Origin of the sequence: Brevundimonas sp., from assembly GCF_035999125.1 — a bacterium.
Classification (GTDB): Bacteria; Pseudomonadota; Alphaproteobacteria; order Caulobacterales; family Caulobacteraceae; genus Brevundimonas.
In genome coordinates, this window is record NZ_DASYGX010000016.1 from 62,501 (window position 1) to 116,441 (window position 53,941).

A 53,941-nucleotide genomic window follows, 5' to 3' on the forward strand; every position below is an offset into this window, starting at 1 on the left:
CGGCTCCACCGCCATCGGCAACCAGCTGAACGTGGTCGTCCAGGGCAACCACAACACCGTCATCGTCAACTCGACCCAGACCAACACCGGCGACGTGCGGGCCGGAACCTCGCTCAACGGAACGCTGGATCTGCCATGAGCCCCCTTCTGCGCCGTCTGCGCATCCTCGGAACGGTCGGTTCGGCCGTGGCCCTGCTGGGGGGCTGCATCGCGCCCGTGGCGGGCTCCGACGGCAGATACGCCCAGCCGATCGGCAACGCCCCGGTGACGGCCAACCCGACGCCTTACTCCACCGCGCTGTATTGCCTGGCCGACTACGCCCGGCGTTACGACCTGCCGTCGCCGCGCATCGCCGTGGGCCGGATCAGCGACTACACCGGCACGGTTTCTTCGGACGGCGGACGCCAGATCACGGGCGGGGCCTCGCTGATGGCCTATTCCGCGCTGGCCAAGTCCGGCGCCCAGATCGTCGAACGCTACGACACGTCGGTGTCGGAGCTGGAGCTGCGCTACGCCAACAACAAGCTGATCGGCGATCCCGGCCGCGAAGGCGAGGACGTCGCCTATCGCCAGATTTTGGCCGGACAGGTGCCGGGCTCCGACTTCTACATCGTCGGCGGCATCACCGAGGTGAACTACAACATCCGTTCCGCAGGCTGGGACTTCCTGGGCGGAGAGGCGGACACCAACACCCCGCTGTCGGGCACCTTCGCCGGGCGCTATTACGTCATGAACGTCGCCATCGACCTGCGGATGGTCCAGACCACCACGCTGGAGGTCGTCGACGTCGTCTCCTACCAGAAGCAGATCATCGGCCGCGAGATTTCGGCCGGCGTCTTCGACTTCCTGAACGGCAACGTCTTCGACATCTCGGCGGGCGAAGGCGGGTTCGAGCCGGTCCAGCTGGCGGTCCGCGCCCTGGTGGAGCGCGCCACGGTCGAGTTCATGGCCAACCTGTACGGCGCGCCCGGGCCGGAAATCTGCCTGGACACGCGCAACGAGCTGCTGCGCGACACCTACGGGCCCACGGGGGGCTTTTACCCGGCGTACCCCAACACGGACACCAACAATGGCCAGACCCGCGCTGATCCGACTCGCTGGCATGATCGCCGCGACGGCGACGTGCGTCGCAGCCGGTACTGAGGCCCAGGCCCAGGATCCCGACGCGCCGATCGTCCTGAACCGCCAGTTCCAGGGCGGGGCCGTCGCCGCGCGCCAGACCGTGACGGCCAATGACGCCGACGATCAGGTCACCGTCTCCACCTCCGCGACCGGCAACACCCTTTCCGGCGCGGTCGAGACCGGCCATCTGACCGTGGATTCGGAGCAGGAACTTCAGGGCGAGGTCTCGGCCGAGACCACCCTGGTCCTGAACGGCGACACCGACGGCTACGTCACCTCCGTCACCCAGGCCAACGGCAACTATCTGGCCGGCGGCGCCTATGGCGGCGACCTGACGCTGAACGCGACCCAGACCGTCGGCGACGTGCGGATCGAGGCGATCTCCGACCTGTCGGGCGGCACGGCGCGCCTGATCGGCGGCGGCAGGATCGAGACTTTCGCCGTCGCCAACACCGTCGCCCTGGCGGCGCAGGACGGCCATGTCGACGGCGCGATCCGTCAGGACACGGCCGCCACCCTGTTCTCGTCCAACTACGTCGCCGTCCAGTACGCGCCCGGCGCGACCGAGGTGAGCAGCCAGGCCTTGGGCAACGTCGTCGCCTACACCGGCATCGCGCCCGCCAGTCAGAACCTCAGCCTGAACCAGTCCAACACCGGCGCCCTGGTGCAGGCGGGAACCAGCGCCAACGCCGGCAACGCCTGGGATCTGGCCGGACGCGCCCGCGCCGGCGGCAACCAGGCCGTCTTCGCCAACGCCGGCGGCTCGTCCGTCGTGGAGGCCCGGCAGGACAACTCGGCGCGAGTCTGGGCGGAATCGATCGTCACCAGCTACGACTACGGCCGCGTGACCAGCCACGCTCAAGCGTCGGGCAACTCGCTGTCGGTCGGCAACGACGACATCTACGTCCGCATCGACAACGCCCAGTTCAACTCCGGGGGGGTCCAGGCCGACGCCAGCTTCTCGGGCGCTTACGGCTATGACGCCTACGTCGGGGCCGACGCCGTGGGCAACAGCGTCACCGGCTATGCCTGCGCAGAATGTGGGGCGACGCTCCAGGCCGACAACGTCCAGACCAATGAGGGCGACGTCTCCGCCACCGCCCGCACCACGATCGGCGGCGACGGCCGCGCCGTGATCACGGGCACGAACGCAGTCGGCAATGCGGCGAATTTCTACGTCACGCGCCCAGGTCAGTGAAAGACGGGGGAGCGCGGACCTCCAGGTTCGCGACACGGGTCGCCGTCCGTCGCGGACGTGGACGTCCGCGTTCCTTGGATTAGCTGACGGCTTTGTAACTTGTGAGGCGGAACGGCGGCGGGCACGAGTTCGCTCCCATCCTCCCGGAGTGCCGTCCATGCGTATCCGCCGCCCGTTGCTGCTTGCCGCATCCGCTCTGGCCCTTTGCGTCGCCGTTCCCGCCGCCTCGATGGCCCAGGACGCCGCGCACGCCGCATCCACCGGCGTCGCCCCGTCGGACCCCTGGCCCCAGGCGGCCAGCGACGTGCCGGCGGCCGAGGACGTGCGCTTCGGCCAGCTGCCGAACGGCCTGCGTTACGCCGTCATGCGCAATGCCACCCCGCCCGGCCAGGCGTCGATCCGGGTGCGCATCGACGCCGGCTCCCTGATGGAGCGCGACGACCAGCTGGGCCTGGCCCACTTCATGGAGCACATGGCCTTCAACGGCTCTACCGAGATTCCCGAGGGCGAACTGACCAAGCGCTTGGAGCGTCTGGGCCTGGCCTTCGGCGCCGACACCAACGCCTCCACCGGCTTCGACGCGACCGTCTATCAGCTGGACCTGCCGAACACCCAGGCCGCCACGGTGGACGAGAGCCTGTTCATCCTGCGCCAGATGCTGGGCGAGGCGACGCTGGAAACCGCCGCCATCGACCGCGAGCGCGGCATCGTCCTGTCGGAAGAGCGCACCCGCGCCAATCCGAGCCTGCGATCCCTGATGGCCCAGCTCGACTTCCTGATGCCCGGCCAGCTTGTGCCGACGCGCCTGCCCATCGGCTCGACCTCGGTCCTGGCCAACGCCCCCCGCGAACGCTTCGTCGAATTCTACGAAGGCTACTACCGGCCTGAGCGCGCGACCGTGGTCGTGGTCGGCGACTTCGACGTGGCGGAGATGGAGGCCAAGGTCGTCTCCACCTTCGGCGACTGGACGACCACCGCTCCCTCAGGCGCCGAGCCGGATCTGGGCACGGTCCGCCCGCGCGGTCGCGAGGCCGGGATGTACGTCGAGGCCGGCCTGACGCCGTCGATCCAGATCGCCTGGCTGGGCGCGCCGGATCAGCGCCCCGACACCCGCGCCCTGCGGCGCGAGAACACCGTCCGCGGTCTGGGCCTGGCGGTGCTGAACCGCCGCCTGGGCGTGATCGGACGCGGGGCCAATCCGCCCTTCATCAACGCCGGCGCGGGCCGGTCGAACCTGTTCGACAGCGTGCTGCTGGCCAACGTCACGGCCTCCTATGACGGCGACGCCTGGCAGCCGGCCCTGGGCGCCATCGAGCAGGAGACGCGCCGCATCGCCGAGTTCGGCATCACCCAGGCCGAACTTGACCGTGAGATCACCGAGGCGCGCACCGGCCTGACCAACTCCGTCGCCGGCGCCGCGACCCGCCGCACGCCCGCGCTGGCCAACGGCATCGTCGGCACGGTCAACGAGGACGTCGTCTTCACCTCGCCAGCGACCAACCTGGCCCTGTTCGAAGAGGCCGTCGCGAGCCTCACGGCGGACGAGGTCAACCGCGTGCTGAAAACCACGTTCACCGGCGGCGGCCCCCTGGTCTATCTGACCGCCCCGACCGCGCCTGAGGGCGGCGAAGAGGCCCTGCTGGCCGCCTTGGCGGCGTCCGAGGCCGTCCCGGTCACCGCGCCAGAGGCGGCGGCCGCCCTGAACTGGGACTACACCGACTTCGGCCCGGCCGGCACGGTGGCCGAGCGCTCGGTCGTCCAGGACATCGACACCACCTTCGTCACCTTCGAGAACGGCGTGCGCCTGACGGTGAAGCCGACGACGTTCCGCGACGAGCAGGTGCTGGTCTCGGTCCGCATCGGTCAGGGCGTGCTGGAGTTGCCGACCGACCGCGCTCTGCCGGTTCTGGCTCTGGGCCAGGTCTATGCCGAGGGCGGCCTGGGCCGTCTGACCGCCCAACAGTTGGAGGAAGTGCTGACCGGCCGGACCTATTCCGCGGGGCTCGCCGCCGGAGAGGACGCCTTCATTTTGACCGGTGCGACCAAGCCGGCCGATCTGGACGTGCAGATGCAGGTGCTGGCCGCCTACGCCACCGACGCCGCCTGGCGCCCGGAGCCCTTCGAGCGCGCCCGCGCCCAGTTCCGCAGCGTCCTGCCGGTGCTCGACGCCCAGACCCAGGGCGTCTTCCTGAAGGAATCGCTCAGCCGCCTGCGCCCCGGCGACGCGCGCTTCGCCTTCCCGACCGCCCAAGACATCGCGACCTGGTCGATCGACGACCTGCGCTCCGTGGTTCAGCCCAAGCTGGAACAGGGGCCGATCGAGATCGTGATTGTGGGCGACGTGGACGTGGACGCCGCCATCGCCTCGGTCGCCTCGACCTTCGGCGCCCTGCCGCCCCGCGCCGCCGCCGCTCCGCTGACCGAGGCCCAGCGCAGCGCCCGCTTCCCCGCCGGCACGCCCGAGCAGCTGGACTTCAAGCACGGCGGCCGTCCGGATCAGGCCCTGGGCTTCGTCGCCTGGCCCGCCGTCGACAACTTCACCGACACGCGCGAGGCCCGGGTCGTGCGCCTGCTGGCCGACGTCCTGCGCCTGCGTCTGATCGAAGAGCTGCGCGAGGGGCAGGCCGTGACCTATTCGCCCAATGTGGGAGCCCAGGCGTCGGGCAACTTCTCCGGCTACGGCTACGTCTCGGCCCTGATCGAGGCGCCGCCCGAGAAACTGCCCGGCTTCTTCGCCGACGTGGACCGGATCGCCGCCTCCATGGGCACGAACCCGATCACCGAGGACGAGCTGAACCGCGCCCGTCAGCCCCGCGTGGAGGCCCTGCGCCGCAGCCAGGCGTCCAACGAGTTCTGGCTCAGCGAACTGGCCGAGGCCCAGACCGACCCCAACCGCCTGCCCGCCCTGCGCTCGGTCGAATCGGATCTGCAGTCGATCACCGCGGCCGAGGTCCAGGCGGCGGCGGCGAGATACCTGATCCCCTCCACTGCCTACCGCATCACGGTGACGCCCCGCGCTGCGGCGACGCCCGCCGCCGAATGACAAAAAAGGCCCCGACGCGAAGGGGATGCGCCGGGGCCAGTCTCTCTCAGGATCGTCGACGGAGCGACGAGCCCGCAATCTGTCTCACGCCGCCTGACGGGCGGCTGAACGACGTCTTCAGAAGACGCGGCCGCCGACGCCGCCGTCGAGCGTGATCGCCCCGCCCTGCACGGCCCAGCCTTCGCGCACCACGACCTCTTCGCGGTACTCGGTGTAGGTTTCCTCGTACCACATGGTCAGGACCTTCACCCCGGCGCCGTAGCGGCGCAGCAGCGAACGCTCGTTGCAGTCGCGCTCCGGCTTTTGCGGCTTGCATTCCACGGTGCCGCCCGGCGCGTGCCACAGGCTGTCGCCCTTGCGGCAGGTGGTGGTCTCGCCGTGCTCGAAGCGCTCGGAGCCCTCCCAGTCGGCGATGGTGACCTGCATGTAGGTGCCGGCCAAGCAGCGGAACAGCTCGCCGTCATAGTCGCCCCAGACGTCGCGGTCCGGGCGCACCTGGGCCGCCGGATGCGGCCGGCCGCGGTCGTCCATGCAGACGGCCCGGATCACCACGCGGCGCTCGATGCGACGGCGCGATTCGAACGGAACCTTGATGATTTCGCGGACCATGCCGCCGCCGACGTGCAAACCGCTGATCGTCGTCGGATAGGGCTGCTCCACATTGACGTAGGCGCCGCCGCCGCCCGCCACGATCACGGTCGCTCCGCCGCGGGCCGAAGCGCTGGCCGAGGCATTGGCGTTCACATTGACGTTGACGTTCAGATTGCCGCCGCCACCGCAGCAGGGGGGCGGGGGCGGTTGGTCGCAGCACGGTCCCGGGGGAGGCGGCGGCGGAGGAGGCGGGGGCGGGGGCTCGCAGCACGGCGGAGGCGGCGGCGGGCAGACCGGCCCGCATTGGGCCGCCGCCTTCTCGGCAAAGGCCGCGACGGCGAAAAGGGTCACCGCCGCCGGCAGCCAGGTGATCGCTCGCAACCCCATGGGGCGCCTCCACTTGGTTCAGTCACGCCGGGCCCAGCAAGAAACGGGCCGCATTCCGCCCACCGGACCATGCCGGGCCTTTCGATTCCGTTGAGATCGGCCCCGGTCTTGCGCCGCATGGGTCGGAGACCGGGACGATGTTTCATCCTGACACGCAGGCCCTGATCGATCATTGGACCGCGCTGAGCCGGGATGGCGTGGCGCGCGCGGGGTTGCCGCCGCGCGCGGCCCTGCGGCCCGACGCTCTGGGGGGGCGCCTGACGCGCACCTTCCTGGCCGAGCGTGCGGGCGACGACGTCCGACTCCGCCTGGCCGGCGACTGGCTGGAAGCCTTTCACGACATGCCTCTGACGGGGGCGTCGCTGTCGGCGATGTGGCGTCCGCCCTCCATCGCCATGGCCGCCGCCGCCGTGCGCCAGACGGTGCGGGAAGCGCGGCCGGTCGTCGTCGTCGCCGCCGTAGGTGCAGGCAATGCGCCGGTGGAGGTCACTCTGGCGGCATTTCAGGGCGAAGCGGCGGGCCGGGAACTGATCCTAGGCCTCGTCGCGCCCGTCGCCACCCTGACATTGCCCGCCCGCACGCCGCACCGTCTGACCGCACGGGTGTCCATGGCCGTGGGCGAACCTGCCCGGCCACGCCTGGCTCTGGCGGCCCTGGACGGACGGCGCATCGCCTAGCGTCATCGTTTAAGCTGTGCCATTTCCGGCGCATGGGGCACGCCGTCACGATCACAGAGCTGTTCCTGATCGCCATGCTGATCATCTTCAGCGTGCCCTATCTGATCTGGCGGCTGTTCAGGACCGAGCACTGGGCGCCGCTGGTCGTCGTCCAGATCGTCGGCGGCATTCTCTTGGGGCCGGGCGTGCTGGGCGCGGCTTTCCCCGCCTACTATGCGACGATCTTCTCTCCGCCGGTCATCGCCGCGCTGAACGGCGTGGCGTGGTGGGCGGTGATGATCTTCGTCTTCATCGCCGGTTTGGAGCTGGACCTGCGCCAGGCCTGGGCGAAACGGGAAGAAACGGGCGTGACCGCAGGGCTGGCCCTTGTGGCCCCCCTGGCTCTGGGCAGCCTCGCGGCGCTGGTCATGCTGCGCTGGCCGGGGTGGGCCGGCGAGGACGGTCAGACTTGGCAGGTGGTGCTGGGGATCGGCATGGCCTGCGCCGTCACGGCCCTGCCGATCCTGATGCTGTTCATGGAGAAGCTGGACATCCTGCGCCGCCCGCTCGGTCAGCGGGTCCTGCGCTACGCCAGCCTGGACGACGTCGCGATTTGGGGGGTGCTGGCGCTGATCCTTCTGGATTGGGAGCGGATCGGCCGGCAGGGGGGCTTTCTGCTCGGTTTCGCCGTGCTGACCTTGGCGGTGCGCGCCTTGATGCGGCGCATCCCGGAGCGTGACCGCTGGTTCGTGGCCTTGATCTGGCTCGCCGGCTGCGGATTCGCGGCCGACTGGGCGGGACTGCACTTCATGGTGGGCGCCTTCCTTTCCGGCGCCGTGCTGGACGCGCACTGGTTCGACCGAGAGCGGATGGACCGGTTCCGTGACGCCGTGCTGATCGCCTTCATGCCGGTGTTCTTCCTGTCGACGGGCCTGCGGACGCAGTGGGACATGGGCGGCCTGGCGGTGTTCGGAGCCGCCGCCCTGCTGCTGGTCGCCTCGGTGGCGGGCAAGCTGGCGGGCGTTCACTTGGCCGGGCGCTTGCTCAAGTGGCGACCGGGCGAGGCGTCGGTGATCGGCTGGCTGCTGCAGACCAAGGCGCTGATCATGATCATCTTCGCCAACATCCTGCTGGACAAGGGCGTCATCACCAACGCCGCCTTCACCGCCTTGCTGCTCATGGCGGTGGGATCGACCATGCTGACGATCCCGATCGTCACGCCGCGGCTGAAGCGGCTGCAGGCTGCGGAAAGCCCGCTCAGAGAGACTTGAGATCGCGGGCGAACCGCTTCCAGTTCTGCACATAGTGTTCGGCCGACCCCTTCAGCGCCGCGATCTGGCCCGGCTCCAACTGGCGCACGACGCGCGCCGGACTGCCGACGATCAGCGAGCCGTCTGGGAACTCCTTGCCTTCCGTGATCAGGGCGCCCGCCCCAACCAGGCAGTTCGCGCCGATCTTCGCCCGCCCCAGCACCACCGCTTGGATGCCGATCAGGCTGTAGTCGCCGACCGTGCAGCCGTGCAGCATCGCCATGTGCCCCACCGTCACGCCTCGCCCCAGCGTCAGCGGCTCTCCCATATCGGTGTGCAAAACCGAATTTTCCTGAATGTTGGTGTCCTCGCCCACCGTGATCGGCTCGTTGTCGCCGCGCAGCACGGCGCCGAACCAGACGCTGGCGCCGGGCTTCAGAATCACGTCTCCTACCAGCGTCGCATTCGGAGCGATCCAGTATTCACCCTTGGCCGGCAGGCGCGGAGACTTGTCTCCGAGCGCGTGAACATTCATCCGAACCCCTCCAAAACTCAGCGAAATCCGCTCTTTAAGCGTTTGGAAACCACGCTAGCATCATGATGCAAGTGCGATTCGAGGCCGCCATTTCGGCCCCGGATCCGAAGCCGGATCAAGCCCGGTCCGGTCAGCCCAAGGAGAACGCGCGTGCTGCGTTCCGGTCGGCGGGTTCTCCCGCTGGAGCATGAGGCCTCCACCGACCCGGGCGGACACGTCGTCTCCGCATCCTCCCTCCCCGCTCTCGTTCGAGGCGATGCTTTCGCAGCATCGCCTTTTTTCATGCCTGCCTGGAGCCAAAAATGACCAAGCGTTCGGCCCTGAAGCGTCAGACCCGTGAGATGTCGCGCGAATTCGGCGTGCTCGACTCCAGCCAGTTCATCGAGGACGCCAAGGTGCGTCGCCTGCCGCACCACGCCGGCCAGCAAACAAGTCAAAGCCAACGCGGGTGGTCGCCCCATCCGTCCAACGACGAGCGGGACCAGGGCTATCTGAAGACGCTGAAGCCCAAGTCCGACGGTCAGGCCGAACTGATGACCATGATCGATCATCACAATCTGGTTCTGGCCTTGGGCCCGGCCGGCACCGGCAAGACCTATCTGGCGGTGGCCAAGGCCGTGGAGGCGCTGGAGGCGGGCAAGGTCGGGCGGATCGTGCTGTCCCGACCGGCGGTCGAGGCCGGCGAATCCATCGGCTTTCTGCCCGGCGACATGGAGGACAAGCTGGCCCCTTATCTGCGGCCCCTCTACGACGCCCTGTCGGATCGGTTGTCGATGAAGCGGGTCAAGGCCTTGATGGCCGAGGGCCTGATCGAGATCGCCCCGATCGGCTACATGCGGGGCCGTACTTTGAACAACGCCTTCATCGTCGTCGACGAGGCCCAGAACTGCACCTACGTGCAGCTGAAGATGCTGCTGACCCGCCTGGGCTGGCACTCGACCATGGTCGTCACCGGCGACCCGCACCAGTCGGACCTGCTGCCCGGCGTCTCCGGCCTGTCGGACATCGCCGAAAAGCTTTCGGCGGTTCCGGACATCGGCGTGGTCCAGCTGGCCGAGCGCGACATCGTCCGCCACCCGCTGGTCGCCAGCATGATCGGGGTTCTGTAGCCTCCTAGATCAGATCTCGAACCGCGACGCCTTCGGCCTTGGCCGGGGGCGTTTGCGGCTTGGCCCCCATCCGGTCGATCAGCTTGAACACGAACGGGTTCAGAGAGATCGACAGCAGAGCCGCAGCCAGGATCAGATCGTGCGTCGTCTGGCTCATCGCGCCCATCGACACGCCCAGCGCCGCCAGGATGAAGCTGAACTCCCCGATCTGGGCCAATGACGCCCCGACCGTCAGGCTGGTCGCGCGGTCCAGCCGAAACGCCGTGGTGATGGCCAGGGCGGCAAGCGTCTTGCCCACGATCACGATGCCCACGGCGATCAGCACCGCCAGCGGCTGTTCGATCAGGATCATCGGGTCGAAGAGCATGCCGACCGAGACGAAGAACAGCACCGCGAAGGCGTCGCGCAGCGGCAGGCTGCGCTCCGCCGCATTGTGGCCCAGCGGCGTCCCGTTCAGCACCAGACCGGCCAGGAAGGCCCCCAATGCGAACGAGTGGAACAGCTGATAGGCGATCCAGGCGATGCCCAGGGCGATCGCCAGCACGCCCAAGGTGAACAGCTCGCGCGACTTGGTGTGGGCGATGCGGACCAGCAGCCACGGCAGGACACGGCCCCCCACCACCAGCATGAAGGCCACGAACAGCGCCACCTTCAGCAGGGTCAGCCCTGCGCCCACCGCCATGTCCGCGGCGCCCGTCGCCTCGCCCGCCGGCGCCAGCAGCATGGGCAGAAGCACCAGGGCGATGACGATCACCAGATCCTCGACGATCAGCCAGCCGACGGCCACGCGTCCGACCTCGCCCTTGTTTTGCCTGCGCTCCTCCAAGGCGCGCATCAGCACAACGGTGGACGCGACCGACAGGGCGAAGCCCATCAGCGCCGCCTCGACGTCGCCCAACCCGAGGACGAACCGCCCCAGCAGCCAGCCCATGGCCGTAGCGGCCGCCACCTGGACCAAGGCGCCCGGGACGGCGACCTTGCGGACCTGCATCAGGTCCTTGGGCGAAAAATGCAGGCCGACCCCGAACATCAGCAGGATGACGCCGATCTCCGCCAGCTGCGGCGCCAGGGCGGTGTCGGCCACGAAGCCCGGCGTGAACGGGCCCACGGCCACGCCCGCCAGCAGATATCCGACCAGCGGCGACAGCTTCAGTCGGTTCGCCAGCATCCCGAACACGAAGGCCAGCACGAAGCCCCCGACCAGAGTGGAGATCAGGGTGTCGGCGTGCGGCATCGGCGCTCCTGCGGCGTCGGGAGGGAAGGCTCCGTTTCGGGGTGCACCCTAACTGGGGCCTGACTCTCAGGACGGCAAGGCTTTCAGGCCCGAAATCAGGCCCTTGCGGCGCCCTTCGCGACTCCCAGCGCCGACATGGCCGCGCCGGCGATGTGGTCGGCGTTGAGCCCGGCCTGATCGTACTGCTTCGCCGGCGCATCCTGGTCCTGGAACACGTCGGGCAGGTGCAGGGTGCGGATCTTCAGCCCCGCGTCCAGCGCGCCGTGCTCGGCCAGAGCCTGCAGAACGAAGGCGCCGAAGCCGCCCATGGCGCCCTCCTCGACCGTGATCAGCGCCTCGTGCTGGCGCGCCAGCCGCAGGATCAGGTCGACGTCCAGCGGCTTGGCGAAGCGGGCGTCCGCCACGGTCGCGGAAATGCCCCTGGCCGCCAGCAGGTCGGCCGCCTTCAGCGATTCCTGCAGTCGGGTGCCCAGGCTCAGGATCGCCACCGCAGTGCCTTCGCGCACGATGCGGCCGCGACCGATCTCCAGAGGCGCGGCCAGCTCCGGAATCTCCACGCCCACGCCGTCGCCGCGCGGATAACGGAAGGCCGAGGGCCGATCGTCGATCTCCAGCGAGGTCGCGATCATCGCCGCCAACTCCGCCTCGTCCGACGGCGCCATCAGCACCATGCCCGGCAGAGCGCCCATGTAGCCGACGTCGAACGAGCCCGCATGGGTGCAGCCGTCGGCGCCTACCAGGCCAGCCCGGTCCATGGCGAAGCGGACTGGCAGCGACTGGATCGCCACGTCGTGCACCACCTGATCGTAGCCGCGCTGCAGGAAGGTCGAATAGATGGCGCAGACCGGCTTCATCCCGTCCGCCGCCAGGCCCGCGGCGAAGGTGACGGCGTGCTGCTCGGCGATGCCGACGTCATAGGTCCGCTCGGGGAAGGCCTGGCCGAACAGGTCAAGCCCCGTGCCCGACGGCATGGCGGCCGTGATGGCCACCACCTTGGGGTCGCGCTCCGCCCGCTTGATCAGCTCGGTGCCGAACACCTTGGTGTAGCTGGGAGCGTTGGAGACGGCCTTGGACTGCTTGCCCGACACCACGTCGAACTTGACCACGGCGTGCAGCTTGTCGGCGCTGGACTCCGCGGGCGCGTAGCCCTTGCCCTTCTGGGTCACGACATGGACCAGCACGGGCTTGTCGGTGATGGCGGCGGCGCTCTTCAGAATGGGGACCAGGTTATCCAGGTCGTGCCCATCGATCGGCCCGACGTAATAGAAGCCCAGTTCCTCGAAGAAGGTGCCGCCGGTGACCATGCCGCGGGCGTACTCCTCGGCCTTCTTGGCGACGGTCTTGAACGGGCGCGGCAGGTGCTCGGCGACCCGCTTGCCGAGCTTGCGCATGCCCTGATAGGCGCCGCCCGCGACCAGGCCGGCCAGATAGGCGCTCATGCCGCCGACCGGCGGGGCGATCGACATGTCGTTGTCGTTCAGGACCACCATCAGCTGGCCCGAGGTGGCCTCAACGGCGTTGTTCATGGCCTCATAGGCCATGCCCGCGCTCATGGAGCCGTCGCCGATGACGGCGACGATCCTGTTGCTGTCGCCCTTCTGATCGCGCGCGGCCGCGAACCCGAGAGCGGCGGAGATGGACGTCGAAGCATGTGCGGCGCCGAACGGGTCGTATTCGCTCTCGGCCCGCTTGGTGAATCCGGACAGGCCGCCGCCCTGGCGTAAGGTGCGGATGCGGTCGCGGCGTCCGGTCAGTATCTTGTGCGGATAGCACTGATGCCCGACGTCCCAGATCAGGATGTCCTTCGGCGTCTCGAAGACGTGATGCAGAGCGACGGTCAGCTCGACCACGCCCAGTCCCGCGCCCAGATGCCCGCCCGTGACGGACACGGCGTCGATCGTCTCGGCCCGCAGCTCCGCCGCCAACTGCCGCAACTGGGCGGCGTCGAAGCCGCGCATGTCGGCGGGAATTCGGACTTTGTCGAGCAGAGGCGTGTCGGACATTCCCCATTCTTAGTGCGGGATTTGGCGGCGCGCGAGGGGGAACCGCAGCGCCGTCAGCGGCTGCGCGTCAGCACATGGTCCACGCTGGCCCTCAGGATCTCGGCGTCGTGGCCGAAGACCTCGAGGTGCGACCGCGCCTGATCCGCCAGATGCGCCACCCGAGTGCGGGCCTGATCCACCCCCAGCAAGGTCACGAAATTGGTCTTGCCCAAGGCCGCGTCCTTGCCGCCAGCGGCCTTGCCCAGGGCTTCGGGATCGCCCTCCACGTCCAGCAAGTCGTCGACGATCTGGTAGGCCAGACCCACGTCGTGGGCGAAGCTGAGCAGGGCGTGGCTGGGCGTCTCGCCGGCCTGGGCAAGGATCAGCGGGATCTCGAACGCATAGGCGAACAGGGCGCCGGTCTTCAGACGCTGCATGCGGGCCACGCCGCCCAGGTCGTCGCGGACGCCAAGCAGGTCGATCATCTGGCCGCCTGCCATGCCCCGCGCGCCCGACGCCAGCGACAGCCGCGCCGCCAGCTCACACCGGATGGCCGGATCGTCGTGGGTGTCCTCGTCCAGCAGGATGTCGAAGGCGGCGGTCTGCAAGGCGTCGCCGGCCAGCACCGCCGTCGCCTCGTCGTAGGCGCGATGCAGGGTCGGACGCCCGCGACGCAGATCGTCATCGTCCATGCACGGCAGATCGTCGTGGACCAGGGAATAGGCGTGCACGCATTCCAGCGCACAGGCGGCCCGCAGAACCGGCCGTTCCTCCAGGTCGAACAGCCGCGACGCCTCCAGCGCGAAGAAGGGCCGCAGACGCTTGCCCGGCCCCAGCGCCGCATAGCGCATCGCCTCCGTCAGGCGGGATTCCGGCCCGTCGGCGCGCGGCAGCAGCTCATCGAGCGCCACGGTGACCAGGTCGGCCACCTCGGCCACCCGATCCAGCACCCCCTGCTCGGGCGAGTTGGCGGCCAGCGCGGTCAAAACAGCTCCCCGCCCACCACGGCGTCACGGTCCACCCCGACCAGAACCACCTCGCCGTCGGCGTCGGGAAAGCCCAGGGTCAGAACCTCGGACATGAACGGCCCGATCTGGCGCGGCGGAAAGTTCACCACCGCCGCCACCAGCCGCCCGCGCAGCTCCTCGACCGCATAATGGCGCGTGATCTGGGCTGAGGACTTCCTGACCCCGACGTCGGGACCGAAGTCGATCTTCAGCTTGAACGCCGGCTTGCGGGCCTCCGGAAACGGCTCGGCCTCCAGCACCCGACCGACGCGGACGTCGACCTTCAGAAAGTCGTCGTAGTCGATCAAGGCGGCCGGCGTGGTCATTGGCCGAAGTCGGCCGGGGCCGTGCCGGTTGGGCGGCCGTCGGCGCCCAGCACGACCTTTTCGACGCGCAGCTGCGCCTCCTTCAGGCGCGACTCGCACAGCGCCTTCAGCCGCGCGCCCTCTTCGTACAGGGACACGGCCTCCTCCAGCGGAGCCTGGCCGGACTCCAGCCGCTGCACCAGCGATTCCAGACGCGTCAGCGCGGCTTCGAACGACAGGTCGGCGTCGGCAGGGATCGGATCGGTCATCGCGTCGGAACCTAGAGCCCGCCCGCGATCGCTTCAACGGCGAAGCGTCACTTCGCCTTGGACAGTCGTTCGGCTTCCTTCATGGCGTCGATCTCGGCGGTCAACCGATCGACGCGCCGCTTGGTCAGCACCCCGAAAAAAGCGAACACGAAGCCGCCCGCAGCCAGCATGTAGCCGAAAAAGGTCAGGGCTTCAGTGTTGATCTGCATCGTCGGATCCTTCAGGCGCAATATAGATCGCTAGGGCATGCAGCGCCAGACCGACGGCGAACAGCAGGGCGTTGATCTCAGAGAGTTGAAAGCGGCCGTCCAGCGCGCCGATGCCGGCTCCGGCGGCCAAACAGCCGTAACCATAGGCCGTGATGATCTTCGCAAAGGCCGTCTGTCGCGCCTGGTTCTTGCGCCGCTCGCGCTCCTGCCACGTCATCCCCGCCGCTCGTAGCGACGCTGGCTCCAGTATTTGAAGCCCTGGTTGTGGACCAGCACCCAGCCGTTGGCCTTCAGCCGTTTGCCGACCATATGGTTGAAGTATCCGTGGGCGAGCACCAGCACGTCCTCGCCCGCCTCGGCTCGCGCGATCAGCTTGCGGGCGGCCTGGTCGGCGCGGACCTTGGCCTCGCGGTGCGTCTCTTCCTGGTGGTGCCGGTCCGACAGGCGCCACCAGATGCGCGACACCACGCCCCACCAGCGCGGCGACAGTTTGATCGCGTCGGGCAGGTCCGGCGGCGGCAGGGGCGCCTCGATGAACAGGGCGTCGGACATCACCTCCCGCCCGGCCGCGACGGCGGCGGCGGTCTCCTGCGCGCGCTGGCGCGTGGAGGCGTAGATGGCCCCCGCGCCCTCGGCGGCGGCGACCAGTTCCGCGGGCGGCGTCTGGCCGGCCAGCAGGCCGCCCACCTCATACTTGGCCCACCAGTCCTTGTACTGGCGCGCCGTGATCAGACACTTGCGCGACAGGGCCGGCTCGCCGTGTCGGGTCAGGGTGATCGAGCCCGGTCGCGGCGGCGCCGACGCCGTCGGAACGGCGGGCGTGGGCGCGGCGACGGGGCGGGCGATCGGCTCCTGCACGGTCATGATCCGCGGACGGCGACGGGGCCGGCGTCAGGCCGGTCGGCGCGCATCCTCATTCCTCCCCCAGAGCCTGGACGTGGGCGACGGCGGACCGGCCCAGTCCCTCAAGGTCGTAACCGCCCTCGAGCGACGACACAATCCTGCCGCCGCAGACGCGCCGCGCCACCTCCGCCACCGCCCGGGTGGCCCAGGCGAAGTCCTCCGCCTCCAGGCTCTGGTGCGCCAGCGGATCGCGCCGATGGGCGTCGAAGCCCGCGGAAATCAGGATCAGGTCCGGCCCGAGCGCCTCCAGCGCCGGCATCAGCCCGCCTTGGAAAGATGCCCGCCACGACTCGCGGGCCTCATGCGGGGCGACCGGCACGTTGACCACATTGCCGACCCCGGTCTCCGACGCCGCCCCGGTGCCGGGATAGAGCGGCATCTGGTGGATCGAGCCCAGGAACAGCGTCGGATCGGCCTCCACCGCCGCCTGGGTGCCGTTGCCATGGTGGACGTCGAAGTCGACGATCGCCACCCGCCCCAGTCCCGCCGCCTGCGCCGCCCGCGCAGCGACCGCGACGCTGGAGAACAGGCAGAACCCCATGGCCCGGTCCGGCTCCGCATGATGTCCCGGCGGCCGCACGGCGCAGAAGGCGCGCGTGATCTCTCCCACAGCCACACCCCGCACTGCGTCGATGACCGCGCCCGCCGCCAGCCGCGCCGCGCGCACGCTGCCGGGCGACAGCACCGTGTCCGGGTCCAGCGCCCGCATGCCGTCGTCGGGCGAGGCGTCCAGAATCCCTCGCACGAAATCGGCCGGATGCACCCGCTCCAGATCGGCGACCGCCGCCTCCGTCGCCGCGCGGCGGTCGCGGTCCAGCCCGGCGTCGGCCAGGGCGTCCAGCACGGCGGTCAGGCGGGCGGGCCGCTCCGGGTGCCCCTCGCCCGTCGCATGGCGGATCATGTCCGGGTGGGTGAAGATCGGCACGGCCATCGCGCCAGCATAGGCGCCGACTCGCCCCCCTGTCGCGCCTCACGTGTTCCGGCTAAAGCGCCGCCATGCCCGCCGACGCCCTGATCCGCCCCGCCCGCCCCGAAGACGCCGAGGCCCTGGCCCGGCTGGGACGGCGCACCTTCATCGACACCTTCGTCACGGGCTTCGGCATTCCCTATCCGCAGGCGGATCTGGCGGCGCACCTCGACAAGACCTTCGGCGTCGAGGCCACCCGCACCGCCCTGGCCGAGCCCGGCGCCGCCTGGTGGGTGGCCGACCGCGAGGGCGACCTGCTGGCCTTCGCCAACGCGGGTCCCAACGGACTGCCGCATCCAGACGCGCGGCCGACCCACGCCGAACTGCGCCGCCTCTACGTCGACCGCTCCGCTCAGGGTCTGGGCCTCGGCACGGCGCTCCTGACCCGCGCTCTGGACTGGATGCAGGCCCACACAGACGGCCCCCTGTGGATCGGGGTCTGGAGCGGCAATCTGAAGGCTCAGAAGCTCTACGCCGCCCATGGGTTCGAAAAGGCGGGGGAGTATCAGTATCCCGTCGGCGCCTGGCTGGATGACGAGTTCATTCTGCGCCGGGTCTGAGTTATTCTCGGACCATGACCCGAGACGAACTTCTGGCGAAGTTGCGCGCGTTGAAGCCTTGGTTGGAGGACCAGGGTCTTTCCCGCGTCAGACTTTTCGGGAGCTACGCACGCGACGAGGCGGGCCCTGCGAGCGACGTCGATCTCTTGGTGGAGGTCAGCCGGCCGCTGTCTCAGACTTGGGGCGTCTACGACGTCGAGGAAATGCTGGCCCGCAGCCTAGGCCTAAAGGTGCAACTGGTTTTTGAGGACAGACTGACCAATCCATACATCCGGCACACGGCGGAGCGCGACGCCGTTGTGGTCTGATCCCCGCGATGCTGCCCATGTGCACGAAATGCATGGCGTGCTCGCCGACATCTCGGCCTTGATCGAAGATCAGGATCGCGACGCCTTTCTCGCCGACATCTCGCGACCCCACGCGCTGGCGATGCACTTCATTCGCCTTGGAGAGGCGGCGAACCGGGTCGGTCGCGATACATGGTCGGCCTACCCCCAGATCGCTTGGCAGAAGATGGCGAACCTGCGGCATCTGATCGCCCACGAGTACAAGATCGTCGATCACGCAGAGCTCTGGACAATCGCGACCGTCCACGTGCCGCAGTTGCGCGATGCGCTTCCGAAGCCGCCGCCGCCGTCCGAGCTGTTCTGATGCTCCTCCCCTTCTTCACCGCCCTGCGCGACGCCAAGGTGCCCGTGTCGATGAAGGAGTGGCTGCATCTCATGCAGGCCATGGACCGGGGCGTGGCGTCGGGCCGGGTCGACGACTTCTACCACCTGTCGCGCGCGGTGCTGGTGAAGGACGAGAAGCACTACGACCGCTTCGACCAGGTCTTCGCCAAGGTGTTCGCCGGCGTCGAGACGGTCGGCCCCGACGAGTTGGCCCCGGCGGAGATTCCCGAGGACTGGCTGAAGCTGCTCACGGAAAAATACCTCACCGACGAGGAGAAGGCGCAGATCCAGGCGTTGGGCGGTCTCGACGCCCTGATGGACACCCTGCGCAAGCGGCTGGAGGAACAGCAGGGCCGGCACCAGGGCGGCAGCAAGTGGATCGGCACCGGCGGCACCAGCCCCTTCGGCCACGGCGGCTACAATCCCGAGGGGGTCCGCATCGGCGGCCCCGGGCGTCACGGCCGCGCGGTCAAGGTCTGGGAGAAGCGCGAGTACCGCAACCTCGACGACTCCGTCGAACTGGGCACCCGCAACATCAAGGTGGCGCTGCGCCGCCTGCGCCGCTTCGCGCGCCAGGGCACGCCCGACGAGCTGGACATGGACGCCACGATCGACGGCACGGCGCGCCAGGGCTGGCTGGACATCCACATGCGGCCGGAGCGGCGCAACACGATCAAGGTGCTGCTGTTCCTCGACGTCGGCGGGTCGATGGACGGTCACATCAAGCTCTGCGAGGAGCTGTTCTCCGCCGCCCGCACCGAGTTCCGGCACCTGGAGTTCTTCTACTTCCACAACTGCCTTTACGAGGGCGTCTGGAAGGACAACCGGCGGCGTCATTCGGAAAAGACGCCGACGTGGGAAGTGCTGAACAAATACCCCGCCGACTGGCGCGCCATCTTCGTCGGCGACGCGACGATGAGCCCGTATGAGGTCACCATGCCCGGCGGCTCGGTCGAGCACTGGAACGAGGAGGCGGGAGCCGTCTGGCTGAAGCGGGCGACGCAGCAGTGGGACCGCATCGCCTGGCTGAACCCCTCGCCGGAGCGCTACTGGGGCTATTCCGCCTCCATCGGGATGATCCGCGAACTGGTGGACGAGCGCATGTATCCTCTGACGCTCGACGGGTTGGACAAGGCCATGCGCGCTCTGTCGCGCTGATCGTCAGGTCGCGTCAGTGGGCATGGACCGCGTTGCGCCTATGGTGACGTCGGGAGGTTGAACCATGATCCTGCTGATCGCCGCGCTTCTCCTGGCCGTACAGGATCCGCCGACGGGAGAGGTGATCGCCACCGCCCCGCCGCGCCCGGCGACGGGGATCCCGCTCCCGCCTTCATCGAGGCCGGAGCCGCCAAGGTCGGCGATCGATCAAGGAAGTTACGAAGCGGTGTTCGGCCCCAGCCCGCTCGCAACGCCGGCTGACGACGAGTCCCGCGACGTCGGCGATGATCTTTGGGACGCCTTCGACGAAGCCGTCGGCGCCCCTGCACCGCGGGGCCGGTTGGCCTTTGGTCAGCACGCCGAAGCCAGGCCTCTGCCGGAGGAGGCCTTGTCCGACCCCGTCCCCTACGCCGCCCAGAAATGTCGGCCTGACGTCCGGCCAGCGGACGAGGACGTCGCCGACTGCTTCGACCGCATCGACCGCGCGGTGCGGGATGAGCAGGACCGTCGCGCCGCATCCCAGCGCCCGCGCGTCCTCTGCGAGAACACCCAGTCCCGAAGCGACGACGGCCGGACGTCGTCGACGTCCGGCCGCTGTTCCGTCGGCACGGGCGATCCTACCCTGCTCGACGACCTCTTGGATTTCGACTGAGGCTCAGTGCTTGTCGCGCAGGGCGTCCTTGACGCCGCCGACGGTGTTCTGGACCTTGCCTTCCACCTGATCGGCGCGACCCTCGGCCTTCAGCTTCTCGTCGCCGGTCATCTTGCCGACGGCTTCCTTGATGTTGCCGCCGGCCTGCTTGGCGGCGCCTTCGACGCGGTCATGATCGGGCATGGGGAGCTCCCTGTCTGACGGCGCCAACAAGGCGCCGCTTCGGCAAGGAAAGCGTGTCGCTTGCCTTCATCGTTCCATATGGCCGCGCTTGTTCCGGTTTCTCAGCCACTTCGCCACCGCCCAGGCGTGGGCGTCGTGCCTCAACTCGCTCAACGCGCGAGCGGGGTCCAGCCAGACCAGCTCATGATCCGCCTCTACTTTCGCCGAGGGGTTCTCCGCGACCACCGACGCCGTCCAGAAGCCGCCGACGTTGTGCACCGGCCCGCCGTCCGACTTACGGAAAAGCTGGCCCGCCTCGGCGAAGCGCTCGCCGGGGTCGACCGAGAGCCCCGTCTCCTCCACGAACTCTCGCGCAAGCGCCTCGGCCTCGGTCTCGTCGCCGTCCACCGCGCCGCCCGGCAGGTCGAAATAGCTGGCCTCGCCGCGGTCCACGCGCACGCAGGCGATCAGCCCGTCGCGCTCCACGATGCCGAAGGCCGTCGGCCGCTCGCGGTACGACAGACCCGGCTCCGCCTGTCCGAACTGCAGCCGAGGCGTCAAAGGTCGAAGGCCAGCCGCGCGCGCACGCCCTTGTGCTCGGCGTCGAACTCCAGCGCGCTCTTCAGCCCGCCGGCCATGGCGGCGATGATCTTGCGGCCCAGGCCCGTGCCCTTGGGCTTGTCGTCGGCGGGGATGCCCGGCCCGTCGTCCTCGACCGTCAGCAGGGCCCGCCCGTCCCCGGCCTTGGCCAGGATGACGCGGATCTCGCCGCCCTGCCCGGGGGCATAGGCGTACTTGGCGGCGTTGGTGACCAGTTCCGACACGATGACGCCCAGCGACACCGCCTGGTCGGTCGAGACCGTGATCGGCTCGACCTCCAGCCTCAGGTCCGGCGAGGTCCCGTCCGGCCCCAGCGACTTGGAGAGTTCGTCGATCAGCCCGCGCAGGTATTCGTCCAGCGCCACCGTCGCCATGTCGCCCGAGGTGTAGAGGCGGCGGTGCACGTGGGCCACGGCCTCGATCCGCACCTGCGCCTCGCGCAATGCGGTCCGCGCGCCCTCGTCCTTCAGCTGCCGGGCCTGAAGCGAGATGAAGCTGGACACCAGCTGCAGCGAGTTGCCGACGCGGTGGTTCACCTCACGCAGCATGGCCTCGGCCCGGTCGCGCGCGGCGGCCACCTCGGCCTGGGCCTGCTCGTTCTCTCGCTGCAATCGTCGCCGGTTCAGCGCGTCGTCGGCGGCGTTCCGCAGCAACGACGTGAAGTCCTCCGACACGTCCTTGATGACGTAGTCGGCGGCGCCGGCGCGCAACGCGGCGACCGCCAGGGCCCCTTCCTGGGCGCCCGTGACGTAGACCACCGGCGGCGCGTCCGGCAGTGCGATCATTTCCGGAAGGACGTCGATCCCGTCCCGGCCAGGCATGTAGTGGTCCAGGGCGCAGACGTCCCAGCCGCCCTCGGCCATCAGGCGTAGGCCCTCGTCGCCGTCGCCCGCGCAGACGACGTCGTATCCGTGACGGCCCAGCTCCTTCTGCACGAGCCGCGCCAGCGCGCGGTCGTCGTCGATGTAGAGCAGCCTTATTGGGCGCTTCAGCTCGATCACTCGATCTCCGGCGCCTGCATCACCGACAGGAACAGCCCCAGCTGCCGGATCGCGTCCGCGAAGCTCTCATAGTCCACGGGCTTTGTGATGTAGACGTTGCAGCCGAGGTCGTAGCAGCGCTGGATTTCCACCTTGTCGTCCGTGGTCGTCAGGATCACGACCGGCGCGCGCTTCAGGCGCTCGTCGCCCTTCACCTTCTGCAGGATGTCGGTGCCCGACATGTCCGGCAGGTTCAGGTCCAGCAGAATCAGCAGCGGCCCGTTGGCCTTCACCTCGTCCGAGAACAGATAGTCCAGCGCCGAACCGCCGTCGTCGAAATGGGCGATCTCGTTGGAGATGTTGGCCCGCCGGATGTTCTTCTCGATGAGCCGGGCATGGCCGTGGTCGTCCTCGACCATCACGATCCTGACGGGGCTGTTCATGCGAGGTCTCCGGACGCGGTCACTGCAAGCCTTCTGGGCAATATCAGCGAAAAGGTCGAGCCCTCTCCGGCGACGCTCTTCACCTGCACGTCGCCGCCCAGGCGGCGCGCGCCGTTGCGGACGAAAGCCAGGCCCAGCCCCTCGCCCGGGCGGTCCTGCTTCCCGGCGCGGCGGAACAGCTCGAAGATGCGCTCTAGATCGCGCTCGGCGATGCCCCGCCCGTTGTCCACCACGTCGATCTGCACCATGCCGTCGGGGCGGATCCGACCCTCGACGCGGATTCGGCCCGGCCTCGCAGGATCCAGATACTTGACGGCGTTGTCGATCAGATTGCCGATCAGCTGCTCGACGGTCAGACGGTCGCTGTCCACCGGCGGCATGTCTCCGACCTCGATCTGGGCGCCCTGGGCGTCCGTCTGATGATGCACGGCCTTGGCGGCCTGCTCGGCCAGCGCCTTCAGGTCCAGGCGTTCCGGATGCAGCGCCCTGCGCCCGTCGCGCGACAGGCGCAGGATGGCGTTTATCAGCCGGTCCATCTTCTCCGTCGAGGCGCGGATGAAGCCGATCGCCTCGGGCACGTCCTCCCGGACCGCGACCAGCGCCTCTCTCTCGATCAGCTTCGGCGATTTGCTCTCCACCAGCGTCATCTGCCGGTCGATCACCAGCCCCGCCTGCTGCAGTTCGGAGGTGTAGCCCATGACGTTCACCAGCGGCGCGCGCAGGTCGTGGCTGACGATGTAGGCGAAGCGCTGGATCTCCTCATTGGCCCGCGTCAGGGCCAGGGTCCGGTCCCGCACCTCGTTCTCCAGCCCGGCGTTCAGTCGATCCAGTTCCATCTGCTTGCCGCGCATTTCGGCGATGTAGGTCCGCACCAGCCAGCCGATGACCAGCGCCAGGGCGATGATCATCACGCTGGAGACCCCGTTCATAAGCGCGATCGTCCGCAAGGCGCCGCCCGCCCGGGCCTCCGCGGCGGTCAACCGATCGCCGGATATTCCGTCCACGGCGTTCACCGCGGTCTCCAGCCGATCGGTCAATGCCTGCCCTTGCCCAGTCGACACGATCCTGACGGCGTCCGCGACGCGCCCGTTTCGCGCCAGGTCCAAGGTGACGCCGAGCTCCGAAGTCTTGCCCCGCACCGCATCGACGATCTCGGCCACGTGAGGCGCCAGTTCGGGATCGGTCCCGGCGTCGAGCGCCAGAGCCGACACGCCTTGCGTCACCGCCGCGATGGACTCCACGGACGCATCCAGGGCCAGGGGATCGCCCGTCAGCAGATGCGCCCGCTGCGCCGTTTCCGCAGCCAGAACGTCGATCAGAACGCTTCGCGCGGCGCGCCGGACAGCTTGGGCCCTTTGCACTTCGCCGTCGAACTTCTCGGCCCGGTCGATGAGGACAAGCGCCGTCACGTTCACCGCCAGCATCAGCGCGAGCGCCGCCATCAACAGCAACACGACCCGGCGGCCGAAGCCGGGGGTGTTCAGGAAGTGCCGAAAGGCGTCGAGTCTGGCGCGGAGGTCGGCGGACATGGCGGCGGAAGATCGTCGCCGCGACGCGCGAAGTCCAGTCGCCTGAACGGTGAACCTTCGCCGAACGCCGGGATTAAGCCTATAGAACCGTAAAGTCCGAGGCACTGGGGAGCGACGGCATGGTCTGGTGGTGGTGGATCGTCCCGTCGGCGGCGGCGGTTCTGGGCGTGATCTTTCTGTTCAGCGGCCTGGGCTCTCTGTTCCGCGGGCGCTTCATCTCGGGCGGCCTCGGCGCCGTGGGCGGCGGGGGCCTGCTGGCCGCCGCGGCGATCGCGACCCTGCTGGGCCTGAACGTCCAGACCTATTCGCGCCTGACCTACGAACGCCCCGTCGCCGTCATCCGCACCAAGCAGCTGGGCCCCCAGTATTTCGAGGCGACCGTCACCCAGCCCGCCGCGGGCGAGGCGGCCGAACCGGTCGTCGGCGTCTATCCCATGCACGGCGACGAATGGCGGCTGGAGGCGCAGGTTCTGCGCTGGAAGCCTTGGGCCAACGTGCTGGGCCTCGACACCCAGTATCGCCTCGACCGCCTGTCCGGCCGCTATCAGACCGCCGAGCAGGAGCGCACGGCGATCCGCAGCGTGCACGAGATCGAGGGCGGCGCGCCCCAGGTGGACGTGCCGTGGTCGCTCAGCGCCTGGGACACGGCGCGCAAATACCGGCGCTGGGTGGATCCGGTGGACACCCTGTACGGCGGCGGCGCCTACATGCCGATGGCCGACGGGGCCGAGTACGAAGTCTGGATCACCCAGTCCGGCCTGATCGCCCGCCCCACCAACGCCGCGGCGCGCACGGCGTCGTCGGGGGGGTGGACGGAGGTGGAGTGAGCCCGGCGGCCTAGACGCTCCCCACCGTCCGCAACCGTGCGCGGGGATGCACCTCGTTCTGGCTCATCACCGTCGTCTGGCCGCGAAAGCGTTCGATGATCGACCGGACGTAGGGCCGGATCTGCGGCCCGGTCAGCAGCACCGCCGTCTCGCCCGCCATCGCCGCCCGCTCGAAGGTGTCGCGCACGGCCCGGATGAAGTCCTGCAGCCGCGACGGCGCCATGGCCAGCTGCCGGTCCTCGCCCTGCCCGACCAGGCTCTCGGCGAAGGCCTGCTCCCATTCCGGCGACAGGGTGACGATCGGCAGGGCGCCGTCGTCGCCGCGATGCTGCCAGCACAGCTGACGCGCCAGCCGCGTGCGGACATGCTCGACCAGTCCGGTCACCGACGCGGTGTGCGGCGCGGCCTCCGCCAGGCCTTCGAGGATCGAAGCCAGGTCGCGGATCGACACCTTCTCGCGCAGCAAGGTCTGCAGAACGCGTTGCAGCGTCGTCACCGTCACGACCGTCGGGATCAGCTCGTCGACCAGCTTCTTCTCCTCGCCCTCCAGCCCGTTCAGCAGTTTCTGCACTTCGGCGTAGGACAAGAGGTCGGCCATGTTCTCCTTCAGTATCTCCGTCAGGTGCGTGGTCAGCACCGTCGACGGGTCCACGATGGTGTAGCCGCGGAACGTCGCCTCTTCCCGCAAGCCCTCGTCGATCCAGGTGGCCGGCAGGCCGAAGGCCGGCTCCCGCGTGTGCTCGCCCGGCAGCTCCACCTGACGCCCGGCCGGGTCCATGGCCAGCAGCTGACCCAGCCGCACCTCGCCGGTCCCGGCCTCCATCTCCTTGATGCGGATGGCGTAGCCCTGGGTGCCCAGCCGCATGTTGTCCAGGATGCGCACCGCCGGCATGACGAAGCCGTACTCCTGGGCCAGCGAGCGCCGAAGCGCCCGCACCTGGTCCGTAAGCCGCCGCCCCTCCAGCTCGTTGATCAGCGACAGCAGCGAATAGCCCAGCTCGATCTTCACCTCGTCGATGTTCAGGGCCGTCGCGATCGGCTCCTCGACGTCCTCGCGCGGCTTGGTCGCCCCAGCGTCCGTCTCGACCGGCTTGGGCCTCAGCTTCTCGCGCCCCAGCTTCCACGCCATGAAGCCAGCCCCGATCGACAGGGCCGCGAACGGTAGCAGCGGCATGCCCGGGATCAGGCCGATCAGGCCCGCCGCGCCCGACACCACGCCCAGCGACACCGGATTGGTTGCGAGTTGCTGGACCAGCGCCTTGTCCGCCGACCCCTCGACGCCCGCCTTGGACACCAGGAAGCCCGCGGCGATCGACACGATCAGGGCCGGCACCTGGGTCACCAGACCGTCGCCGACCGTCAGCAGGACATAGCTGTTCGCCGCGTCGCCCGCCGCCATGCCGTGCGACAGCACGCCGATCAGAATGCCGCCGATGGCGTTGATGGCCGTGATGATCAGGCCCGCCACGGCGTCGCCGCGCACGAACTTCGACGCGCCGTCCATGGCCCCGAAGAAGGTCGATTCCTGCTCCAGCTCCTTGCGGCGCAGCTTGGCCGTGTCCTCGTCGATCAGGCCGGAAGACAGGTCGGCGTCGATCGCCATCTGCTTGCCCGGCATGGAGTCCAGGGTGAAGCGGGCCGACACCTCGGCGATGCGGGTCGAACCCTTGGTGATGACGACGAAGTTCACCACCAGCAGGATGATGAAGATGATGATGCCGATGATGAAGCTGCCGCCCATCATCAGGCTGCCGAACGCCTGGATCACCTGACCGGCGCCGTCCGGTCCCTCATGACCGTGACTGAGCACCAGGCGGGTGGACGCCAGATTCAGGCCCAGCCGGAACAGGGTCGAGACCAGCAGCACCGTCGGGAAGATGGCGAAGTCCAGCGGCCGCTTCATCAGCAGCGCCGTCATCAGGATCAGCACGCTGGACACCAGCGAGATGGCCAGCAGCAGATCCAGCAGGAACGGTGGGATCGGCAGGATCAGCAGCATGACGATGCCGATGACGCCCATCGCCATCAGCACCTCGCCGCGCGCGAACCAACCGCGCACGTCCCGCCCGGTCGGTCGCGCCATGCCGTCGCGCATCATCATCGGGGCGTCGGTCATGTCCGACCCAGTTCGGCCAGGGCCAGACGCGTCGCCTCGGCGATCACCGCCTCGTTCCGCTCAGGCGCCGCTTCGCGCGCGCCGTGGTGATAGGCGGCGACGATGACCGGCGCGCCGGACGGCGGATACAGCACGCCGATGTCGTTGGTTGGACCATACCCGCCGGTCCCGGTCTTGTGCGCCACCGTCCATCCAGCGGGGACGCCCGCCTTGATGCGCGCGGGTCCCGTCGGCGTGTCGATCATCCAGCGCAGCAGCGTGTCCTTGTGCGGCGCGGTCAGCGGCGTGTCCGCGTCGATCAGCAGGCGCTTCAGGTTCGCCGCCGAACTCAGCGGCCTGATCGTGTCCTTGTCGCCGTCCAGTCGGTTCATCTCGGGCTCGAAGCGATCGACCGTGGTGTCCGCGTCGCCCATCCTCCGGTAGAAGGCGCGCATCGGCTCCAGCCCGCCCATCGCCTTCAGCAGCAGGTTGGCGGCCGGGTTGTCGCTGACCTCCACCGTGCCCTTCATCAAGGCCTCGACGCTCAGCGCGCCGCCGATGGCGGGCTCGGTGATCGGCGCATGATTGACCATGTCCGCTCGCGTGACCGGGATCATCCGGTCCAGCCGCTCCTCGCCCTCCTGCACCCGCAGGAAGGTCGCGGCGGCCAGGAACATCTTGAAGGTGGAGCAATAGACGAAACGCTCTTCGCCCCGCCACGCCAGCATCCGGCCGGAACCCAGATCATGGGCGACGAAGCCCAGCCGCCCGCCGTCCCGCGCCTCCAGCGCCGACAGGTCGAACATTTCGGGCAGCGACGGAGCGGGCTCGGACGAGATTTGGGGCGCACGACCGCAGGCGGTCAGGCCCAGAGCCGACAGGCCGGTCAGGACGCTTCTGCGGTCCATGGCGCGGGGTCCTTTCAGGCCGCGTAGCCGGCGGCGACGCCGGACTGGGGCGCCGGGATCGCCGTGCCCTCGTCGGCGTATTCGTTCAGCTTGTTGCGCAGGGTCCGGATCGAGATGCCCAGGATGTTGGCCGCATGGGTGCGGTTGCCCAGGCAATGGGTCAGGGTGTCGAGAATCAGCGCCTTCTCCATCTGCGCCACCGTCTGGCCGACCTGAGCGCGCGACACCGCGTCGGCGGTCTGGGCCGCGCGACCGGCCGGACCCGCGTCATAGGTCGCGCCTCCGGTCAGCGGCTGCCCGTCCGGCAGGCGGATGGCGTCGACGTCGATCTCCACGCCGGTCGCCAGCAGCACCGCGCGGTGCATGGCGTTCTCCAGCTCGCGCACGTTGCCGGTCCAGCGATGGCCGGAGATGGCGCGTCGCGCGGCCTCCGACACCGGCCGCGCCGGCACGCCGTTGGCGGCGGCGTACTTCTTCACGAAATGATCGGCCAGGGCGACCACGTCCGCCGGGCGCTCACGCAGCGCCGGCAGCTTCAGGTTCACGACGTTCAGCCTATACAGCAGGTCTTCGCGGAAGGTCCCTTCCGCCACCGACTTGGCCAGGTCGCGGTTCGACGTGGCGATGATGCGGATGTTGACCGGCACCGGCTTGCCGCCGCCGACGCGGTCGATGACCCGCTCCTGGATCGCGCGCAGCAGCTTGGCCTGCAGCCGCACGTCCATCTCCGAGATTTCGTCCAGCAGCAGCGTGCCGCCGTCGGCCTCCTCGAACTTGCCGATCCGCCGCGCCACCGCGCCGGTGAAGGCGCCCTTCTCGTGCCCGAACAGCTCGGATTCCAGCAGATTGTCCGGGATCGCCGCACAGTTGACGCTGATGAAGGGCCGCTCGGCGCGCTTGGACTTCTGGTGCAGATAGCGCGCCATCACCTCCTTGCCGACGCCGCTCTCGCCTGTGATCAGGATGCTGGCCTCGGACCGCGCCACCTGGTCGGCCAGCTGGATCACGGCCTTCATCGCCGGGTCGGCCGAGATCATCGGCCGCTCGTCGTCCGCCACCGCCGACAGCACCGCCGCGATCAGGTCCGCCTCGGGCGGCAGGGGGATGAACTCCTTGGCCCCGGCCCGGATCGCCGCCGCCGCCTCGCTGGGGCCGGCGTCGACGCCGCAGGCCACCACCGGCACATGGATGCGCTCGGCCTCGTTGGCCGCGATCAGGGCGGCGATGTCGATGCGCCAGTCGACCATCAGCAGGTCGGCGCCCTGCCCCCGGCGCAGCTGCTCCGTCGCCTGGTCGCCGCGCTCGACGTGCTGGACCTTGGCCCCGTGGGCCATGGCCATCTTCACCGCCGTGGCGAGCTGTCCGCTCAGTCTGCCGACCACCAAAAGCCGCATGGGTCGTCCTCCCTAAATCCTACGTGCGGTCGCCGGTCAGGCGCCCGCGTCCTCGGTCTTGATGATTTCCGTCATGGTCACGCCCAGCCGGTCCTCGACGACGACGACCTCCCCGCGCGCGACCAGCCGGTTGTTGACGAAGATGTCGATCGCCTCGCCGACCTTTCGGTCCAGCTCCAGCACCGACCCGGCCCCCAGCTTCAGCAGCTGCGCCACCGACATGTGCGACTTGCCCAGCACGGCGGCGATGTTGACCGGCACGTCGAACACCGGCGCCAGGTCGGCGGCGGACTTGTCGGCCGCATCGTCGGCGGTCACCAGCGCCGTGCCGTCGGGAAACTCTTCGAGGGGCAGGTCGGCGGCCATGGTCAGGCTCCCAGATCAAGCGGTTCGGCGTGCCCGGCCTCGGCGGCCAGGGCGGAATTCAGGGCGTCGGCCAGCCGCGCGGCGGCGGCGTCCAGATCGAACTCCGCGCGCCCGTCGGCCCAGGTCAGTTCGAAGGCGGCGGGGGCCATCGACGGGTCGTCGCGGAAGGCCACGCCCCCGGCATGCCCGGCTTGCGCGCAGGCGTCCTGGATCAGGCCTCGCGCCGCCTCGTCCAGCCCGCCCGCGCGGATCGTCAGCCGGCCCTGCGCCTCGATCTCGCGCCCCAGCGCTTCCAGAGCGGCGGCCACCGCGCCGGCCGGGAACCGCGCCAAGGCCGCCGACGCCAGCGCACGACCGCAGGCCAGGGCCAACTCGGCGGATTCCTCCCGATGCCGGCGCGCCACCTCCGACAGCGCGGGCAGACCCCGCGCCACGGCGTCGGCGACGACCGCCAGAGCGGCGGCCCTCTGCCCCTCCGCTTCCGCCAGCGCCTGCGCCCGCGCCTCGGCCGCGGCCTGGGCGACCAGAGCCTCGACCTCGGCCGGCAGATAGGCCCGGCGCGCCGGGCGCCAGTCCGACGCGCGGACGACCCGGCCGTCCTCGGCGAACTCCTGATCGAAAATGAAAGGGCGTGCGGCGCTCATGTCAGTAGATCAACTCGTCGTCGCCGCCCTGGCCGACCAGCATGATCTCGCCCTTGGCGGCCAGGTCCTTGGCGACCTGCACCATCGTCATCTGCGCCTGATCGACGTCCTTCAGACGCACCGGCCCCATGCTCTCCATGTCCTCGCGCATGATCTTGGCGGCGCGTTCCGACATGTTGGAGAAGAACAGCTCGCGCAGGCTCTCCGACGCTCCCTTCAGGGCCAGACCCAGCTGATCCTTCTCGACCGCGCGCAACAGCGTCTGGATGCCGCCGGGGTCCAGCTTGGCCAGATCCTCGAACACGAACATCAGGGCGCGGATGCGCTCGGCGCTCTCGCGGTTGCGCTCTTCCAGGGCGCCGATGAAGCGCGCCTCGGTCTGGCGGTCGAAGCTGTTGAAGATGTCGGCCATCATCTCGTGGCTGTCGCGCTTCGAGGTGCGCGCCAGGTTCGACATGAACTCGGTGCGCAGCGTCTGCTCGATCTTGTCCAGGATTTCGCGCTGCACCGGCTCCATGCGCAGCATCCGCTGCACGCACTCCAGGGCGAAGTCTTCCGGCAGCGACGTCAGCACCCGCGCCGCATGGTCCGGCTTGATCTTGGACAGCACCACCGCGACCGTCTGGGGGTATTCGTTCTTGAGGTAGTTCGCCAGAACCGCCTCGTTCACGTTGCCCAGCTTGTCCCACATGGTCCGGCCGGCGGGCCCGCGGATCTCCTCCATCATCGCGTCGACGCGATCCGGCGGCATGAAGGCGGTCAGCAGTTTCTGCGTCTGCTCGAAACTGCCCATGACCGTGCCGGAGCCGCTCATCCCCGACACGAACTCCAGCAGCAGCTCCTCGACCACGCTGGACGTCACCGTGCCCAGCGTCGCCATGGCCTGGGAGATCTCCTTGATCTCGTCCTCGTCCAGCCCCTGCCACAGGCGCACGTGCTCTTCGCCCAGCGACAGCAGGATCACCGCGGCCTTCTCCGGCCCCGTCAGCTTGCGGGCGTCCTCGACCGCCGCCTTCTTGGTCAGCAGCCTGGCCATCAGCCCTCATGCACCCAGCTGCGGAGGATCGAGGTCGATTCCTCCGGGTGCTTCTCGACGAAGTCGGCGACCTTGCGCACCGACGACGCCTTCACCTGTCCCTCGATGCGGGCGATGTCGAGCCGCTGCTCCATCTCGGTCGGCCCGGTCAGCTGGCCGGCGATTCCGCCGCCGCCGCCGACCGTGACCGTCTGCAACTGCGTCACGCCGGGGCCTGCGGGCAGGACCGCCCCCCCGCCCGCAGCCTGCGCCGCGCCGCCGCTGGTCGCCGCCTTCAGCAGCGGACGCAGCACGAAGAAGATCAGCAGCACGCCCGTGATCAGCAGGATCAGCAGTTCGACCCCGCGCATGACGTCGTTCTTGCCGAAGTCGAACATGCCGCCGCCGGCCTCGGTCCCGCCGTCCGGCAGGGCGGCCCGGTCGAACCGGACGTTGGTCACCTCCAGCTTGTCGCCGCGCGTCTCGTCGATGCCGACCGCGGCGCCCACCAGGGCCTTGATCTGGGCGATCTCCTCCGGCGTGCGCGGGGCATAGGTCGCCTCCGCGCCGTCGGCGCCGGGCGTCCACTTGCCGTCGACCGCCACGGCGACCGCCAGACGACGCACCTCGCCCGGCTCCTTCACCGTGGTCGTGGTGGTGTTCGAGATCTCGTAGTTGATGGTCTCGGAGGTGTCCTGCTGGCTGGACCCGACCTGCGCCGTCTCCGGCCCCTCGCCGCCGGGGATGTTCTCCGTCGCCGTCGCCCCGCCCAGCGACTGGGCGCTGGTGTCCTGGGCCGTCGAGCCGTTCGTGGCCGTCGAGCGCACCACCTGACCGTCCGGGTCGTAGCGCAGCTCCTGCGTCGTCTGGCGGCTGTGGTCGATCTCGGCGGTGACCTGCACCCGCGCCGCGCCGGGGCCCACCACGCCCTCGACGATGTCCATGATCCGCGCCTGCAGCTGGCGTTCGGTGCCGGCCTTGGCCTGCTCCGCCCCGGCGCCGAAGCCGTCGTCCTCGCCGCCCGCCGCCAGGGTGCGGTTCATGTCGTCCACGACCGTGACGCGGTTCGGCTTCAGGTTCGGCACGGCCGAGGCGACCAGGTTGCGGATCGCCCGCACGTTCTCGGCCGTCATCTCGCGCCCGCCCAGACCGACCACGACCGAGGCCGTCGGCTCCGCCGCGTCCGCCTGGAACAGCGCCCGCTCCGGCAGGGCGATGCGCACCCGCGCCATCGACACCCCGCGCAGGGACATGATGTCCCGCGCCAGCTCGCCTTCCAGCGCGCGTTTGGCGTTCAGGTTCTGCTGGAACTCCGTCTGGCCCAGCACCGACTGCTCGTCGAAGATTTCATAGCCGACCGACCCTTGGGTCACGAGCCCCTTGCCGGCCAGCAGCATCCGCGCGGTGCCGACCTCGTCGCGGCTGACGAAGATGGTCGAGCCGTCGCCTTTGGCCGAATGTTTGATGCCCGCCGCGTCCAGCGCCGTCGTGATCTCCGACGCCTCGCGCAGGTCCAGGTTGGAATACAGCAGCGCGTCCGGCGCCTGGCCGATGCGCATCATGACGGCGACCAGCACCGCCGCGACGCCCGCCGCCACGCCCAGCACGGCCGCCAGGCGACCGATCCCGAATCTCTGCACCGCCGCCGTGAAGCCGCCCACGCGCACCCGCCCTGAACCACCGGCGGGACATCCGAACGCGCCCGCTAGGCAGAAACTGCCGGGAGCGTGGTAAATGCGGCGTTAAGGGGAAGGAGATCGACACGCCGTTCTCCCTCCCCTCATGGGGAGGGACGTCGACGCGAAGCGACGACAGGGTGGGGCTAAGTCATGGCGAACGCCGCCGCGAACGCACGTTCCCGCGAAATGCGGAAAGCCCTCACGCCGCCCGAGGCGCGTCTTTGGGCCAGCCTGAAGACGCTCCGGAGCAACGGCTTCCACTTCCGCCGTCAGGCCCCGTTCCGGGGCTATTTCCTCGACTTCGTCTGCCATTCGCGTCGTCTGGTCGTCGAAGTCGACGGAGCCCATCACGATCTCACCGCCGCCCACGACATGACGCGGGATGCAGTTCTAAGGCGCGAGGGCTACGTCGTGCTCCGATTTCCCGCAACCGCGATCCGGGATCACCTGCCGGACGTCATGGACGGGATCGACCATGCGCTGAACTCGGCTCAGCCCCACCCTCGCTCCGCTGCGCGGAGCGGTCCCTCCCCAGAAGGGGAGGGAAAATGAGGGATTACGCCGCCAGCTTCAGCTCCGCCGCCTTCTGGATCCGCGCCTCGGCGATCGCGTCGGCGATCTCGTGGGTCGGGCGGTTCTCCGACGCGGAGCGGTCCAGAACCTCTTCCAGCGTCTCCATCAGGCGGCTCAGCTTGCCCTCGACCCAGGCCGGGTCATAGGCGCCGCCCGTCTGGCGGGCCTTCAGCTCGGACGCCACGTTGATGATGCCGCCGCCGTTGGCGACGTAGTCCGGCGCGTACAGCACGCCGCGATCGAACAGGATGCGCCCGATCTCCGGCGTCGCCAGCTGGTTGTTGGCGGCGCCCACCACCGCCTTGACCGTCAGCCGGTCCAGCGTCTGCGGGTTCAGCGTCGCGCCCAGCGCGCACGGCGCATAGATGTCGGCCTTGGCGTCATAGATGGCGTCGGGCGCCACGATCTCCGCGCCGGTCCTCGCCGCGACCTCTTCCAGCAGCGGCACGTTCACGTCCGTGACGATCAGCTTGGCGCCCGCGGCGTGCAGCTTGTCGGCCAAGTAGCCGCCGACGTGTCCGATGCCCTGCACCGCGATCGTCAGCCCGGTCAGGTCGTCCTGGTTCCACAGACGGCGCGCGACCAGCAGTGTCGAACGGAACACGCCCTCGGCGGTCACCGGGCTGGGGTCGCCCGAGCCTTCCTTGCCGCCCGACAGGCCGACCACGTACTCGGTCTGCGTCCGCGCCTGGGCGATGTCCTCGACCGACACGCCGACGTCCTCGGCCGCGTAATAGGCGCCGCCCAGTTGATCGACCGCGCGGCCGAAGGCGCGGAACAGCTCCGGCGTCTTCTGGGTCTTGGAGTCGCCGATGATCACCGACTTGCCGCCGCCCATCTCCAGATCGGCGACCGCATTCTTGTAGCTCATGCCCTTGGACAGACGCAGCACGTCCTCCAGCGCCTCGGCGGCGGAGGCGTAATTCCACATCCGCGTGCCGCCCACGGCCGCGCCTCGCGCGGTGGAGTGCACCGCAACAATCGCCTTGAGGCCGGTCTTTTCGTCGGAGAAGGCGTGAACGCCTTCGTGGTTCGCGAACGACGGGGAATCAAACAGCGTCATGCCCTGTTCGAGCCTTTCCTGGGTATTTTTGTTGCGGGGCCCATACGCGGGTCTTGGGTTCGGAACAAGGCGCCTTTCCCTCACGTCACCGCGAGGTCAGGCGGGGTAGAACGGGCGGCGCGCCCGACGGCAACGGCGCCGAAGGATCGCGGGCGAAGTCCAGGACGTCGGCGAAGACGGCGACGGCGAACAGGTCGCGGTTCAGCAGGTGCCGGCCGTCCTCGTACCATCCGGTGCGCAGGTTCGGCGCCTCGCCCGCGCGCTCCAGTGCGCGCCGCATCGCCCGCTTGGGCACCAGATCGTCGTGCGCGCCGTACAGCAGCAGCGTCGGCACGCGCGTCCGCCCCAGATCGCGAGACGCGATCTCCATCAGATCGACCAGACCGTGCACCACGTCGAACCGCGTGGCCGTGATGAAGGCCGGGTCGCGCCCGCTGCGGATCAGCTCGATCCAGTTGTCCGAGGCCAGCACGTCCCGCGTCGCCCACTCCGGCGGCTCCACGGCATACGCCCCCGCCACCCGCGCCGTGACCCACAGCGAGGCCCGGTTCAGCAGGTTTTGGCTGGACCAGCCCCACACCGCCGGCCCCAGCAGCACCAGCCCGTCGGCCTGGGGCGGACCGTCCGAGGCGAAGGCGGCGATGCCCACCGCGCCGCCCATGCTCTCGCCCACCACCACGACCGGCAGTCCGGGATGACGCGCGCGCACCAGATCGACGACGTCGCGCAGGTCGTCCTGCATCAGGTCGCCCGGCCAGACGCCCCGCCCCGGCGACCGCCCGAACCCCCGCTGGTCATAAGCATAGGTCACCGCGCCCCGCTCGGCCCACCAAGGCCCCGCCAGACGCCACGCCGCGGAACTGTCGTTGACCCCGTGCAGCGCCACGATCGCCACGTCCGGCGCCCGCTCCAGCGGCGCCCAGCGCCGCATGGCCAGCCGCGCGCCGTCGCGCACCACGAAGGCGTCCGCCTCGATGCTCGGCCCCGCGAACCCTGCCGGTGGCGTCAGAGGCGCCTGCACCCGCGGCGACGCGCAGGCCGTCAGCGCCAGAGCGGCGAACAGGGCCGCCGCCGCCCTCACTTCGGCGGGCTTTCCGGCAACATCAGGCGGATCACGCCCTTGAACGCCTCGGGGTTCACCGGCTTGCCCTTCTTGGTGATGACCAATCGCCCCTGGCGCGCCAGTCCGGTCGCCACGGCGCGGACCTTGCCCATTTCCCGCTGCCAGCGGTCGGGGGCGATGATCTTTGCCACTTCGGACGGACAGATGCTCTTGCCGGGGTCGCGCTTGGCCAGAAGGTCGAAGATCTCGGTTTCGATCGGATCGCTCATCGCGCCTCTATCCCGCATCGGCGCGAAAGAAAAAAGCACGGCGGCGCCTGCGCCCACCCGCAGGCGTCCTATATTGTGCTCGACGACGAGGCCGCGTCCGACGGATGTGCACTATGTGCACTCTGTTTTTTCGGAGTGCACATTCTCCGAAATCGACTCGATCGACTCGCTTTTTTTCCGCCACTCCCCGGCGCAGCAGAAGGGGCCTTGATGGTCGCCAAGATCACCGTCACCGAAGGCGAGTTCGCCGGCTGGCGGACCTATGACCTGCACGGCACCTTCGATCAGGTGGTCGGCCCCTTCTATTTCCGGCCCGATCCCGACGGCCGCATGCGCTGCGCCTTCCGCGCCGAGCCCAAGCACATGAACGCCGGCGACCGCATGCACGGCGGCTGCCTGATGACCTTCGCCGACATCGCCCTGTTCCAGACCGCCTATCAGGAGATGGAGGGGGCCTCGGGCGTGACCGTGTCGCTCGACTCCACCTTCGTCGACGGCGCCTACGTCGGCGAGCTGATCGAGGCGACCGGCGAGGTGGTCAAGGCGGGCAAGAGCCTGATCTTCGCCCGCGGCCAGATCACCACCGGCGACCGCGTGCTGATGACCTACTCCGGCGTGATCCGGAAGTTCGAGAAGCGCTGAGCGATTTTCTTCCGGTCGGCGTCGAATCCGGCGTGGGCCGCGCGTCTTCCGTTCAAGACGCGCGGAATGGGTCCGGCGCGCTCGAACCGAAAGGGCTTCGGCCATGACCGTTTCCACCCTGCCTGCCGCCCCCTCCCGCTCCGCCGTGCCCCTGTGGGCGCGCGGTCTCGCCGCCTTCGGCGTGCTGTGGAGCCTGTACGGCGTGTTCCAGTTCGCCGGCTCGTCGCTGGCCTCCGAGGCGACCCTGATGGGCCGCGGCATGACCGAGGCCCAGGCCCAGCTCTACGCCGGCCTCCCGGTCTGGATGACGATCGTCTTCGCCGTCGGCGTGTTCGGCGGCGTGGTCGGCTCGGCGCTGCTGTTCTTCGGCCGGCGTTGGTCCCTGCCGGTCCTGGCCGCGTCTCTGGCCGGCTATGTGGCGCTCTATGCCGGCGACGTCGCCTACGGCGTCTTCGCGGCCTTCGGCGCCTCCCAGGTGGCGGTGCTGACCTTCGTCGTCGTCGTGGCCGCGGCCCTGTTCGGCGCCGCCTGGCGCCTGCACCGAACCGGCGCCCTGCGCTGAGTGGGACGTCAGAAGCCCGCCTGGGCCGCCGGCCGGGCGCGACAGGCCTCCAGCCAGCGCGCCAGGTTCTCCAGCTCGGCCGGCGGCCGGTATTTGATCAGCCTGGCGAAATCCAGGCCGACCACCGCCACCACGTCGGCGATGGTGAACCGGTCTTCGGCGATCCATTCGTGGTCGGCCAGGCGGCGGTCCAACGTCTTCATGAACTTCTCGGCGCCGACCCGGCTCCACTCCGCCACGTGGGGCTGGGGAGCCTCAAGCGCGGCCAGCGCCGGGTGGCTGAAGCGCACGTTCAGCATCATCGGATTGGCCAGATACATCTCGCACCGGCGCGTCCACATCTCGATCACCGCCTGCTCCCGCGCGTCGCGCCCGAACAGGTTCGGCTCGGGATGCAGGGCCTCCAGATAGCGGCAGATGGCCACCGATTCCGAAATCGTCGTGCCGTCGTCCAGCTCCAGCGCGGGCACATGCGGCACGCCCACCTTGGCGCGGTACTCCGGCGTCCGGTGCTGCCCCGACAGCAGATCGACCTCCACGATCTCCACGTCGGTCAGGCCCTTCTCGGCCATGACCCAGCGGACCCGGCGCGGATTGGGCGCGCGTTGGGAGGTGAACAGCTTCATGATCCGAAAACTCCCATCGGCATCGCGCCCACCACCGACGCCGTCATCACCGTGGCCATGAAGCCGCCGAACAGCGCCTTCCACACCATGCCCAAGACCTCTTGCCGCCGCTCGGGGATCAGCACCGACAGGCCGGTCACCGTGATCCCCACCGAGCCGATGTTGGCGAAGCCGCACAGGGCGTAGGTCATCAGCATCCGCGTCCGTTCGCTCATCTCGCCCTCGGGCACGGCGCCCAGCTGGATGAAGGCCACGAACTCCGTCAGCGTCAGCTTGACCCCCAACAGCCGCCCGGCGATCCCGGCCTCCGACCACTCGACCCCGGTCAGCCAGGCGATCGGCATGAACAGCCAGCCCAGCACCCGCTCCACCGTCACCGGCCCGTCGAACAGCCAGAAGCCGCCCAGCATCACGTTCACCAGAGCCACCAGCGCCACGAAGACGATCAGCACCGCCGAGATGTTCAGCACCACCATCAGGCCGTCCGCGGTGCCCTTCACCAGGGCGTCTATGCCGCTGTCGTACTTCAGGGTGGAGCGATAGTCCGCCACCTCCCCGCCCTCACCCGGCGTCTCCGGGATCAGGATCCGGGCCAGCAGCACGCCCGCCGGCGCCGACACGATCGAGGCCACCAGCACATGGCCCGCCGCATTGGGCAGCACCGGCGACAGGATCGCGGCATAGGCCACCATGGTGGATCCTGCGACCGTCGCCAGGCCGACCACCATCATCAGGAAGATCTCGGACCGGGTCAGCTTGTCCAGATAGGCGCGGATCACGATCGGGCTCTCGATCATGCCCAGAAAGATGTTGGCCGCCACCGCCAGCGCCGACGCCCCGCCCAGGCCCATCGTCCGCTGGAACAAGAGGCCGAAGCCGTAGGTGATCCACTTCAGGATCTTCCAGTGCCACAGCAGCGCCGACAGCGCCGAGATCACCAGGATCAGCGGCAGCACCTGGAAGGCGAAGGTGAACAGCGCCGGCTCGTTCGTGACGCCATAAGGCTGGTCGCCGCCGGCCAGATAGCCGAAGACGAACTTGGCCCCCTCGTTGGTCGCCCGCGCCAGGCCGTCCACCGCGCCGGTGATGGCCGCCAGCACGCCCTGCGAGCCGGGGATGGCGAACAGGGCCAACACCAGCCCCGCCTGCACCGCCACGGCGCCGAGCGCCAACCGCCACGGAAACCGCTTGCGGTTCTCCGACAGCAGCCAGCAGACGGCGATCACGAACACGATGCCTGTCAAGGCCTGGGCGTTCAGCGTGGAGAACATGCGGCGCGGCCCCTCCCGAAAGGCGACATGGCCTTAGAGCGCCGCGCCCGGCCCCTTGGCAAGGGGCGTCAGATTCAGTCGGCTTTTCATCCGCCGTCGCACTGGAGTAGCGTCGTTACGCACAGCTTGGGGGAGCCGTCGATGAGCACCGTCCGCACCATCTTCCTGACCATCGCCGCGGCCCTGGCCGCGCTCGCGCTGGCCGGCGGCGAAGCCCGGGCCCAGCAACGCCTGTCGGTCGGCGGGGAGGCGGCGGGCAGCCTGCGAAACGGCGACCAGCAGCTGGATTCCGGAGAATACGTCGACGTCTGGACCTTCCAGGGTCGTGCGGGCCAGCAGGTCACCATCAACATGAGCTCGACCCAGATCGACGCCTATCTGATGCTGCGCGGGCCCGGCGGCCTGTCCGAATGGAACGACGACCGCGCCACGGGCGAGGCCAACGCCCGCATCACCGTGCGCCTGCCCGCCGACGGGCTCTATCGCATCAGCGCCACCAGCTATGAGCCCGGCGAGAGCGGCGAGTATCTGATCAGCCTGGTGGAAGGCGCCGGTCCCGCATCGGGCCGCGAAGGCGGCGGCGACATCCAGCTGGGCCAGACCGGCGCGGGCCGCCTGGCGCTCGGCGACGACCGCCTGGACGCGGGCGAGTTCGTCGATCGCTGGACCTTCCGGGGACAGCCGGGACAGACCTACGAGGTGCGCCTGAACTCCGGGGCCTTCGACTCCTATCTGCTGGTGCGCGGCACGGACCTGGAAGCCGACAACGACGACGAGCCCGGTCGCGGCTCGGTCGACAGCCGGCTGGAGTTCGTCATGCCGGCCGACGGCGAGGTGCGCATCTACGCCACCAGCTATCAGGCCGACGAGACCGGCGAGTACGCCCTGACTCTCTCCCGGCCCGGCGAGGACGTGGGCCCCGCGCCCGTCCTGACCGCCTCGGCCTCCATCGCGCCCGGCGACTCCCTGTCCGGCAGCCTGGGTGACGGCGACGCCACCCTGCGCTCCGGCGAATACATGAGGGCCTACACCCTGGCCGGCCGCGCGGGCGATCGTCTGGACGTCCGTATGCGCTCCAGCGGTTTCGACCCCTACGTCTTCCTGACCGGTCCGGGAGAGTTCTCCGCCGCCAACGACGACGACGAAAGCGGCGAGGACGGCACCAACAGCCGCCTGATCGTCACCCTGCCCGCCGACGGAGAATACCAGCTGGTCGCCACCAGCTTCGAACCCGGCGAAACCGGCGACTTCATCCTGGCGGTCGACCGCGCGGGCGAAGAGGCCGCGCCCACCGGCGCCTCGACCACCCTCGCCGCCTTCGAGGACGGCGTGGTGCGACAGGGAAGCCTGTCGCTCGGCGACGACACTCTGGACGACGGCCAGTTCGTCGACATGTACCAGTTCACCGGCCGTCGCGGCACGCGCATCGCCCTGACCGCCGAGAGCGCGGCGTTCGACACCAACCTTTTCCTGCTCGGCCCCGGCGACGTCTCCGAAAACAACGACGACGGCCCGGACGGCACGAACAGCCGCATCGATTTCGTCCTGCCCCAGGACGGAACCTACGACGTCGCCGTCTCCTCGTATGACGGCGGTGAGACCGGCCCCTATCGCTTGACCGCCGGACTCAGTCTGGGCACGCCGCGCCAGGCCGGCGTACCGGGCGGCCCGCGCATCTTCGCCGTCATGGTCGGCATCTCGGACTATCAGGGCTATTCGTCCAACCTGCCCTACACCGACGAGGACGCGATCAAGCTGGCCGAGGATCTGCGCCGCGACGGCCTGCTGAACCCCGCCAGCGTCGTGCTGACCGACGCCGACGCCACGGTCGCGGGGGTCAAGGCCGCCTTCGCCCAGGTCGCGGCCCAGGCGGGGCCGGAGGACATCTTCCTGTTCTTCTATTCGGGCCACGGGGCCCAGAACCGCGGCGTCGTCAGCCCGTTCGAGCCCGACGGCATGACCGAGACCATCGTCATGGTCGACGGCCAGATCAGCGACGCGGAGATGGGCGAGATGTTCGCCTCGGTGGACGCCCGGCTGGCCATGATCGTGATGGACAGCTGCTTCTCCGGCGGCTTCGCCCGCAACGTCGTGACCCGCCCCGGGATCATGGGCATGTTCTCGTCGGAGGAAGACCTGACCAGCCAGGTCGCCGGCAAATTCCAGGCGGGCGGCTACCTGTCCCACTTCCTGCGCACCGGCCTGGGCGGAGAGGCGAACGCCGACGGCGACGACATGATCACCGCCGGCGAACTGACCCAGTACCTGCGCCGCCGCTATGCCGTCGACGTCGCGGACGTCCGCACCCAGACCATCGACGGTCAGCGCAGCTACCAGAACCTGGTGGTCGAGCGCGGTGGTGTCCAGGTCGACGACGTCGTGGTGCGCGTGGCGCGGGGGTGACGGCGCTCAGTCCAGCCTGAGCGCGCGGTCCAGGCTCCAGGCGCCCGGCCCCCGCGCGATCAGATAAATCAGCGGCCCGGCCCACAGCAGGTGGGTCGGCCAGCCCAGGGGCACGACGAAGATCTGGATGACGATCGTCATCCCCAGCAGCGCCACGGCCGAAAGCCGCGTCGCCAACCCCAGGATGATCAGGATCGGGAACAGGTGCTCGGCGTAGGTGGCCAGATAGGCGGCCGGCTCGGGCGCCAGGAACGGCAGGCGATAGTCTTCCTGAAACAGGAAGAAGGTGGTGTCCGTCAGCGTCAGCGCCCCCTCCACCTTGGTCCGGCCGGACAGCAGGAAGGGCGCGGCGATCCCGAGGCGCAGCAGCAGGGCGATCGCGGCTTCGGGCACGGCCCGGGTCAAGTACTCGTGCAGGGTGCGGATGGCGGTCACGGGATCTCCGTCGGATCAGGGATGAACAGACCGGCCTCGACGAGGCCGGACACCAGGGCGGAAGCGTCGACGCCGCGCGCGACGGCCGCGCTCATCGCCACCGCCAGCGGCCGGCCGCGGCCGCAGTCGACCAGAAGGGCGTGCTCGTCGGGCGTCAGGGCGCGATGCCGGACCACGTCGTCCGGCCGCCAGATCGCAAGTCCTTCGGTCCGACGGTCCCAGACCAGGTCGCCAGCCCCCTCTTCCCGATGGCCCCGCCACAAAGAGGGGGCCGTCCAGTCGAACAGAAAGACCCGCAGACTGGGGTGCGGCCTCAGCGGCCGGACCATGGCGGTCGCCCCGGTCCGGGCCAGATCGGCGACCGTCAAAACCAGCGCGTCGGGCGCCAGATGCGCCTCGGTCCACGCCCGGTCCAGCCGCGCCACGGGCCCCAGCCACGGCCAGTCGGTCAGGGGCGGGAACCGCGCCAGCCAGTCCGGAAAGTCGGCGCCGTAGAGCGTCAGCACCGGATCGGTCGGAGGATGGGCGCGCACATGCTCGACCGCCGTCGCCTCGAACGCCTCTTCGCCCAGCATGGCCACGATGGTCGGATAGTTGTCGGCGAGGGCCCGGACCGCGCCCAGGATCACGCCGTTGGCGTAGACCGCCATCGGTCCGGCCGCAGGGCTCTTGAGCAGGTCGGCCACGAAATCCGTATGAAAGTCTGTCACGCCGCAATCTCCAGCGCCGCGCCGCGCAGACCCGCTTCGGCCACGTGCCGCTCGGCCATCAGGTCATCGAAGGCGGGCACCTCGCCGTCCCGTTCCAGCAGCGTGGGGCGCGGGCCGATGCGGGCCGTCAGCCGCGCGTGCAAAGCCCAGACCGCCGCGTCGACCGGCGCGTCGTGGGAATCGATCAGCAGCGCCTCGCCCAGATGCGGATCAGGCCGGTGCCCGGCCACATGGACCTCGCCCACCAGATCCCCGGGCACGCGGTCGATCCAGGCGTCGGCGTCCCCGCCCATGTTGCGGGCCGAGACGAAGACGTTGTTCACATCGACCAGCAGGCCGCAGCCGCTTCGGCGCGCCAGCTCGGCCAGAAACTCGACCTCGTCCCAGTCGTGGTCGAGCGCGAGGTAAGCGCTCGGGTTCTCGATCAGCAGCCGCCGCCCCAGCGCCTCCTGCGCCTCGACGACGTGGTCGACCATCAGCGTCAGGACCGCGTCGATCCGCGGCACGGGCAGCAGGTCGGGCATGTAGATCCCGTCGGCCCGCGACCAGGCGAGGTGTTCGGAGACGACGAAGGGCTCGTATCGGTCGATCAGGGCACGGAACCGCGCCAGATGCTCCCGATCCGGCCGCTCCGGCCCGGCCAGCGACAGGCCGACGCCATGCAGCGACAGCGGCGCCTCGGCGCGGATCGCCTCCAGCCATTTCAGGCGCGGCCCTCCCGGGACCATGTAGTTCTCGGGGTGGACCTCGAACCACAGGCCGGGATCCCGACCGGCCGCCGCATGGGCCAAGGCGTCCGCATAGTGTTGCGGCTTCAACCCGACGCCGGCGGAGGGGGAACTCGCTTGCGGCATGGATGCGGCGGTCGGTCGGGGCGTCATCGCCGGGTTCAGCGGCCAGCGATGACGGTCAGCGAGCCGTTCCCACGCGGGGTCTGGATCTGGGTGCAGGTGCCCTTGGTCACGTACTTCCAGGCGTTGCCCTGCCAGTCGCGGGTCGAGGTGCCGGCGCACGAGGTGCCGGGGCCGGCGGCGCAGTCGTTCTGGCCGGCGCGCGACACGCCGTAGCAGCGCTCCTTGTCGGCGTTGGGGCGGTCCTGGGCGACCGGTTGGGCCACGGCGGCGCCGGCGGCGATGCCGGCCAGCGAAAGGCCGGCGGCGGTGAGGGCGAGGGTCTTCATGGGACGTCTCCTTCGAGGGGCTGCCCGCTCGTCGGCGGGTCGAGGAGAAGTTCGGCGGAGCGGTTCCTGCGGTTACGGCGCCCGACCAAAAATAAACCCGTCGCCCTGGCCCCATCCGCCTGTAACGTCGCCCCGGGACGCGGCGTAGTCGGGGTCGGCGTGATCGAACGGGAAGCCCATCTCAGAAGCTTGATGATCGGCGGCCTGAGCGGCGACGCCGCGGCTTGGCGCGCCCTGCTGTCGGAACTTCGCGCGCCGCTGGGCGCCTTCTTCCGCCGACGGATGGGCGACCGGGTCGACGTCGAGGACCTGATCCAGGAGACTTTGATCGCCGTGCACGCCAAGCGCGCCACCTATGACCCCACCCTGCCCTTCACTGCCTGGGTGCACGCCGTCGCGCGCCACAAGATGATCGACGGCCTTCGGCGCGAGGCGCGTCGTCCGATCGCCCCTCTGGAGGCGGCGGGGGATCCGGCGGGCGAGCACACGGTCGAGGACGGGGCCATGCGCCGCGACCTGTCGCGCGTGCTGTCGCTTCTGCCCATGCGCCAGCGGCGGTTGATCGAGGACGTGCGCGTCCACGGCCTCAGCATGGCCGAGGCGGCAGAGCGTCACGGCATGACCGAGGGGGCGGCCAAGGTGAGCGTCCATCGGGGGCTGAAAGCCCTGATGGAGAGAGTGAGCATGCGTCCATGAAGACCGACGACCTGATCGAGGCCCTGGCCTTGGGACTGGAGCCCGCCCGCCCGGCGCGGCCGGGCCTGCCGTGGCTGCTGCTGGCTGCCGCGGCCTCGGCCGCCCTCGTCCTGGCCGTGCTGGGGGTACGGAGCGATCTGGCCGAAGCCATTCAGGGCCCGACCTTCTGGCTCAAGGCGGCCTACACCGTCGCCCTGGCCGGCGCGGCGCTATGGTGGGTGGACCGGCTTGGCCGACCGGGAGCTTCCGCCCGTCGCCCCGCCCTGGCCGTCGCGGGCGTCGTCGGCGTCGCGGCCGCCGCCGGTGCGATCGAACTGCTGCGCCTGCCGCCAGAGCTTCGGCTGGACGACCTGCTGGGCTGGAGCTGGCGCGAATGCAGCCGCAACATCGTCATGGCCGCCACGGCGGCCGCGCCGCTGGTCTGGCTGTCGGCCCGGCGTTTGGCGCCCACCCGGCCGACCCTGTCGGGCGCCGCCATGGGCGCGCTGACCGGAGCCTTGGCGGCCACCGTCTACGGCCTGCATTGCCCCGAGGCCACCGCCGCCTTCGTCGCCGTCTGGTATACGCTCGGCGTCGCCGCCGTGGCCGCCCTGGGAGCCGCGGTCGGCCGCTTCGCCCTGCGGTGGTGAGCGCCTTCAAACCGCGCGCAAACGGCCCCGCTTCCGCTTTCCCGTCGCCCTGAATCCGGCCCGATCCGGGCGCGCCATCACGAAACCGTGATCGGCACGGGACAGGGAGAGACGACGATGCACAAGGGACTTTTGCTCGCCGCGGCGGGCGTTCTGGTGCTGGCCGGATGCCAGCAGGCCGCAGAAGATCAAGCTTTCGAGATGGCGGCCGAGGCCGTGCCCACGGCCCCTACGGAGCCGGCGGCCCAGACTTCGCCCTCCGCCGAGCAGGCCGACGTCCGTACGCCGCAAGATGTGGCCCCCGCCCCGGTCGCCCGCATCGCCTACGGCTTCGTCTATGCTCTGTCCGTGCCGCGCGACCGCGGCGCCGAACTGATGAGCCGGCACGAGCTGACCTGCGCCGCCGCGGGTCCGGGCTTCTGCCAAGTGATCTCGGCCCAAGCCGACTGGGTGGGGCGCCGACCCGGCGGGCGGCTGGAGCTGCGGGGCCAGCCGGACTGGATCAACCGCTTCCGCGCGGGCCTGGCCGCCGACGCGCGCGACGCCGGCGGCCGGCTGGAGACCGCCGTCACCGAAGGCGAAGACCTCACGACCCGGATCGACGCGGCGGATCAAGGGGTCCGCACCGAGGCCGACCTCGCCGCCCGGATTCGCGACCTGCAGGCCCGCCGCGGCGGCACGCTGGAACAGCGGCTGGCCATCGAGAAGGAACTTGCCGATCTGAGGCGTCGTCAGGATGCGCTGGCCCTCGAAGCGCGCCAGCTGGACACCAGGGTGCGGACCGCCACCCTGACGATCGACTACCGCCAGGGCGGCGCCCTGGCCGCCGACAGCCCGACCCGGCCGGTGCTCCAGGCGCTTCAGGACGCCTTCGGCCTGTCCATGGGCATGCTGGCCTTCCTGATCACGGCCGGATCGATCCTGCTGCCGGTCGCGGCCATCGCCGGCGTCACCTGGTGGGCGGTGCGGGGACGCAGGCGGGTGAAGGCGGCGTGACGGCAGAGGCGGCGGGCGTCAGGAGCGCGGACCTCCAGGTCCGCGTGTCCGCACCAAGACGCGGACCTGGAGGTCCGCGCTCCAAAGATTGTCACCCCTCCCGCCGCACCAGCCGTGAATAGTCCTCCATCAGCCCCAGGCTGATCGTGCCCGGCGTGAAGCGGTACTCGCCGATCTCGCTGACCGGCGTCACCTCGGCCGCCGTGCCGGTCAGCCAGCATTCGGTGAAGCCCGACAGCTCTTCCGGCCGGATGTGGCGGACCACGACCTCGATGCCCTTGGCCTCGGCCAGGGCGATCACCGTCTGGCGTGTGATGCCGTCCAGGATGGCGTCGACAGGCGGGGTGTGGATCACGCCGTCCTGCACGAAGAAGACGTTGGCCCCGGTCGCCTCGGCCACATAACCGCGCCAGTCCAGCATCATGGCGTCGGCGAAGCCGCGCTTCTCCGCCGCCGTCTTCGACAGGGTGCAGATCATGTAAAGGCCCGCCGCCTTGGCCGCCGACGGCGCCGTGGCCGGATCGGGGCGGCGCCACTTGGCCCACTCCAGCCGGATGCCCTTGGCCTTGGTCTCGGCGTCGAAATAGCTGGGCCAGTCCCACACGGCGATGGCGACGTGGATCTTCGTGGCGCCGGCGGTCACGCTGACCTGCTCGGGCCCGCGATAGGCGACGGGGCGGACGTAGCAGTCCGACAACCCCATCTTCTCGCAGGTTTCCTTGCAGGCTTGATCGATCTCGGCCACGCTGTACGGAAGGTCGAAATCCAGCAGGTTCGCCGAGCGGGCCAGGCGCTGGGAATGCTCGGTCAGCTTGAAGATTTCGCCTGCGTACATACGCTCACCCTCGAACACGGACGAACCGTAGTGCAGGGCATGGGTCAGAACGTGCGTCTTTGCGTCCCGCCAGGACACGAAATCGCCGTCCATCCAGATCCAGCCGTCACGATCGTCGAAAGGAACGAAGGCCATTGAACGTCGTCTCCAGAATGCAGATGCGGGTTAGAGCGGCCGACCGGGCCCGCGTCAACGTCGGAGCGGGGCGGTGAGCCTGACCGAGCGCCTGCACGGCCGCTCGGGCCCGGTCGCCGGGCCGGGCGTGGGCCGTCACCTGCTCGTCGTCGACGACGACGACAGGATCCGCGAATTGCTCAAGGAGTTTCTGGCGCGCGAGGGCTATCGCGTCACCGGCGCGGCCCATGCCGCGGCCGCCCGCCGCCTGGTCGAGCTGATCGAGTTCGATCTCATCGTGCTGGACGTCATGATGCCCGGCGAAAGCGGCTTCGACCTGACCACCTGGATCCGCGCCCAGGCCGCGACCTCGGCCACGCCCGTGCTGCTGCTGACCGCTCGCGGCGACCCCGGCGACCGGATCGAAGGCCTGTCCCGCGGCGCCGACGACTACATGTCCAAGCCGTTCGAACCGCGCGAGTTGGCCCTGCGGATCGACGCCATCCTGCGTCGCACGGGCGGCAAGCCCCTGACCCCACGCGAGATCAAGCTGGGCGACGCGGTCTTCGACATGGAGCGGCTGGAGCTGCTGCGCGACGGCAAGCCCCAGCGCCTGACTGAGGCCGAGGCCCAGCTGCTCAAGACCCTGGCCATCCACGCCCACGCTCCGGTCGAGCGCATGAGCCTGTCGCCCGACACGGCCGACGTCACCGGCCGCGCCGTCGACGTGCAGGTGACCCGCCTGCGCCGCAAGCTGGAGGCGGACCCCAAGAACCCGCGCTATCTGCAGACCGTGCGCGGCGTCGGCTACATGCTGGCGCCGGACTGAGATGAAGATCCCCTCCCCGCCCGTCCTGAAGCGGCTGCTCAAGCGGCGGCTGCCCAAGACGCTGTGGGGCCGATCTCTGCTGATCATCGTCGTGCCGGTGATGATCATGCAGGGCGCCGTCACCTGGGCCTTCTTCGACGCCCACTGGCAGACCGTGAACGCGCGCCTGTCCGAGGGACTGGCCGGCGACGTGGCCTGGGCGGCTGAGGCCTATGGCCGCGATCCCACGCCGGAGGGGCTGGCCGCGGTCGCCGCGCGGGCCGAGCGGTTCATGTCCCTGTCGGTCGCCTTCCAGCCCGACCGCGACCTGCCCGCCGAGGCGCGGCGTGGCCCGATCGGCGTCGTGGACCGCGCGCTGGAGTCCGCGCTGGCGGCCAAGCTGGACGACCCCTTCTGGTTCGACACCACCCGCTACCCCGCGTACGTCGACATCCAGGTGCGGCAGCCGGGCGGCGTCCTGCGCATCATCGCGCCGCGGGAACGGGCGGTGGCGACCCAGGCGCACATCTTCGTCTTCTGGCTGCTGGGAGCGACGGCGCTGCTGCTGGGCGTGGCGGTTCTGTTCATCCGCAACCAGGTGCGCGCCATCGAGCGGCTGGCCGACGCGGCGGAGGCCTTCGGTCGGGGCGAGAGCGACGGGCGGTTCAAGCCCCACGGCGCGCGTGAGGTCCGCGCCGCAGCCCAGGCCTTCCTGGCCATGCGCGAACGGATCCAGCGTCACATCGAGCAGCGCACCGCCCTGCTCGCCTCGGTCAGCCACGATCTGCGCACGCCCTTGACTCGGCTGCGGCTGGAACTGGCGCTGGCCCCCGCCTTCAAGCGGTCCGACGCCATGCGCGCCGATTTGGACGAGATGGAGCACATGATCGACGAGTATCTGGCCTTCGCGCGGGGCGAGGCGGGGGAGACGGCGCAGGCGCTGTCGGTGTCCGACCTGCTGGCGCGCGTCGCCGAGGACGCGAGCCGGTCGGGCGCCGGCGTCGAGGTCGACGCCCCTTCGGACCTGTCGATCACAGTGCGCCCGCTGGCCTTCCGACGCGCCCTGGCGAACCTCGCCGACAACGCCGCCGCGCACGGCGAGACCGTGCGCCTGTCTGCCCGTCCTCTGGCCTCCGGCTTCGTCGAGATCGCGGTGGAGGACGACGGTCCCGGCATCCCGCCGGAGATGCATGAGGAAGCGTTCCGCCCTTTCTCCCGCCTAGATCCCTCCCGCAACCAGAACCGCAAGGGCGTGGGGCTGGGTCTGGCCATCGCCCGCGACGTGGCGCGCGGGCACGGCGGCGACATCACCCTGGACCGCAGCGATCTGGGGGGCCTGAAGGCGACCCTGCGGCTCCCCGGTTGACGCTTCTTCGCGATTTCCCATTTCGGGCGCATAGTCGTCCGGCAACAGCTTCAGGAGGTCGCCGTGCTTAAGTTCACCTTCCTCGCGTCCCTCACCGCCGCCGCCGCTCTGGCCGGCGCCGCCCAGGCCCAGACCGTCAACGTCCAGATCGGCGGCGAACTGCGCCGCGACGCCCTCGAACTGGGCGAGCGCGACGTGCAGAAACAGGCTGATCGTCTTGGGGAGGTCGTCCACCGCGCCTTGGTCCGTCAGGGCGGGTTCGAAGGCGCGACCGTGAACCTGGAACTGCTGGACGTGCGCCCCAACAGGCCCACCTTCCAGCAACTCGTCGACCGACCGGGTCTGGACGCGCACCGCAGCGTCTCGATCGGCGGGGCCGAGATCCGGGGCGAGATCGTCATGGCCGACGGCTCGGTCCGCCCCATTGGACGCTGGGACTGGTACAGCCACTCCATCGCCGAGGTGAGGGGCTTCACCACCTGGCAGGACGCCGAGCGGGCCTACTCCCGCTTCGCCGCCGGCGTGGCCTCAGGCCGGCTTCTCTGAGCCCAGTTCGCGGGCGCGATCGACCGCCGCGTCGATCGCCGCCCGCGCCGCCCGTCTGACGGCGTCATGCGACGCGTCGAGCCCGGCCCGGGTCGTGCCGCCGGGTGAGGCCACGCGCGCGACCAAAGCCTCCAGCGTCTCGCCGCCCCCCACCCCGGCCGCGGCCGACCGCAGGGCCCCGCGCGCCAGCGCCAGCGCAGCCTCCGACGGCAACCCCCGTGCAGTCCCCGCCGCCGCCAGCGCCTGAACGAAGTCCAGGATGAAGGCGGGCGCCGATCCCGCCGTGGCGGTCGCGGCGTTCATCAGGGCCTCTTCATCCAGATCCACGACTTCCGCCACGGCTCCGAACAGTTCCCCCGACACAAACCGGGCGCGGGCATCGTCGGACCAGACTGCGGCCACTCCCTGCGCCTGCGCCACGCCCGTGGTCGGCATGACCCGCGCAACGGGTCGAGCCAGCGCGCCCCGGATCGCCTGAGCACCGACGCCCGCCATCAGCGAAATCACCACGGCGTCCTCCGCCAGCGCGCCGGTCAAAGGCGTGGTTGCGGCGCGCCAGGCCGCGGGCTTGACCGCCAGCACGATCGCACGCGCCGTGCGCAGGGCTTCGACGTCGGGATTGACCCTCGCGCCCGCGTCCCGCGCCGCGTCGGCGACCGGCTTGGACGAAGGCGTCAGTATGATCAGCTCGGCCGGCGTCACCGGCCCCGCCCGCATCCAGCCCTCGACGAGGGCCGAGCCCAGGCGGCCGCAGCCGACCAGGACGACCGGCCGGATCATCAGGCCGAGCCGACGGTCTCGAACATGCAGGCCGCGATGGCGTCGGCCGGCTTCTTCATCCCGCGGATCATGAAGTCGAAGGCGGGGAAATAGCGGTCGGCGGCTTCGACGGCCGCGTCGATCATGGTCGCCGCCTGGGCCAAGGTCGGGCGGTCGCCCATCGGCAGGGCCAGGGCCGTGCGGAACACGATCTCCCCGTCCTCGGGCCACAGTTCGAAATGGCCGATCCAGGTGCGCTGGTTGACCAGGCCGATCAGCTCGTTCGCCGCGTTGCGCCGGCTCCTGGACGCCCGCAGGTCCAGCGAGCAGCATAGTTGCAGGCAGTCGCCCTCGGGCCGCCAGGCGAACCACAGCTCATAGTCCCGCCAGTCGCCGGCCAGGGAGAAGGCCAGATCGCCCTCATCCGTCCGGTCGAACGGCAGGTTCTCCGCGTTCAGCACGTGCTCGACCACGTCCAGCGGGTCGAAGGCGACGTCGACCTCATCGGGTCTTGCGGCGTCCATTCAGGCGTTTCCGATCATCAGCGGCGACGGGCGCGACTCGCGCCCGACAGGGGGACCGTAGGCGGGGCGTCGGATTCGGCTCAACCGGCTGCGTCCTCAGGGGGAACCGCGCCTGTGGACCTTCCCGTCTCAGGCTTCTTTCGTCCGGCGGCGGACGGCGTCTTCAGCGCGGCCAGCTCGGCGCGCAGGGCGGCGATCTCGGCCTTCAGCACGTCGAACTCGTCGCGGCGGACCAGATCCAGCTCGGCCACCATGCGGTCGGTCTGGGCGCGCATGGCGGATTTGGCCTCCTCCCCTGCGGCCTGGGCCAGGCCCATGGCGCCGGTGGTCAGCTTGGCGAACTCGTCCAGCAGGGGATTGCGGGTCTGCATGTGTCGTCTCCTGCCCTCGAAGGTCCGGCGCGTCGGTTGCCATATGGTAAACGAAACCTTGCCGCACACGGGTGTTCCCAGCCGAAGATGGCGGCGGCGTGACGCCGCACGTCGATCGGCAGGCGACGCCGCCCGCTCCGCTTGCTAAAGCCCGGACGAGACACCGCAGCGGAGGCTTCCCTTGGTCTTTCCCGAGTTCGACCCGGTCCTGATCAACATCGGCCCCCTGCCGATTCGTTGGTACGCGCTGGCCTACGTCGCCGGCCTGGGCCTCGGCTGGTGGTACGCCGCGCGGCTGGCGAAGAGCGTCGCGGCCTGGACCCCGAACCGGCCGCCGCTGACCTCCGCCCAGCTGGACGATCTGGTCATGTGGGTGGCGCTGGGCGTGATCGGCGGCGGGCGCCTTGGCTTCGCCCTGTTCTACAAGCCGGAGCTGTACGCCCAGCTGTTCACGGGGCCGGACAATCTGGCCCTGTTCCGCCTTTGGGACGGCGGCATGAGCTTCCACGGCGGCCTGATCGGGGTCTGCCTGGCCATCTTCTTCCATTCTCGGGCGATCAAGGCGCCGCTGCTCAGCGTCGGCGATCTGGTGGCGCCGGCGGTGCCGATCGGCCTGTTCTTCGGCCGCATGGCGAACTTCATCAACGGCGAGCTGTGGGGCCGGCCCACCGACGTGCCGTGGGCCGTCCGCTTCTGCAACGAGCGGATCTTGCAGACCTACGGCTTCTGCCCCGCCGGGGACGTGCCGCGTCACCCCAGCCAGCTATATGAGGCGGGGCTGGAGGGGCTGCTGCTGTTCGCCGTCCTGTGGCTGGCGGTCTGGAAGTGGCGGCTGCTGTCCAAGCCCGGATACGTCACCGGCCTGTTCCTGACCGGATACGGGCTCAGCCGCGCCGTGCTGGAGACGGTGCGGGAGCCGGATTCGCATATGCCCGAGCTGCTGCGCGGCACGGTGACCATGGGCATGCTTCTGTCGATCCCGATGATCCTGATCGGCGTCTGGCTGATCTGGCGGGCGCGGTCGCGGCCGCCGGTGGTCGCCCCGGCCGAATGACCGAGACGCTGAAGGCCCGGCTGGCGCGCGAGATCTCGCTGACCGGGCCCATGCCGATCGACGCCTTCGTGACCCGCTGCCTGCACGATCCCCAGGGCGGCTATTACGCGACGCGGCCGGCCTTGGGCGCCACGGGCGACTTCATCACCGCGCCGATGGTCAGCCAGATGTTCGGCGAGTTGATCGGCCTGTGGGCGGTCGAGACCTGGCGCCGGCTGGGCGCGCCGGAGCGGTTGCGCCTCGTCGAGGTCGGGCCCGGCGACGGCGCCCTGATCGCCGACGCCCTGCGCGCCGCCCGCGTCGATCCGGCCTTCCTGGAAGCCGTCGATCTGATCCTGATCGAACCCAGCGCGCCCCTGCGGCAGGCGCAGGCCCGGATGCTGGCCGAGGCCGACGTCCACCCCCGCTGGGTCGCCGATCTGGGACGGGTCGAGACCGACGCCCCGGTGATCCTGATCGCCAACGAGGTGCTGGACTGCCTGCCCGCGCGCCAGTTCGTGCGCGACGGCGACGCCTGGCGCGAGCGGTGCGTCGCGGCGACGGAGGACGGCGAGCTGGGCTTCACCCTTTCGGCGATCGCCGGCGGCTTCCGCCGGCCGACCTTCGACGTCGCCGACGGGCAGACGGTGGAGATTTCGGCGGCGCAGGAGGGCTTCGGCCGTGCGGTGGCCGAACTGGTCGCCGCCGCGACCGGGGCCGCCCTGCTGATCGATTACGGGCGGGACCGACCCGGCCCGGGCGACACGCTGCAGGCCCTGTCGCGACACCAGAAGGTCGATCCGCTGGCCGAGCCCGGCGCCGCCGACGTGACCCAGTGGGCCGACTTTCCGACGGTGCTGGAGGCCGCGCTGCACACCGGCGCCGACGTCACCGGCTGTCTGCCGCAAGGCGAGCTCCTGCGCCGTCTGGGCATCGAGGCGCGGGCCCGATCTCTGTCGGCCGCGCGCCCGGAGGCGGCGCCCGTCGTCGCGCGTCAGCTGGCCCGCCTGACCGCGCCCGACCAGATGGGCGAACTGTTCAAGGCCTGCGCCATCTTCGCCCCGCGAAGTCTGGCCGTGCCGGGTTTCGAGACCTGAAAAACCAGTCCAGAGAGTCCATCGAGTCCATTTCCAGGGGATAACCCCTTGTTTTGCGGTCAAGGCGATTTGGATTCTCTCTTCCGATCGGGCCCGGCGTCGATGCAAGGCATTCTGGCGGACGCCTGCGTCAGCTACGGTCGCAGACGACCCACGGCGGTCATCGGAGCACGATCAAGACATGTCGACGCCGCCGGCCATCACCCACCCCCTGCTCGACCGGGCCGGCGTCCGGCACGGCTTCTTCACGCGCGAAGGCGGGGTCTCGACGGGCATCTATGAAGGCCTGAACTGCGGCCTGGGCTCGTCGGACGATCCGGACAAGGTCCGCCAGAACCGCGGCAGGGTGGCTCGCGCGCTGGGCGGCCAGCCTGACGATCTGGCGGGGCCGTATCAGATCCACTCGGCCGTCGCCGTTCTGGCGCAGACCGGCTGGCCCGCCGATCGGCCGAAGGCGGACGCCGTGGTCACGAGCACGCCCGGCGTCATCTGCGGCGTCCTGACCGCCGACTGCGCCCCGGTCTTGCTGGCCGATCCGGTCGCCGGAGTCGTCGCCGCCACCCACGCGGGGTGGAAGGGCGCACTGGGCGGCGTGATCCAGTCCACCGTCGACCTGATGACGGCGGCCGGCTCCGACCCGGCCCGCATCGTCGCCGTGGTCGGCCCCTGCATCGCGCAGGACAGCTATGAGGTGGACGAGGCGTTCGAGCGCCGGTTCCTGGTCGAGGCCCCCGGCAGCGGGCGATTCTTCCGCCTCGGCGCCCGCGAGGACCGCCGCCTGTTCGACCTGCCCGGCTTCGTCCTGTGGCGGCTGGAACAGGCCGACGTCGGCGAGGCCGCCTGGACCGGCCACGACACGCGCGCGGACGCCGGCCGCTTCTATTCCAACCGCCACGCCTTCCTGAACGGCGAGCCGGATT

Annotated in this window: 62 protein-coding genes (2 of these 62 cut by a window edge); 26 read left to right on the forward strand and 36 right to left on the reverse strand. The window is 69.8% G+C overall.

The window, feature by feature from the left end; all coding sequences use genetic code 11:
- The 4 genes from hfaA to VGN45_RS13390 all read left to right on the forward strand — a co-directional run.
- On the forward strand, nucleotides 1–139 hold the final stretch of the coding sequence (hfaA, locus tag VGN45_RS13375) for a holdfast anchoring protein HfaA (protein ID WP_327463297.1). 302 nt of this gene lie to the left of the window's left edge; only the last 139 of its 441 coding nucleotides appear in the window; the start codon falls outside the window, past its left edge; the stop codon is at nucleotides 137–139.
- Nucleotides 136–1,143, forward strand: coding sequence for a holdfast anchoring protein HfaB (gene hfaB, locus VGN45_RS13380; protein WP_327463299.1), 1,008 nt, complete (start codon nucleotides 136–138; stop codon nucleotides 1,141–1,143). Before hfaA ends, hfaB begins: the two co-directional genes overlap by 4 nt.
- A complete protein-coding gene (hfaD, locus tag VGN45_RS13385; RefSeq protein WP_327463301.1) occupies nucleotides 1,103–2,320 on the forward strand; it encodes a holdfast anchor protein HfaD in 1,218 nt (405 codons plus the stop codon). The genes hfaB and hfaD overlap by 41 nt, the downstream gene beginning before the upstream one ends.
- 157 nt (nucleotides 2,321–2,477) lie before the next feature.
- Nucleotides 2,478–5,363 (forward strand): M16 family metallopeptidase, encoded by a 2,886-nt coding sequence (locus VGN45_RS13390; protein WP_327463303.1) that lies wholly within the window; start codon nucleotides 2,478–2,480, stop codon nucleotides 5,361–5,363.
- 117 nt (nucleotides 5,364–5,480) lie between these two features.
- On the opposite strand, the gene VGN45_RS13395 is transcribed toward VGN45_RS13390, so the two are convergent.
- Nucleotides 5,481–6,107, reverse strand: coding sequence for a hypothetical protein (locus VGN45_RS13395; protein ID WP_327463307.1), 627 nt, complete (start codon nucleotides 6,105–6,107; stop codon nucleotides 5,481–5,483).
- A 371-nt stretch (nucleotides 6,108–6,478) separates the two neighbouring features.
- Between VGN45_RS13395 and VGN45_RS13400 the strand changes: the two genes are divergently transcribed.
- Nucleotides 6,479–7,018, forward strand: a complete 540-nt coding sequence (locus VGN45_RS13400) for a PAS domain-containing protein (RefSeq protein ID WP_327463309.1) — start codon at nucleotides 6,479–6,481, stop codon at nucleotides 7,016–7,018.
- Nucleotides 7,019–7,050: 32 nt separating this feature from the next.
- Nucleotides 7,051–8,268 carry a cation:proton antiporter gene (locus VGN45_RS13405; RefSeq protein ID WP_327463311.1) on the forward strand — a complete coding sequence of 406 codons (1,218 nt, stop codon included), beginning with the start codon at nucleotides 7,051–7,053 and terminating at the stop codon, nucleotides 8,266–8,268.
- Here the strand turns inward: VGN45_RS13405 and VGN45_RS13410 are convergent.
- Complete coding sequence (locus VGN45_RS13410) at nucleotides 8,255–8,782, reverse strand: gamma carbonic anhydrase family protein (protein ID WP_327463313.1); 528 nt, start codon at nucleotides 8,780–8,782, stop codon at nucleotides 8,255–8,257. The genes VGN45_RS13405 and VGN45_RS13410 overlap by 14 nt on opposite strands.
- A gap of 290 nt (nucleotides 8,783–9,072) precedes the next feature.
- Between VGN45_RS13410 and VGN45_RS13415 the strand changes: the two genes are divergently transcribed.
- The gene (locus tag VGN45_RS13415; protein ID WP_327463708.1) at nucleotides 9,073–9,891 is read left to right on the forward strand and encodes a PhoH family protein; all 819 of its coding nucleotides are present in this window, start codon (nucleotides 9,073–9,075) and stop codon (nucleotides 9,889–9,891) included.
- A 4-nt stretch (nucleotides 9,892–9,895) separates the two neighbouring features.
- On the opposite strand, the gene VGN45_RS13420 is transcribed toward VGN45_RS13415, so the two are convergent.
- The 9 genes from VGN45_RS13420 to VGN45_RS13460 form a co-directional block, all read right to left on the reverse strand.
- Nucleotides 9,896–11,125: a cation:proton antiporter gene (locus tag VGN45_RS13420; RefSeq protein ID WP_327463315.1), complete on the reverse strand. Its 1,230-nt coding sequence runs from the start codon at nucleotides 11,123–11,125 to the stop codon at nucleotides 9,896–9,898.
- Between the two features lie 95 nt (nucleotides 11,126–11,220).
- On the reverse strand, nucleotides 11,221–13,128 hold the full coding sequence (gene dxs / locus VGN45_RS13425) for a 1-deoxy-D-xylulose-5-phosphate synthase (RefSeq protein ID WP_327463317.1): 1,908 nt from the start codon (nucleotides 13,126–13,128) through the stop codon (nucleotides 11,221–11,223).
- Between the two features lie 53 nt (nucleotides 13,129–13,181).
- Entirely contained in the window at nucleotides 13,182–14,057 is an 876-nt protein-coding gene (locus VGN45_RS13430) for a farnesyl diphosphate synthase (RefSeq protein ID WP_327463710.1), read from the reverse strand.
- A gap of 32 nt (nucleotides 14,058–14,089) precedes the next feature.
- A complete protein-coding gene (locus VGN45_RS13435; RefSeq protein WP_327463319.1) occupies nucleotides 14,090–14,440 on the reverse strand; it encodes a tRNA-binding protein in 351 nt (116 codons plus the stop codon).
- Nucleotides 14,437–14,688, reverse strand: a complete 252-nt coding sequence (locus VGN45_RS13440) for an exodeoxyribonuclease VII small subunit (protein WP_327463321.1) — start codon at nucleotides 14,686–14,688, stop codon at nucleotides 14,437–14,439. The genes VGN45_RS13435 and VGN45_RS13440 overlap by 4 nt, the downstream gene beginning before the upstream one ends.
- A gap of 47 nt (nucleotides 14,689–14,735) precedes the next feature.
- Nucleotides 14,736–14,897, reverse strand: coding sequence for a hypothetical protein (locus tag VGN45_RS13445; RefSeq protein WP_327463323.1), 162 nt, complete (start codon nucleotides 14,895–14,897; stop codon nucleotides 14,736–14,738).
- On the reverse strand, nucleotides 14,881–15,114 hold the full coding sequence (locus tag VGN45_RS13450; protein WP_327463325.1) for a hypothetical protein: 234 nt from the start codon (nucleotides 15,112–15,114) through the stop codon (nucleotides 14,881–14,883). Before VGN45_RS13450 ends, VGN45_RS13445 begins: the two co-directional genes overlap by 17 nt.
- Nucleotides 15,111–15,761, reverse strand: a complete 651-nt coding sequence (locus tag VGN45_RS13455) for a histidine phosphatase family protein (protein WP_327463327.1) — start codon at nucleotides 15,759–15,761, stop codon at nucleotides 15,111–15,113. Before VGN45_RS13455 ends, VGN45_RS13450 begins: the two co-directional genes overlap by 4 nt.
- A gap of 49 nt (nucleotides 15,762–15,810) precedes the next feature.
- Complete coding sequence (locus VGN45_RS13460; protein ID WP_327463329.1) at nucleotides 15,811–16,731, reverse strand: histone deacetylase family protein; 921 nt, start codon at nucleotides 16,729–16,731, stop codon at nucleotides 15,811–15,813.
- Nucleotides 16,732–16,796: 65 nt separating this feature from the next.
- Between VGN45_RS13460 and VGN45_RS13465 the strand changes: the two genes are divergently transcribed.
- The 5 genes from VGN45_RS13465 (at nucleotide 16,797) to VGN45_RS13485 (ending at nucleotide 19,808) form a co-directional block, all read left to right on the forward strand.
- Nucleotides 16,797–17,327 (forward strand): GNAT family N-acetyltransferase, encoded by a 531-nt coding sequence (locus VGN45_RS13465; RefSeq protein WP_327463331.1) that lies wholly within the window; start codon nucleotides 16,797–16,799, stop codon nucleotides 17,325–17,327.
- Between the two features lie 14 nt (nucleotides 17,328–17,341).
- The gene (locus VGN45_RS13470; protein WP_327463334.1) at nucleotides 17,342–17,635 is read left to right on the forward strand and encodes a nucleotidyltransferase family protein; all 294 of its coding nucleotides are present in this window, start codon (nucleotides 17,342–17,344) and stop codon (nucleotides 17,633–17,635) included.
- A gap of 37 nt (nucleotides 17,636–17,672) precedes the next feature.
- Nucleotides 17,673–17,978, forward strand: coding sequence for a DUF86 domain-containing protein (locus tag VGN45_RS13475; protein WP_327463336.1), 306 nt, complete (start codon nucleotides 17,673–17,675; stop codon nucleotides 17,976–17,978).
- Complete coding sequence (locus tag VGN45_RS13480; RefSeq protein ID WP_327463338.1) at nucleotides 17,978–19,156, forward strand: VWA domain-containing protein; 1,179 nt, start codon at nucleotides 17,978–17,980, stop codon at nucleotides 19,154–19,156. Before VGN45_RS13475 ends, VGN45_RS13480 begins: the two co-directional genes overlap by 1 nt.
- A gap of 64 nt (nucleotides 19,157–19,220) precedes the next feature.
- A complete protein-coding gene (locus tag VGN45_RS13485; RefSeq protein ID WP_327463340.1) occupies nucleotides 19,221–19,808 on the forward strand; it encodes a hypothetical protein in 588 nt (195 codons plus the stop codon).
- A 3-nt stretch (nucleotides 19,809–19,811) separates the two neighbouring features.
- On the opposite strand, the gene VGN45_RS13490 is transcribed toward VGN45_RS13485, so the two are convergent.
- From VGN45_RS13490 to VGN45_RS13510, 5 genes are all read right to left on the reverse strand, one after another.
- Nucleotides 19,812–19,991 (reverse strand): CsbD family protein, encoded by a 180-nt coding sequence (locus VGN45_RS13490; RefSeq protein ID WP_327463342.1) that lies wholly within the window; start codon nucleotides 19,989–19,991, stop codon nucleotides 19,812–19,814.
- 66 nt (nucleotides 19,992–20,057) lie between these two features.
- Nucleotides 20,058–20,531: an NUDIX domain-containing protein gene (locus VGN45_RS13495; protein ID WP_327463344.1), complete on the reverse strand. Its 474-nt coding sequence runs from the start codon at nucleotides 20,529–20,531 to the stop codon at nucleotides 20,058–20,060.
- Nucleotides 20,528–21,571 (reverse strand): sensor histidine kinase, encoded by a 1,044-nt coding sequence (locus VGN45_RS13500; RefSeq protein ID WP_327463346.1) that lies wholly within the window; start codon nucleotides 21,569–21,571, stop codon nucleotides 20,528–20,530. The genes VGN45_RS13495 and VGN45_RS13500 overlap by 4 nt, the downstream gene beginning before the upstream one ends.
- On the reverse strand, nucleotides 21,568–21,993 hold the full coding sequence (locus VGN45_RS13505; RefSeq protein ID WP_327463348.1) for a response regulator: 426 nt from the start codon (nucleotides 21,991–21,993) through the stop codon (nucleotides 21,568–21,570). The genes VGN45_RS13500 and VGN45_RS13505 overlap by 4 nt, the downstream gene beginning before the upstream one ends.
- On the reverse strand, nucleotides 21,990–23,522 hold the full coding sequence (locus tag VGN45_RS13510) for a sensor histidine kinase (RefSeq protein ID WP_327463349.1): 1,533 nt from the start codon (nucleotides 23,520–23,522) through the stop codon (nucleotides 21,990–21,992). Before VGN45_RS13510 ends, VGN45_RS13505 begins: the two co-directional genes overlap by 4 nt.
- Nucleotides 23,523–23,641: 119 nt before the next feature.
- Here VGN45_RS13510 and VGN45_RS13515 point away from each other — a divergent pair, with 119 nt between their 5' ends.
- Nucleotides 23,642–24,349, forward strand: a complete 708-nt coding sequence (locus VGN45_RS13515) for a hypothetical protein (RefSeq protein ID WP_327463351.1) — start codon at nucleotides 23,642–23,644, stop codon at nucleotides 24,347–24,349.
- 10 nt (nucleotides 24,350–24,359) lie between these two features.
- On the opposite strand, the gene flhA is transcribed toward VGN45_RS13515, so the two are convergent.
- The 7 genes from flhA to fliF are packed head-to-tail and all read right to left on the reverse strand — an operon-like array spanning nucleotide 24,360 to nucleotide 32,432.
- Nucleotides 24,360–26,450: a flagellar biosynthesis protein FlhA gene (gene flhA, locus VGN45_RS13520; protein WP_327463712.1), complete on the reverse strand. Its 2,091-nt coding sequence runs from the start codon at nucleotides 26,448–26,450 to the stop codon at nucleotides 24,360–24,362.
- A gap of 11 nt (nucleotides 26,451–26,461) precedes the next feature.
- Nucleotides 26,462–27,352, reverse strand: coding sequence for a class A beta-lactamase (gene bla / locus VGN45_RS13525; protein WP_327463353.1), 891 nt, complete (start codon nucleotides 27,350–27,352; stop codon nucleotides 26,462–26,464).
- 14 nt (nucleotides 27,353–27,366) lie between these two features.
- Complete coding sequence (locus tag VGN45_RS13530) at nucleotides 27,367–28,746, reverse strand: sigma-54 dependent transcriptional regulator (protein ID WP_327463355.1); 1,380 nt, start codon at nucleotides 28,744–28,746, stop codon at nucleotides 27,367–27,369.
- 36 nt (nucleotides 28,747–28,782) lie between these two features.
- The gene (gene fliN, locus VGN45_RS13535) at nucleotides 28,783–29,112 is read right to left on the reverse strand and encodes a flagellar motor switch protein FliN (protein ID WP_327463357.1); all 330 of its coding nucleotides are present in this window, start codon (nucleotides 29,110–29,112) and stop codon (nucleotides 28,783–28,785) included.
- Between the two features lie 2 nt (nucleotides 29,113–29,114).
- Nucleotides 29,115–29,756, reverse strand: coding sequence for a flagellar assembly protein FlbE (locus VGN45_RS13540; protein ID WP_327463359.1), 642 nt, complete (start codon nucleotides 29,754–29,756; stop codon nucleotides 29,115–29,117).
- 1 nt (nucleotide 29,757) lies between these two features.
- Nucleotides 29,758–30,792: a flagellar motor switch protein FliG gene (gene fliG, locus VGN45_RS13545; protein ID WP_327463361.1), complete on the reverse strand. Its 1,035-nt coding sequence runs from the start codon at nucleotides 30,790–30,792 to the stop codon at nucleotides 29,758–29,760.
- A complete protein-coding gene (gene fliF, locus VGN45_RS13550; protein WP_327463363.1) occupies nucleotides 30,792–32,432 on the reverse strand; it encodes a flagellar basal-body MS-ring/collar protein FliF in 1,641 nt (546 codons plus the stop codon). Before fliF ends, fliG begins: the two co-directional genes overlap by 1 nt.
- A 168-nt stretch (nucleotides 32,433–32,600) precedes the next feature.
- On the opposite strand from fliF, the gene VGN45_RS13555 reads away from it, so the two are divergent.
- A complete protein-coding gene (locus VGN45_RS13555) occupies nucleotides 32,601–33,002 on the forward strand; it encodes an endonuclease domain-containing protein (protein WP_327463365.1) in 402 nt (133 codons plus the stop codon).
- Nucleotides 33,003–33,006: 4 nt separating this feature from the next.
- Here VGN45_RS13555 and VGN45_RS13560 read toward each other — a convergent pair whose 3' ends face one another.
- The 3 genes from VGN45_RS13560 to VGN45_RS13570 form a co-directional block, all read right to left on the reverse strand.
- Complete coding sequence (locus VGN45_RS13560; protein ID WP_327463367.1) at nucleotides 33,007–34,086, reverse strand: Glu/Leu/Phe/Val dehydrogenase; 1,080 nt, start codon at nucleotides 34,084–34,086, stop codon at nucleotides 33,007–33,009.
- An 85-nt stretch (nucleotides 34,087–34,171) separates the two neighbouring features.
- Entirely contained in the window at nucleotides 34,172–35,167 is a 996-nt protein-coding gene (locus tag VGN45_RS13565) for an alpha/beta fold hydrolase (protein ID WP_327463369.1), read from the reverse strand.
- Complete coding sequence (locus VGN45_RS13570; protein ID WP_327463371.1) at nucleotides 35,164–35,418, reverse strand: DUF3253 domain-containing protein; 255 nt, start codon at nucleotides 35,416–35,418, stop codon at nucleotides 35,164–35,166. Before VGN45_RS13570 ends, VGN45_RS13565 begins: the two co-directional genes overlap by 4 nt.
- Nucleotides 35,419–35,628: 210 nt before the next feature.
- On the opposite strand from VGN45_RS13570, the gene VGN45_RS13575 reads away from it, so the two are divergent.
- Both VGN45_RS13575 and VGN45_RS13580 read left to right on the forward strand, forming a co-directional pair.
- Nucleotides 35,629–36,060 (forward strand): PaaI family thioesterase, encoded by a 432-nt coding sequence (locus tag VGN45_RS13575; protein ID WP_327463373.1) that lies wholly within the window; start codon nucleotides 35,629–35,631, stop codon nucleotides 36,058–36,060.
- 103 nt (nucleotides 36,061–36,163) lie between these two features.
- Complete coding sequence (locus VGN45_RS13580) at nucleotides 36,164–36,622, forward strand: hypothetical protein (RefSeq protein WP_327463375.1); 459 nt, start codon at nucleotides 36,164–36,166, stop codon at nucleotides 36,620–36,622.
- A gap of 8 nt (nucleotides 36,623–36,630) precedes the next feature.
- On the opposite strand, the gene VGN45_RS13585 is transcribed toward VGN45_RS13580, so the two are convergent.
- Nucleotides 36,631–37,248, reverse strand: coding sequence for a glutathione S-transferase (locus VGN45_RS13585; protein ID WP_327463377.1), 618 nt, complete (start codon nucleotides 37,246–37,248; stop codon nucleotides 36,631–36,633).
- Entirely contained in the window at nucleotides 37,245–38,519 is a 1,275-nt protein-coding gene (locus VGN45_RS13590) for a NupC/NupG family nucleoside CNT transporter (RefSeq protein ID WP_327463379.1), read from the reverse strand. Before VGN45_RS13590 ends, VGN45_RS13585 begins: the two co-directional genes overlap by 4 nt.
- Nucleotides 38,520–38,660: 141 nt before the next feature.
- Between VGN45_RS13590 and VGN45_RS13595 the strand changes: the two genes are divergently transcribed.
- Complete coding sequence (locus VGN45_RS13595; protein WP_327463381.1) at nucleotides 38,661–40,922, forward strand: pre-peptidase C-terminal domain-containing protein; 2,262 nt, start codon at nucleotides 38,661–38,663, stop codon at nucleotides 40,920–40,922.
- A 6-nt stretch (nucleotides 40,923–40,928) separates the two neighbouring features.
- Here VGN45_RS13595 and VGN45_RS13600 read toward each other — a convergent pair whose 3' ends face one another.
- From VGN45_RS13600 to VGN45_RS13615, 4 genes are read right to left on the reverse strand one after another with little or no spacing between them, the layout of a single operon-like run.
- Nucleotides 40,929–41,357 (reverse strand): DoxX family protein, encoded by a 429-nt coding sequence (locus VGN45_RS13600; protein WP_327463383.1) that lies wholly within the window; start codon nucleotides 41,355–41,357, stop codon nucleotides 40,929–40,931.
- Entirely contained in the window at nucleotides 41,354–42,067 is a 714-nt protein-coding gene (locus VGN45_RS13605) for a DNA-binding domain-containing protein (RefSeq protein ID WP_327463385.1), read from the reverse strand. The genes VGN45_RS13600 and VGN45_RS13605 overlap by 4 nt, the downstream gene beginning before the upstream one ends.
- Entirely contained in the window at nucleotides 42,064–42,921 is an 858-nt protein-coding gene (locus VGN45_RS13610; protein ID WP_327463387.1) for a DUF692 domain-containing protein, read from the reverse strand. The genes VGN45_RS13605 and VGN45_RS13610 overlap by 4 nt, the downstream gene beginning before the upstream one ends.
- Before the next feature lie 35 nt (nucleotides 42,922–42,956).
- Complete coding sequence (locus tag VGN45_RS13615; RefSeq protein ID WP_327463390.1) at nucleotides 42,957–43,247, reverse strand: DUF2282 domain-containing protein; 291 nt, start codon at nucleotides 43,245–43,247, stop codon at nucleotides 42,957–42,959.
- A gap of 192 nt (nucleotides 43,248–43,439) precedes the next feature.
- Between VGN45_RS13615 and VGN45_RS13620 the strand changes: the two genes are divergently transcribed.
- The 3 genes from VGN45_RS13620 to VGN45_RS13630 all read left to right on the forward strand — a co-directional run bounded on the left by VGN45_RS13620 (nucleotide 43,440) and on the right by VGN45_RS13630 (nucleotide 45,568).
- Nucleotides 43,440–43,943, forward strand: coding sequence for a sigma-70 family RNA polymerase sigma factor (locus VGN45_RS13620; RefSeq protein ID WP_327463714.1), 504 nt, complete (start codon nucleotides 43,440–43,442; stop codon nucleotides 43,941–43,943).
- Nucleotides 43,940–44,572 (forward strand): DUF1109 domain-containing protein, encoded by a 633-nt coding sequence (locus VGN45_RS13625; protein ID WP_327463392.1) that lies wholly within the window; start codon nucleotides 43,940–43,942, stop codon nucleotides 44,570–44,572. Before VGN45_RS13620 ends, VGN45_RS13625 begins: the two co-directional genes overlap by 4 nt.
- 117 nt (nucleotides 44,573–44,689) lie before the next feature.
- Nucleotides 44,690–45,568, forward strand: a complete 879-nt coding sequence (locus VGN45_RS13630) for a DUF4349 domain-containing protein (protein WP_327463394.1) — start codon at nucleotides 44,690–44,692, stop codon at nucleotides 45,566–45,568.
- 91 nt (nucleotides 45,569–45,659) lie between these two features.
- Here the strand turns inward: VGN45_RS13630 and VGN45_RS13635 are convergent, their stop codons facing one another.
- Nucleotides 45,660–46,538, reverse strand: a complete 879-nt coding sequence (locus tag VGN45_RS13635; protein WP_327463396.1) for a branched-chain amino acid aminotransferase — start codon at nucleotides 46,536–46,538, stop codon at nucleotides 45,660–45,662.
- Between the two features lie 73 nt (nucleotides 46,539–46,611).
- On the opposite strand from VGN45_RS13635, the gene VGN45_RS13640 reads away from it, so the two are divergent.
- From VGN45_RS13640 to VGN45_RS13650, 3 genes are all read left to right on the forward strand, one after another.
- A complete protein-coding gene (locus VGN45_RS13640; protein ID WP_327463398.1) occupies nucleotides 46,612–47,346 on the forward strand; it encodes a response regulator transcription factor in 735 nt (244 codons plus the stop codon).
- Between the two features lies 1 nt (nucleotide 47,347).
- Complete coding sequence (locus VGN45_RS13645) at nucleotides 47,348–48,691, forward strand: ATP-binding protein (protein WP_327463400.1); 1,344 nt, start codon at nucleotides 47,348–47,350, stop codon at nucleotides 48,689–48,691.
- A 63-nt stretch (nucleotides 48,692–48,754) separates the two neighbouring features.
- Nucleotides 48,755–49,237: a hypothetical protein gene (locus VGN45_RS13650; RefSeq protein WP_327463402.1), complete on the forward strand. Its 483-nt coding sequence runs from the start codon at nucleotides 48,755–48,757 to the stop codon at nucleotides 49,235–49,237.
- On the opposite strand, the gene VGN45_RS13655 is transcribed toward VGN45_RS13650, so the two are convergent.
- From VGN45_RS13655 to VGN45_RS13665, 3 genes are all read right to left on the reverse strand, one after another.
- Entirely contained in the window at nucleotides 49,220–50,017 is a 798-nt protein-coding gene (locus VGN45_RS13655) for a pyrroline-5-carboxylate reductase family protein (RefSeq protein WP_327463404.1), read from the reverse strand. The two genes, VGN45_RS13650 and VGN45_RS13655, sit on opposite strands and share 18 nt — an antisense overlap.
- Nucleotides 50,017–50,520, reverse strand: a complete 504-nt coding sequence (locus tag VGN45_RS13660; RefSeq protein WP_327463406.1) for a YbjN domain-containing protein — start codon at nucleotides 50,518–50,520, stop codon at nucleotides 50,017–50,019. The genes VGN45_RS13655 and VGN45_RS13660 overlap by 1 nt, the downstream gene beginning before the upstream one ends.
- Before the next feature lie 80 nt (nucleotides 50,521–50,600).
- A complete protein-coding gene (locus VGN45_RS13665; protein ID WP_327463408.1) occupies nucleotides 50,601–50,891 on the reverse strand; it encodes an accessory factor UbiK family protein in 291 nt (96 codons plus the stop codon).
- Nucleotides 50,892–51,072: 181 nt separating this feature from the next.
- On the opposite strand from VGN45_RS13665, the gene lgt reads away from it, so the two are divergent.
- The 3 genes from lgt to VGN45_RS13680 form a co-directional block, all read left to right on the forward strand.
- Nucleotides 51,073–51,945 carry a prolipoprotein diacylglyceryl transferase gene (lgt, locus tag VGN45_RS13670; protein ID WP_327463409.1) on the forward strand — a complete coding sequence of 291 codons (873 nt, stop codon included), beginning with the start codon at nucleotides 51,073–51,075 and terminating at the stop codon, nucleotides 51,943–51,945.
- Nucleotides 51,942–53,021, forward strand: a complete 1,080-nt coding sequence (locus VGN45_RS13675) for a class I SAM-dependent methyltransferase (protein ID WP_327463410.1) — start codon at nucleotides 51,942–51,944, stop codon at nucleotides 53,019–53,021. The genes lgt and VGN45_RS13675 overlap by 4 nt, the downstream gene beginning before the upstream one ends.
- A gap of 181 nt (nucleotides 53,022–53,202) precedes the next feature.
- Nucleotides 53,203–53,941 carry the 5' portion of a polyphenol oxidase family protein gene (locus tag VGN45_RS13680; RefSeq protein ID WP_327463412.1) on the forward strand. It continues 35 nt past the right edge of the window, so only the first 739 of its 774 coding nucleotides appear in the window; the start codon lies at nucleotides 53,203–53,205; its stop codon lies beyond the right edge, outside the window.

Coding starts and splice junctions, on each gene's coding strand:
- VGN45_RS13490 (WP_327463342.1), bottom strand. CDS start 19,991: ATGCCCGATCATGACCGCGTCGAAGGCGCCGCCAAGCAGGCCGGCGGC.
- VGN45_RS13465 (WP_327463331.1), top strand. CDS start 16,797: ATGCCCGCCGACGCCCTGATCCGCCCCGCCCGCCCCGAAGACGCCGAG.
- VGN45_RS13555 (WP_327463365.1), top strand. CDS start 32,601: ATGGCGAACGCCGCCGCGAACGCACGTTCCCGCGAAATGCGGAAAGCC.
- VGN45_RS13675 (WP_327463410.1), top strand. CDS start 51,942: ATGACCGAGACGCTGAAGGCCCGGCTGGCGCGCGAGATCTCGCTGACC.
- VGN45_RS13665 (WP_327463408.1), bottom strand. CDS start 50,891: ATGCAGACCCGCAATCCCCTGCTGGACGAGTTCGCCAAGCTGACCACC.
- VGN45_RS13410 (WP_327463313.1), bottom strand. CDS start 8,782: ATGAATGTTCACGCGCTCGGAGACAAGTCTCCGCGCCTGCCGGCCAAG.
- VGN45_RS13460 (WP_327463329.1), bottom strand. CDS start 16,731: ATGGCCGTGCCGATCTTCACCCACCCGGACATGATCCGCCATGCGACG.
- VGN45_RS13510 (WP_327463349.1), bottom strand. CDS start 23,522: ATGTCCGCCGACCTCCGCGCCAGACTCGACGCCTTTCGGCACTTCCTG.
- VGN45_RS13450 (WP_327463325.1), bottom strand. CDS start 15,114: ATGACGTGGCAGGAGCGCGAGCGGCGCAAGAACCAGGCGCGACAGACG.
- VGN45_RS13485 (WP_327463340.1), top strand. CDS start 19,221: ATGATCCTGCTGATCGCCGCGCTTCTCCTGGCCGTACAGGATCCGCCG.
- VGN45_RS13575 (WP_327463373.1), top strand. CDS start 35,629: ATGGTCGCCAAGATCACCGTCACCGAAGGCGAGTTCGCCGGCTGGCGG.
- VGN45_RS13560 (WP_327463367.1), bottom strand. CDS start 34,086: ATGACGCTGTTTGATTCCCCGTCGTTCGCGAACCACGAAGGCGTTCAC.
- VGN45_RS13610 (WP_327463387.1), bottom strand. CDS start 42,921: ATGCCGCAAGCGAGTTCCCCCTCCGCCGGCGTCGGGTTGAAGCCGCAA.
- VGN45_RS13635 (WP_327463396.1), bottom strand. CDS start 46,538: ATGGCCTTCGTTCCTTTCGACGATCGTGACGGCTGGATCTGGATGGAC.
- VGN45_RS13595 (WP_327463381.1), top strand. CDS start 38,661: ATGAGCACCGTCCGCACCATCTTCCTGACCATCGCCGCGGCCCTGGCC.
- bla (WP_327463353.1), bottom strand. CDS start 27,352: ATGGACCGCAGAAGCGTCCTGACCGGCCTGTCGGCTCTGGGCCTGACC.
- VGN45_RS13645 (WP_327463400.1), top strand. CDS start 47,348: ATGAAGATCCCCTCCCCGCCCGTCCTGAAGCGGCTGCTCAAGCGGCGG.
- VGN45_RS13440 (WP_327463321.1), bottom strand. CDS start 14,688: ATGACCGATCCGATCCCTGCCGACGCCGACCTGTCGTTCGAAGCCGCG.
- VGN45_RS13480 (WP_327463338.1), top strand. CDS start 17,978: ATGCTCCTCCCCTTCTTCACCGCCCTGCGCGACGCCAAGGTGCCCGTG.
- VGN45_RS13625 (WP_327463392.1), top strand. CDS start 43,940: ATGAAGACCGACGACCTGATCGAGGCCCTGGCCTTGGGACTGGAGCCC.
- VGN45_RS13590 (WP_327463379.1), bottom strand. CDS start 38,519: ATGTTCTCCACGCTGAACGCCCAGGCCTTGACAGGCATCGTGTTCGTG.
- hfaD (WP_327463301.1), top strand. CDS start 1,103: ATGATCGCCGCGACGGCGACGTGCGTCGCAGCCGGTACTGAGGCCCAG.
- VGN45_RS13585 (WP_327463377.1), bottom strand. CDS start 37,248: ATGAAGCTGTTCACCTCCCAACGCGCGCCCAATCCGCGCCGGGTCCGC.
- VGN45_RS13420 (WP_327463315.1), bottom strand. CDS start 11,125: ATGCCGCACGCCGACACCCTGATCTCCACTCTGGTCGGGGGCTTCGTG.
- VGN45_RS13530 (WP_327463355.1), bottom strand. CDS start 28,746: ATGCGGCTTTTGGTGGTCGGCAGACTGAGCGGACAGCTCGCCACGGCG.
- dxs (WP_327463317.1), bottom strand. CDS start 13,128: ATGTCCGACACGCCTCTGCTCGACAAAGTCCGAATTCCCGCCGACATG.
- VGN45_RS13515 (WP_327463351.1), top strand. CDS start 23,642: ATGGTCTGGTGGTGGTGGATCGTCCCGTCGGCGGCGGCGGTTCTGGGC.
- VGN45_RS13540 (WP_327463359.1), bottom strand. CDS start 29,756: ATGAGCGCCGCACGCCCTTTCATTTTCGATCAGGAGTTCGCCGAGGAC.
- hfaB (WP_327463299.1), top strand. CDS start 136: ATGAGCCCCCTTCTGCGCCGTCTGCGCATCCTCGGAACGGTCGGTTCG.
- VGN45_RS13570 (WP_327463371.1), bottom strand. CDS start 35,418: ATGAGCGATCCGATCGAAACCGAGATCTTCGACCTTCTGGCCAAGCGC.
- fliG (WP_327463361.1), bottom strand. CDS start 30,792: ATGGCCAGGCTGCTGACCAAGAAGGCGGCGGTCGAGGACGCCCGCAAG.
- VGN45_RS13390 (WP_327463303.1), top strand. CDS start 2,478: ATGCGTATCCGCCGCCCGTTGCTGCTTGCCGCATCCGCTCTGGCCCTT.
- VGN45_RS13505 (WP_327463348.1), bottom strand. CDS start 21,993: ATGAACAGCCCCGTCAGGATCGTGATGGTCGAGGACGACCACGGCCAT.
- VGN45_RS13615 (WP_327463390.1), bottom strand. CDS start 43,247: ATGAAGACCCTCGCCCTCACCGCCGCCGGCCTTTCGCTGGCCGGCATC.
- VGN45_RS13455 (WP_327463327.1), bottom strand. CDS start 15,761: ATGACCGTGCAGGAGCCGATCGCCCGCCCCGTCGCCGCGCCCACGCCC.
- VGN45_RS13620 (WP_327463714.1), top strand. CDS start 43,440: ATGATCGGCGGCCTGAGCGGCGACGCCGCGGCTTGGCGCGCCCTGCTG.
- VGN45_RS13655 (WP_327463404.1), bottom strand. CDS start 50,017: ATGATCCGGCCGGTCGTCCTGGTCGGCTGCGGCCGCCTGGGCTCGGCC.
- VGN45_RS13400 (WP_327463309.1), top strand. CDS start 6,479: ATGTTTCATCCTGACACGCAGGCCCTGATCGATCATTGGACCGCGCTG.
- VGN45_RS13435 (WP_327463319.1), bottom strand. CDS start 14,440: ATGACCACGCCGGCCGCCTTGATCGACTACGACGACTTTCTGAAGGTC.
- VGN45_RS13470 (WP_327463334.1), top strand. CDS start 17,342: ATGACCCGAGACGAACTTCTGGCGAAGTTGCGCGCGTTGAAGCCTTGG.
- flhA (WP_327463712.1), bottom strand. CDS start 26,450: ATGATGATGCGCGACGGCATGGCGCGACCGACCGGGCGGGACGTGCGC.
- VGN45_RS13660 (WP_327463406.1), bottom strand. CDS start 50,520: ATGGACGCCGCAAGACCCGATGAGGTCGACGTCGCCTTCGACCCGCTG.
- VGN45_RS13405 (WP_327463311.1), top strand. CDS start 7,051: ATGGGGCACGCCGTCACGATCACAGAGCTGTTCCTGATCGCCATGCTG.
- fliN (WP_327463357.1), bottom strand. CDS start 29,112: ATGGCCGCCGACCTGCCCCTCGAAGAGTTTCCCGACGGCACGGCGCTG.
- VGN45_RS13445 (WP_327463323.1), bottom strand. CDS start 14,897: ATGCAGATCAACACTGAAGCCCTGACCTTTTTCGGCTACATGCTGGCT.
- VGN45_RS13580 (WP_327463375.1), top strand. CDS start 36,164: ATGACCGTTTCCACCCTGCCTGCCGCCCCCTCCCGCTCCGCCGTGCCC.
- VGN45_RS13630 (WP_327463394.1), top strand. CDS start 44,690: ATGCACAAGGGACTTTTGCTCGCCGCGGCGGGCGTTCTGGTGCTGGCC.